51 protein-coding genes, 1 tRNA gene and 2 pseudogenes (1 of these 54 cut by a window edge) are annotated in these 55,570 nt (G+C 68.0%); 30 read left to right on the top strand and 24 right to left on the bottom strand.

All coding sequences use genetic code 11. From position 1 onward, the window contains the following. The 3 genes from ACYQ7X_RS14890 to ACYQ7X_RS14880 all read right to left on the bottom strand — a co-directional run. Positions 1–621, bottom strand: partial view of a mechanosensitive ion channel domain-containing protein gene (locus ACYQ7X_RS14890; RefSeq protein WP_459697849.1) — the 5' end (the start) only. It extends 2,055 nt beyond the left edge of the window; 621 of the gene's 2,676 nt are visible here — the first part of the coding sequence; it begins with the start codon at positions 619–621; the stop codon falls past the left edge of the window. A 70-nt stretch (positions 622–691) separates the two neighbouring features. Further along, positions 692–2,293 carry a gamma-glutamyltransferase family protein gene (locus ACYQ7X_RS14885; protein ID WP_459697848.1) on the bottom strand — a complete coding sequence of 534 codons (1,602 nt, stop codon included), beginning with the start codon at positions 2,291–2,293 and terminating at the stop codon, positions 692–694. 39 nt (positions 2,294–2,332) lie between these two features. Further along, positions 2,333–3,010 carry a glutathione S-transferase family protein gene (locus ACYQ7X_RS14880; protein WP_459697847.1) on the bottom strand — a complete coding sequence of 226 codons (678 nt, stop codon included), beginning with the start codon at positions 3,008–3,010 and terminating at the stop codon, positions 2,333–2,335. 146 nt (positions 3,011–3,156) lie between these two features. On the opposite strand from ACYQ7X_RS14880, the gene ACYQ7X_RS14875 reads away from it, so the two are divergent. The 7 genes from ACYQ7X_RS14875 to ACYQ7X_RS14845 all read left to right on the top strand — a co-directional run bounded on the left by ACYQ7X_RS14875 (position 3,157) and on the right by ACYQ7X_RS14845 (position 9,990). After that, complete coding sequence (locus ACYQ7X_RS14875) at positions 3,157–4,197, top strand: dipeptidase (protein ID WP_459697846.1); 1,041 nt, start codon at positions 3,157–3,159, stop codon at positions 4,195–4,197. Then, positions 4,194–5,024 carry an aldo/keto reductase gene (locus ACYQ7X_RS14870; protein ID WP_459697845.1) on the top strand — a complete coding sequence of 277 codons (831 nt, stop codon included), beginning with the start codon at positions 4,194–4,196 and terminating at the stop codon, positions 5,022–5,024. Before ACYQ7X_RS14875 ends, ACYQ7X_RS14870 begins: the two co-directional genes overlap by 4 nt. Before the next feature lie 14 nt (positions 5,025–5,038). Continuing rightward, a complete protein-coding gene (locus tag ACYQ7X_RS14865) occupies positions 5,039–6,028 on the top strand; it encodes an aldo/keto reductase (protein WP_459697844.1) in 990 nt (329 codons plus the stop codon). Between the two features lie 31 nt (positions 6,029–6,059). After that, complete coding sequence (locus tag ACYQ7X_RS14860) at positions 6,060–6,911, top strand: oxidoreductase (RefSeq protein WP_459697843.1); 852 nt, start codon at positions 6,060–6,062, stop codon at positions 6,909–6,911. Positions 6,912–6,930: 19 nt separating this feature from the next. Next, entirely contained in the window at positions 6,931–7,917 is a 987-nt protein-coding gene (locus ACYQ7X_RS14855; protein ID WP_459697842.1) for an aldo/keto reductase, read from the top strand. A 158-nt stretch (positions 7,918–8,075) separates the two neighbouring features. Beyond that, positions 8,076–8,891 carry a gamma-glutamyl-gamma-aminobutyrate hydrolase family protein gene (locus ACYQ7X_RS14850; protein WP_459697841.1) on the top strand — a complete coding sequence of 272 codons (816 nt, stop codon included), beginning with the start codon at positions 8,076–8,078 and terminating at the stop codon, positions 8,889–8,891. Positions 8,892–9,081: 190 nt separating this feature from the next. Further along, on the top strand, positions 9,082–9,990 hold the full coding sequence (locus ACYQ7X_RS14845; RefSeq protein WP_459697840.1) for a hypothetical protein: 909 nt from the start codon (positions 9,082–9,084) through the stop codon (positions 9,988–9,990). Here the strand turns inward: ACYQ7X_RS14845 and ACYQ7X_RS14840 are convergent. Beyond that, positions 9,974–10,660 carry a DJ-1/PfpI family protein gene (locus ACYQ7X_RS14840; RefSeq protein ID WP_459697839.1) on the bottom strand — a complete coding sequence of 229 codons (687 nt, stop codon included), beginning with the start codon at positions 10,658–10,660 and terminating at the stop codon, positions 9,974–9,976. The two genes, ACYQ7X_RS14845 and ACYQ7X_RS14840, sit on opposite strands and share 17 nt — an antisense overlap. A 74-nt stretch (positions 10,661–10,734) precedes the next feature. On the opposite strand from ACYQ7X_RS14840, the gene ACYQ7X_RS14835 reads away from it, so the two are divergent. Continuing rightward, on the top strand, positions 10,735–11,751 hold the full coding sequence (locus tag ACYQ7X_RS14835; protein ID WP_459697838.1) for a GlxA family transcriptional regulator: 1,017 nt from the start codon (positions 10,735–10,737) through the stop codon (positions 11,749–11,751). Positions 11,752–11,769: 18 nt separating this feature from the next. Here ACYQ7X_RS14835 and ACYQ7X_RS14830 read toward each other — a convergent pair whose 3' ends face one another. The 5 genes from ACYQ7X_RS14830 to ACYQ7X_RS14810 all read right to left on the bottom strand — a co-directional run bounded on the left by ACYQ7X_RS14830 (position 11,770) and on the right by ACYQ7X_RS14810 (position 16,349). Next, complete coding sequence (locus ACYQ7X_RS14830) at positions 11,770–12,594, bottom strand: inositol monophosphatase family protein (protein ID WP_459697837.1); 825 nt, start codon at positions 12,592–12,594, stop codon at positions 11,770–11,772. Next, entirely contained in the window at positions 12,591–13,886 is a 1,296-nt protein-coding gene (gene hflX / locus ACYQ7X_RS14825) for a GTPase HflX (protein WP_459697836.1), read from the bottom strand. The genes ACYQ7X_RS14830 and hflX overlap by 4 nt, the downstream gene beginning before the upstream one ends. Continuing rightward, a complete protein-coding gene (hfq, locus tag ACYQ7X_RS14820; protein WP_459697835.1) occupies positions 13,883–14,164 on the bottom strand; it encodes an RNA chaperone Hfq in 282 nt (93 codons plus the stop codon). Before hfq ends, hflX begins: the two co-directional genes overlap by 4 nt. A gap of 83 nt (positions 14,165–14,247) precedes the next feature. Next, complete coding sequence (locus ACYQ7X_RS14815) at positions 14,248–15,033, bottom strand: WecB/TagA/CpsF family glycosyltransferase (RefSeq protein WP_459697834.1); 786 nt, start codon at positions 15,031–15,033, stop codon at positions 14,248–14,250. Then, positions 15,030–16,349, bottom strand: coding sequence for an outer membrane beta-barrel protein (locus ACYQ7X_RS14810; RefSeq protein WP_459697833.1), 1,320 nt, complete (start codon positions 16,347–16,349; stop codon positions 15,030–15,032). Before ACYQ7X_RS14810 ends, ACYQ7X_RS14815 begins: the two co-directional genes overlap by 4 nt. A 41-nt stretch (positions 16,350–16,390) precedes the next feature. On the opposite strand from ACYQ7X_RS14810, the gene ACYQ7X_RS14805 reads away from it, so the two are divergent. Next, positions 16,391–17,461, top strand: coding sequence for an acyltransferase family protein (locus ACYQ7X_RS14805; protein WP_459697832.1), 1,071 nt, complete (start codon positions 16,391–16,393; stop codon positions 17,459–17,461). On the opposite strand, the gene ACYQ7X_RS14800 is transcribed toward ACYQ7X_RS14805, so the two are convergent. Beyond that, a complete protein-coding gene (locus tag ACYQ7X_RS14800; protein WP_459697831.1) occupies positions 17,441–19,624 on the bottom strand; it encodes a GumC family protein in 2,184 nt (727 codons plus the stop codon). The genes ACYQ7X_RS14805 and ACYQ7X_RS14800 overlap by 21 nt on opposite strands. Positions 19,625–19,745: 121 nt before the next feature. Here ACYQ7X_RS14800 and ACYQ7X_RS14795 point away from each other — a divergent pair, with 121 nt between their 5' ends. Next, the gene (locus ACYQ7X_RS14795; protein ID WP_459697830.1) at positions 19,746–20,279 is read left to right on the top strand and encodes a polysaccharide biosynthesis/export family protein; all 534 of its coding nucleotides are present in this window, start codon (positions 19,746–19,748) and stop codon (positions 20,277–20,279) included. Then, the gene (locus ACYQ7X_RS14790) at positions 20,279–21,169 is read left to right on the top strand and encodes a penicillin-insensitive murein endopeptidase (RefSeq protein ID WP_459697829.1); all 891 of its coding nucleotides are present in this window, start codon (positions 20,279–20,281) and stop codon (positions 21,167–21,169) included. The genes ACYQ7X_RS14795 and ACYQ7X_RS14790 overlap by 1 nt, the downstream gene beginning before the upstream one ends. A 66-nt stretch (positions 21,170–21,235) precedes the next feature. Here the strand turns inward: ACYQ7X_RS14790 and ACYQ7X_RS14785 are convergent, their stop codons facing one another. Further along, entirely contained in the window at positions 21,236–22,150 is a 915-nt protein-coding gene (locus ACYQ7X_RS14785) for a LysR family transcriptional regulator ArgP (protein ID WP_459697828.1), read from the bottom strand. A 106-nt stretch (positions 22,151–22,256) separates the two neighbouring features. Between ACYQ7X_RS14785 and ACYQ7X_RS14780 the strand changes: the two genes are divergently transcribed. Next, on the top strand, positions 22,257–22,868 hold the full coding sequence (locus tag ACYQ7X_RS14780) for a LysE/ArgO family amino acid transporter (protein WP_459697827.1): 612 nt from the start codon (positions 22,257–22,259) through the stop codon (positions 22,866–22,868). Positions 22,869–22,921: 53 nt separating this feature from the next. Here the strand turns inward: ACYQ7X_RS14780 and ACYQ7X_RS14775 are convergent, their stop codons facing one another. Together ACYQ7X_RS14775 and ACYQ7X_RS14770 are read right to left on the bottom strand one after the other, a co-directional pair. Continuing rightward, entirely contained in the window at positions 22,922–24,436 is a 1,515-nt protein-coding gene (locus ACYQ7X_RS14775) for a Hint domain-containing protein (RefSeq protein ID WP_459697826.1), read from the bottom strand. A gap of 933 nt (positions 24,437–25,369) precedes the next feature. Beyond that, a tRNA-Pro gene (locus ACYQ7X_RS14770) sits at positions 25,370–25,446 on the bottom strand. 243 nt (positions 25,447–25,689) lie between these two features. Between ACYQ7X_RS14770 and ACYQ7X_RS14765 the strand changes: the two genes are divergently transcribed. Further along, positions 25,690–25,872 (top strand): hypothetical protein, encoded by a 183-nt coding sequence (locus tag ACYQ7X_RS14765; protein ID WP_459697825.1) that lies wholly within the window; start codon positions 25,690–25,692, stop codon positions 25,870–25,872. 42 nt (positions 25,873–25,914) lie between these two features. Here ACYQ7X_RS14765 and glmS read toward each other — a convergent pair whose 3' ends face one another. Together glmS and glmU are read right to left on the bottom strand one after the other, a co-directional pair. Then, positions 25,915–27,744 carry a glutamine--fructose-6-phosphate transaminase (isomerizing) gene (glmS, locus tag ACYQ7X_RS14760; RefSeq protein WP_459697824.1) on the bottom strand — a complete coding sequence of 610 codons (1,830 nt, stop codon included), beginning with the start codon at positions 27,742–27,744 and terminating at the stop codon, positions 25,915–25,917. A 4-nt stretch (positions 27,745–27,748) separates the two neighbouring features. Next, the gene (gene glmU, locus ACYQ7X_RS14755; protein ID WP_459697823.1) at positions 27,749–29,074 is read right to left on the bottom strand and encodes a bifunctional UDP-N-acetylglucosamine diphosphorylase/glucosamine-1-phosphate N-acetyltransferase GlmU; all 1,326 of its coding nucleotides are present in this window, start codon (positions 29,072–29,074) and stop codon (positions 27,749–27,751) included. 101 nt (positions 29,075–29,175) lie between these two features. On the opposite strand from glmU, the gene ACYQ7X_RS14750 reads away from it, so the two are divergent. From ACYQ7X_RS14750 to ACYQ7X_RS14705, 10 genes are all read left to right on the top strand, one after another. Then, a complete protein-coding gene (locus ACYQ7X_RS14750) occupies positions 29,176–29,829 on the top strand; it encodes an HAD family hydrolase (RefSeq protein ID WP_459697822.1) in 654 nt (217 codons plus the stop codon). A gap of 153 nt (positions 29,830–29,982) precedes the next feature. Beyond that, entirely contained in the window at positions 29,983–30,291 is a 309-nt protein-coding gene (locus ACYQ7X_RS14745) for a hypothetical protein (RefSeq protein ID WP_459697821.1), read from the top strand. Between the two features lie 132 nt (positions 30,292–30,423). Continuing rightward, positions 30,424–31,791 (top strand): cysteine--tRNA ligase, encoded by a 1,368-nt coding sequence (gene cysS, locus ACYQ7X_RS14740; RefSeq protein ID WP_459697820.1) that lies wholly within the window; start codon positions 30,424–30,426, stop codon positions 31,789–31,791. After that, entirely contained in the window at positions 31,788–32,570 is a 783-nt protein-coding gene (locus ACYQ7X_RS14735) for an RNA methyltransferase (protein ID WP_459697818.1), read from the top strand. The genes cysS and ACYQ7X_RS14735 overlap by 4 nt, the downstream gene beginning before the upstream one ends. A 65-nt stretch (positions 32,571–32,635) precedes the next feature. Beyond that, complete coding sequence (locus tag ACYQ7X_RS14730) at positions 32,636–34,153, top strand: sensor histidine kinase (RefSeq protein ID WP_459697817.1); 1,518 nt, start codon at positions 32,636–32,638, stop codon at positions 34,151–34,153. Continuing rightward, the gene (locus ACYQ7X_RS14725) at positions 34,131–35,465 is read left to right on the top strand and encodes a sigma-54-dependent transcriptional regulator (RefSeq protein ID WP_459697816.1); all 1,335 of its coding nucleotides are present in this window, start codon (positions 34,131–34,133) and stop codon (positions 35,463–35,465) included. Before ACYQ7X_RS14730 ends, ACYQ7X_RS14725 begins: the two co-directional genes overlap by 23 nt. A 143-nt stretch (positions 35,466–35,608) precedes the next feature. Further along, entirely contained in the window at positions 35,609–36,367 is a 759-nt protein-coding gene (locus tag ACYQ7X_RS14720; protein WP_459697815.1) for a hypothetical protein, read from the top strand. Between the two features lie 203 nt (positions 36,368–36,570). Further along, positions 36,571–37,665: a metallophosphoesterase family protein gene (locus tag ACYQ7X_RS14715; protein ID WP_459697814.1), complete on the top strand. Its 1,095-nt coding sequence runs from the start codon at positions 36,571–36,573 to the stop codon at positions 37,663–37,665. Between the two features lie 40 nt (positions 37,666–37,705). Then, positions 37,706–38,968 (top strand): arsenic transporter, encoded by a 1,263-nt coding sequence (locus ACYQ7X_RS14710; protein ID WP_459697813.1) that lies wholly within the window; start codon positions 37,706–37,708, stop codon positions 38,966–38,968. A 21-nt stretch (positions 38,969–38,989) separates the two neighbouring features. Then, positions 38,990–40,240 (top strand): MFS transporter, encoded by a 1,251-nt coding sequence (locus ACYQ7X_RS14705; RefSeq protein ID WP_459697812.1) that lies wholly within the window; start codon positions 38,990–38,992, stop codon positions 40,238–40,240. A gap of 147 nt (positions 40,241–40,387) precedes the next feature. Here the strand turns inward: ACYQ7X_RS14705 and ACYQ7X_RS14700 are convergent, their stop codons facing one another. Then, a complete protein-coding gene (locus tag ACYQ7X_RS14700) occupies positions 40,388–41,650 on the bottom strand; it encodes a porin (RefSeq protein WP_459697811.1) in 1,263 nt (420 codons plus the stop codon). A 497-nt stretch (positions 41,651–42,147) separates the two neighbouring features. Between ACYQ7X_RS14700 and ACYQ7X_RS14695 the strand changes: the two genes are divergently transcribed. Further along, the gene (locus ACYQ7X_RS14695; protein ID WP_459697810.1) at positions 42,148–42,948 is read left to right on the top strand and encodes a hypothetical protein; all 801 of its coding nucleotides are present in this window, start codon (positions 42,148–42,150) and stop codon (positions 42,946–42,948) included. Here the strand turns inward: ACYQ7X_RS14695 and ACYQ7X_RS14690 are convergent. Further along, complete coding sequence (locus tag ACYQ7X_RS14690; protein WP_459697809.1) at positions 42,848–43,414, bottom strand: CheR family methyltransferase; 567 nt, start codon at positions 43,412–43,414, stop codon at positions 42,848–42,850. The genes ACYQ7X_RS14695 and ACYQ7X_RS14690 overlap by 101 nt on opposite strands. Positions 43,415–44,183: 769 nt before the next feature. Here ACYQ7X_RS14690 and ACYQ7X_RS14685 point away from each other — a divergent pair. The 4 genes and pseudogenes from ACYQ7X_RS14685 to ACYQ7X_RS14670 all read left to right on the top strand — a co-directional run bounded on the left by ACYQ7X_RS14685 (position 44,184) and on the right by ACYQ7X_RS14670 (position 47,016). Continuing rightward, a complete protein-coding gene (locus tag ACYQ7X_RS14685) occupies positions 44,184–44,393 on the top strand; it encodes a hypothetical protein (protein WP_459697807.1) in 210 nt (69 codons plus the stop codon). After that, positions 44,394–44,576, top strand: a pseudogene (locus ACYQ7X_RS14680) (NAD(P)(+) transhydrogenase (Re/Si-specific) subunit beta); the annotation flags it as partial. A 40-nt stretch (positions 44,577–44,616) separates the two neighbouring features. After that, on the top strand, positions 44,617–46,008 hold the full coding sequence (locus ACYQ7X_RS14675; protein ID WP_459697806.1) for an NAD-dependent succinate-semialdehyde dehydrogenase: 1,392 nt from the start codon (positions 44,617–44,619) through the stop codon (positions 46,006–46,008). Between the two features lie 30 nt (positions 46,009–46,038). Then, positions 46,039–47,016 carry a zinc-dependent alcohol dehydrogenase family protein gene (locus ACYQ7X_RS14670; protein ID WP_459697953.1) on the top strand — a complete coding sequence of 326 codons (978 nt, stop codon included), beginning with the start codon at positions 46,039–46,041 and terminating at the stop codon, positions 47,014–47,016. Positions 47,017–47,021: 5 nt separating this feature from the next. On the opposite strand, the gene ACYQ7X_RS14665 is transcribed toward ACYQ7X_RS14670, so the two are convergent. The 7 genes and pseudogenes from ACYQ7X_RS14665 to ACYQ7X_RS14635 all read right to left on the bottom strand — a co-directional run bounded on the left by ACYQ7X_RS14665 (position 47,022) and on the right by ACYQ7X_RS14635 (position 54,533). Next, complete coding sequence (locus ACYQ7X_RS14665) at positions 47,022–48,122, bottom strand: ABC transporter permease (RefSeq protein ID WP_459697805.1); 1,101 nt, start codon at positions 48,120–48,122, stop codon at positions 47,022–47,024. 1 nt (position 48,123) lies between these two features. Then, positions 48,124–49,248 (bottom strand): ABC transporter permease, encoded by a 1,125-nt coding sequence (locus tag ACYQ7X_RS14660; protein ID WP_459697804.1) that lies wholly within the window; start codon positions 49,246–49,248, stop codon positions 48,124–48,126. After that, positions 49,245–50,969, bottom strand: a complete 1,725-nt coding sequence (locus ACYQ7X_RS14655; RefSeq protein WP_459697803.1) for an ATP-binding cassette domain-containing protein — start codon at positions 50,967–50,969, stop codon at positions 49,245–49,247. Before ACYQ7X_RS14655 ends, ACYQ7X_RS14660 begins: the two co-directional genes overlap by 4 nt. Next, positions 50,966–51,955, bottom strand: a complete 990-nt coding sequence (locus ACYQ7X_RS14650; RefSeq protein WP_459697802.1) for an efflux RND transporter periplasmic adaptor subunit — start codon at positions 51,953–51,955, stop codon at positions 50,966–50,968. Before ACYQ7X_RS14650 ends, ACYQ7X_RS14655 begins: the two co-directional genes overlap by 4 nt. A 254-nt stretch (positions 51,956–52,209) precedes the next feature. Further along, a pseudogene (locus tag ACYQ7X_RS14645) lies at positions 52,210–52,732 on the bottom strand (IS630 family transposase); the annotation flags it as partial. Positions 52,733–53,154: 422 nt separating this feature from the next. Further along, on the bottom strand, positions 53,155–53,469 hold the full coding sequence (locus tag ACYQ7X_RS14640) for a hypothetical protein (RefSeq protein ID WP_459697801.1): 315 nt from the start codon (positions 53,467–53,469) through the stop codon (positions 53,155–53,157). Then, the gene (locus tag ACYQ7X_RS14635; RefSeq protein WP_459697800.1) at positions 53,466–54,533 is read right to left on the bottom strand and encodes a DNA sulfur modification protein DndB; all 1,068 of its coding nucleotides are present in this window, start codon (positions 54,531–54,533) and stop codon (positions 53,466–53,468) included. Before ACYQ7X_RS14635 ends, ACYQ7X_RS14640 begins: the two co-directional genes overlap by 4 nt. A gap of 238 nt (positions 54,534–54,771) precedes the next feature. Between ACYQ7X_RS14635 and ACYQ7X_RS14630 the strand changes: the two genes are divergently transcribed. Both ACYQ7X_RS14630 and ACYQ7X_RS14625 read left to right on the top strand, forming a co-directional pair. Continuing rightward, positions 54,772–55,317, top strand: a complete 546-nt coding sequence (locus tag ACYQ7X_RS14630; protein WP_459697799.1) for a hypothetical protein — start codon at positions 54,772–54,774, stop codon at positions 55,315–55,317. A gap of 105 nt (positions 55,318–55,422) precedes the next feature. Continuing rightward, positions 55,423–55,570, top strand: a 148-nt coding sequence (locus tag ACYQ7X_RS14625) for a helix-turn-helix domain-containing protein (RefSeq protein WP_459697952.1), incomplete at its 3' end; no start/stop codon positions are given.

The raw sequence follows: 55,570 nt of genomic DNA, 5'->3' as shown, positions 1-55,570 counted from the left end.
GTGGTAGAGCGGGCGCGTCAGCCGCCGCACCGCATAATCGCTGAGCAGGCCGAGGCCGAGCACGAGGGCAAGCCGCCAGAGCGCGCTCAGGATGACCGAGAGGGTAGCGCGGTTTTCCGGGAGGCCGCTCAGCCAGTTGCCGAACTCGCGATAGTCGAAAACCTTGGTGCCGGTCTGCGCGACATTGACCGCGACATCCTGCAAGACCTTGTCTGCCTGGCTCAGCAGATCGGCGCCGAGGCTGTTCGGCTGCAGCGCCACCTTCTTGCTGGCGGCGGCTGCCGGGGTCGCGGCGGCGGGGGCCGCCGCCGCCGCCGCTGCCGTATGCGGGGCCGCGGCAGCGGCGAGCGGCAGCGCCTTTTCGAGGTTGGAGAGGGTGGTGATGAATTGCCCCCGCCGTGCCGGATCCTGCAGCACGGAGAGCAGTTGGTGCGCCTCACTCGCCGTCAGCCCCGCGGCGGCGGCGGCGGCCTGGCCGGGCGCCCCGGGCACGGCACCGGCAGCCGCCTGCGGCGCCGCGGCGCGCGCCGCCCCGCTCATCAGAGCGAGCCAGAGGCCGAAGCAGAGGCAGAGCGGCAGGAGGAAGGAAGGATGGGCGCGGAAGGCGGCACGGGATCGCATGCACTCCCGCAATCACGCGCGGTCCTGCCTTGTCAATGTCCGAGGCATGACGAAGCTGTGTGGCCTCGGCTCAGAAACCAAGGGCGAGCCCATCCTTCCGCGGCTCCGACCCGGCGATGAGGGTGCCGGCGGCGGGATCGATCCAGATCGCCTGGCCGCCGCCGATCGGCGCATCGCTGACCTCGAGCTGATGGCCGCGGGCGCGGAGGCCTTCGCGGCTCGCCTCCGGCAGCGTCGCCTCGGCCGAGACGATCTGCGAGCCCGGTTCGGGGAAGACGCGCGGCAGATCGAGCGCTGCCTGCGGGTTGAGGCCGAAATCCACGATCTTGGAGACGAGATGCGCCTGGCCCATGGCCTGGTAGTGGCCGCCCATGACGCCGAAGCTCATGCGCAGTTGCTCCCCCTCCGTCATCATGCCGGGGATGATGGTGTGCATCGGCTGGCGGCCGGGCGCGAGGGTATTGGGATGCCCTTCCGCCAGCGTGAAGCTCATGCCGCGGTTATGCAGCAGGACGCCGCTTTCCGGCGCCACGATGCCGCTGCCGAAGGTGTCGAAGATCGAATTGATCAGGCTGACGACGTTGCGGGCGCGGTCCACCACGGTGAGATAGACCGTATCCCGATGCTCGGGCCCGGCGAAGGACGGCAGATCGGGCGCGCGGGCGGCGGGGTCGATCCGTGCGGCAAGCTCGGCCGCGAAGCCCGGCGAGAGGATATGGCGGCCGCTGGCGGGCGAGCCTTCGGCGAGGATCGCGCCGCGCACCGCATAGGCGAGGCGCGCGGCCTCGATTTCGAGATGCAGCCGCGCCGGATCGAGCGGATCGCCGCCGGCCGGGAAATGCGCGAGGATATTGAGAATGAGGAGCGCGATGATGCCTTGGCCCGGGGGCGGGCATTCATGCACCCGATACTGGCGGAAGCGGCTTTCGATCGGCGTCACGCTCTCGCCCCGTGCGGCGGCGAAATCCAGCTCGGTATGCCGGCCGCCTTGCGCCCTGAGGACGGAGACGATTTCCGCCGCCACGCGCCCCTCGTAGAAGGCGGCGCGCCCCTCGGCGGCGATCGCCTTGAGCGTGCGGGCGAGCGCCGGCAGCCGCAGGATCTCGCCCGCCGCCGGCGGCCGGCCCTGCGGCAGGTAGATCGCCGCGGTCTCCGGCCGGGCGCCGAGAAGTGCTGCCTTCTCCGCCCAATCGCGCGCCACCCGCGGGGTGATCGCGAAGCCATCCTCAGCACGAGCGATCGCCGGGGCGAGCACGGTCTTGAGCGGCAGGCTGCCATGCGCGGCGAGGAGGCGGACCCAGGCATCGACCGCGCCCGGCACGGTGACCGCGTGGGGCGAGCCCGCCGGGATCGCGCCGAGGCCGGCGGCGCGGAGCGCCGCGGCCTCCGTCGCGGCCGGGGCGCGGCCGGCGCCGTTGAAGGCGCGCACCGCCGCCCCGCCGCCCGGGGCATAGAGGGCGAAGCAATCGCCGCCGATGCCGGTCATCCCCGGTTCGACCACGCATTGCACGGCGCAGGCGGCGATCGCCGCATCCATGGCATTGCCGCCCTGGCGGAGGATCTCGATGGCGGCGAGCGTCGCTTGCGGATGCGATGTCGCCGCCATGCCATGGATGCCGAGGGCGACGGAGCGGCCCGGCCGCTGAAAATCCCGCTCCAAGGAAAACCGCATGCCTCGCCCCTTCCGCTCCAGCCTGGTCCTCGGCCGAGCTTACTGGCCGGCGGCGAGGAAGGGAAAGAGCGCGCGGCGCGCTTCCTCGTCGGTCTCGGTCTTGAAGGCGTGACGCTCCTTCAGCGCCTCGGCGCGGGCTGCCGCCGGACGGGCGCTCACCCGGTCGAGAAACTGCTTCACGTTAGGAAGATAATCCCAAGAGTCCGGCCCCAGCACATAGGGCACCATCCGCGCCCAGCCCCACAGCGCCATATCGACGATGGTGTAGGTGTCGCCCACTAGGAACTCTTTCCCATCGAGCCGGGCATCGACGATCCCCCAATGGCGCTTCGCCTCGAACACGTAGCGCTGCAGCGGATAGTCCTTCGGCTCGGGCGCGGCATGGCGGAAATGCACGCACTGGCCGGAATAAGGCCCGATCCCGGTCGCCACGAACATCAGCCAGGAGAGCATGGCGCCGCGATCCGCAGGCGCACTGAGGAAGCGGCCGGTCTTTTCGCCGAGGTAGAGGAGGATCGCGTTGCTATCGAAGACCACCTGCCCGTCATCCTCGATCACCGGCACCTTGTGATTGGGGTTGAGCGCGTCATAGGCCGCGCTGTGCTGATCCCCCTTGCGGGTGTCGATCGGTACCGGCTCGTAGGCGAGCCCCGTCTCTTCGAGGAAAAGCGCCACCTTCATCGGGTTCGGCGCCATGTTGTAATAGAATTTCAGCATCGGCAGTCTCCGGTTAAAGGGCGGGCGCGCCCATCTGAACGCGCCCCGTCGGCAGGCGACGCGCGCCGCAGGCCTCGGCGGCGGGACGGCTACAAATTCCCGTGTGGCCTTGACGCGCGGCGGTTCTCGGCAAAGCCTCTCCGCCCATGAGCGAACCTGACACGACGACCCTCGGCCGGCAATTGCACGAGCAGTTGCTGACCATCGACAGCCATATCGACATTCCCTGGCCGCCGGGCCCCAGCCCCTTCGAGGATGGCCCCCGCCGCGTGGACCTGCCGAAGATGCGGCGGGGCGGCCTCGGCGCGGGGTGTTTCGCCGCCTATATCCCGCAAGGCCGGTGCGATCCGGCGGGCTTCGCCGAAGCGCAGGAGCGCGCGCTCGCCATGCTGCGGGCGATCCATGAGATGGGCGAAGCGCGGGCCGAGGCGCAGGGCCTCGCCGGGCGCATCGCGAGCACGGTCGCCGATATCGAGCGCGCGCGGCTGGAAGGTGCGCCCGCGATCATCCCCGCGGTCGAGAACGGCCATGCGATGGGGCTCGACATGGGCAGGCTCGACGCCTTCCGCGACCTCGGCGCGCGCTACATGACGCTGACCCATAACGGCCACAACGCGCTGGCCGATTCCTCGGTGCCGCGGCGCGATCTCGGCGATCCGGCGGCGCGCCATGGCGGGCTTTCCGAACTGGGCCGTGCGACGATCGCGCGGATGAACCGGCTCGGCATGCTCGTCGATGTCTCGCACGCCTCGAAGGAGGCGATGATGCAGGCGGCGCGGCTTTCCGAAACGCCGGTGATCGCCACCCACTCCTCGGTCCGCGCGCTCTGCGATCATCCCCGCAACCTCGATGACGAGCAGCTCGATGCCCTGGCGGCCTCAGGCGGGGTGGTGCAGATTACCCTCGTCTCCTTCTTCCTGCGGGCCGGCAAGAAGGAGAGCGAGGTGACGCTCGCCGATTATGTCGATCACATTGACTATGCGGCGCGGCGCGTGGGGGTTGCCCATGTCGGCATCGGTACCGATTTCGATGGCGGCGGCGGTGTCAGCGGCTGGCGGGACGCGAGCGAGAACCCGGCGTTGACGGCCGAGCTTCATCGACGCGGCTACGACCGCGCGGCGATCGCCGCGCTCTGGGGCGGGAATTTCCTGCGGCTCCTGCGGCAGGCTGAGGAGGCGCAAGCATGAGGACAGTCCCGATGCCGGGCGGCGGCGTAATGCCGGCCCTCGGGCTCGGCACCTGGCGCATGGGCGAGGATCGGCGCCTGGCAGCGGCCGAGGTGCGCGTTATCCAGGAAGCGCTGGAGCGCGGCATTTCCTTGATCGACACAGCGGAGATCTACGGCGATGGCGGGGCCGAGCAGATTGTCGGCGAGGCGCTGCGCGACCGCCGGCGGGAGGAGGCCTTCCTCGTCAGCAAGGTCGCGCCGAGCCATGCGAGCTATGAGGGAACGCTGCGGGCCTGCGCGGGCAGCCTCAAGCGCCTTGGCGTCGATTACCTCGATCTCTACCTCCTGCATTGGCGCGGCAGCATTCCCTTGAGCGAGACGCTGCGCGGCTTCGAGGCGCTCAAGACCGAGGGCAAAATCCGTGCCTGGGGCGTCTCGAACTTCGACGTGGCGGATATGGAAGATATGCCGGCCCCGGCGCAATGCGCGGCCAATCAGGTTCTGTATAACCCGCAAAGCCGCGGGATCGAATTCGATCTCCTGCCTTACGCGCAGGAGCGTTTCGTTCCCGTCATGGCCTATACCCCGTTCGGGCAGGGCGGCCGGGTGCTCAGCCATCCGGTGATCGAAACGATAGCCGCGCGGCACGGAGCCACGCCGGGCCAGGTGGTCCTCGCCTGGGGGCTGCGCCATCCGGGCGTGGTCTCCATTCCCAAAACCGCACGCATCGAGCGTGTGCAGGAAAATCTCGGCGCGCTGTCGCTCCGCCTCACGCCCGAGGATCTGGCGGATATCGACCGCGCCTTTCCGCCGCCCCGGCGCAAGCGCGGGCTGGAAATGATCTGAAGGATGCAAAACCAATGAGCCTCCCCACCCGCAGACTTGGCCGCCAGGGGCTGACCGTTTCAGCGGTCGGCTTCGGCTGCATGGGCCTCAGCCAATCCTACGAGCCGGCGGTTGAATCCGAATCGATCGCGACGCTGCACCGCGCGGTGGAGCTTGGCTGCACCTTCCTCGACACGGCCGAGGTTTATGGCCCCTTCGCCAATGAGGAGTTGCTCGGCCGCGCGCTGATCGGCAAGCGCGCGCAGGTGACGATCGCGACCAAGTTCGGTTTTCGTATCGAGGATGGCAAGATCGCCGGCGTCGATAGCCGGCCCGCGCATATCCGCGCCGTCGTCGATCAATCCCTGCAACGGCTGAGGACCGACCATATCGACCTGCTCTACCAGCACCGGGTGGACCCGAGCGTGCCGATCGAGGAGGTGGCGGGCACGGTCGGCGATCTCGTGGCCGCCGGCAAGGTGCGCTTCTTCGGCCTTTCGGAAGCGGGTGTCGGCACCATCCGCCGTGCCCATGCCACCCATCCGGTGAGCGCGCTGCAAAGCGAGTATTCGCTTTGGGAGCGCAATCTTGAGGCTGAGGTGATCCCGCTGCTGCGCGAACTCGGCATCGGGCTCGTGCCCTTCTCGCCGCTCGGGCGCGGCTTCCTGACGGGCGCGGTGAAGCGGGCGGAGGATTATCCGGAGAGCGACTATCGCCGCACCGATCCGCGCTACCAGGGGGCCAATTTCGACGCCAACATGGCCGCGGCCCAGGCGGTCCGCGAGATCGCGACGGCACGGGGAGCGACGGCGGCGCAGATCGCCCTCGCCTGGATCCTCGCCAAGGGCGAGGATTTTGTTCCTATACCTGGCACCCGCCGCGCCGCCAATCTGGAAGCGAACATCGCCGCCGTGCAGCTCACCCTCAGCGCCACGGAGATCGCCAGCCTGGAAGAAGCGCTTGCGCCGGGCAAGGTTTCTGGACCGCGCTATACCGAGCGGATGATGGCCCTGATCGACCGCTGACCCAGCTAGTCATAAGAAAGGATTCCTAGTTATGCCGAGCGATAAGAATTCTGTCTGGTTCATCACCGGCTGCTCCACCGGCTTCGGCCGCGATCTCGTGACCTTGCTGCTGCGCCAGGGCTATTCGGTCGTCGCCACCGCGCGCGACGTGACGAAGATCACCGGCCTGGTGGACGGGCATGAGGATCGGGCCCTCGCCCTCGCCCTCGATGTGACCGACCAGGATGCGATCCGCCATGCGGTGAAGCAGGCGGAGGAGAAGTTCGGGCAGATCGACGTGCTCGTGAACAATGCCGGCTATGGCTACTTCGCCGGCATCGAGGAAGGCGAAGACCCTGCCGTCCGCCAGATGTTCGACACCAACGTCTTCGGCCTCGTCGATATGACCAAGGCGGTGCTGCCCGGCATGCGCGCGCGCCATGCCGGCTTCATCGTCAACCTCTCCTCGATCGCCGGGCTGCGCGCCTTCCCGGGCAGCGGCTACTACTCGGCGAGCAAGCATGCGGTGGAGGCGATTTCGGAATCCCTGTCCCAGGAAGGGGCGCCTCTTGGGATTAAAGTCCTGCTGGTGGAGCCCGGCCCCTTCCGCACGGATTTCGCCGGCCGCTCGCTCGTGCGCTCCAAGACGGTGATCGCCGATTACGACAGCACGGTGCATGCCCGGCTGCGCATGATGCAGGGCTATAGCGGCACCCAGAAGGGCGACCCGGTGCGCGCCGCGCAGGCGATCATCGATGTCGTCGCCTCCCCCAACCCGCCGCTGCGCCTCGTGCTCGGCCAGATGGCGCTCGATGGCGCGCGGCAGAAGCTCGACATGCTCAAGAGCGATTTCGATGCCTGGGAGGAAACGACGCTCGGCGCCGATTTCCCCGATGGCGAATAAGCAAGGCGGAACCTGTTCGATGAAGCAGCGTAAACTCGGCGCGCACGGCCCGCTCGTCAGCGAGATCGGCCTCGGCTGCATGGGCATGTCCGCCTTCTACGGCGGGCGGGATGAGACGGAATCGATCGCGACGCTGCAGCGCGCGGTGGAACTCGGCGTCACCTTCTTCGATACCGCCGATATGTACGGCCTCGGCGCGAACGAAACCCTGGTCGGCCGCGTCCTCGGCCCGGTGCGCGAGCACGTGGTGATCGCGACGAAATTCGGCAACACCTGGGATGCCGAGGGCAAGCGCGGCCCGGTGCGGGGGGATGCGGCCTATGTGCGCGCCGCCTGCGAGGCGAGCCTCAAGCGGCTCGGCCTCGACGTGATCGACCTCTACTATCAGCATCGCGTCGATCCGCGCGTGCCGATCGAGGAGACGGTGGGCGCGATGGCCGATCTCGTCCAGGCCGGGAAGGTTCGCTATCTCGGCCTTTCCGAGGCGGGGCCGGAGACCATCCGCCGCGCCCATGCGGTGCATCCGATCGCGGCGCTGCAGACCGAATATTCGCTCTGGAGCCGCGAGCCGGAAGCCGAGATCCTGAAGGTGACCCGCGCGCTCGGCATCGCCTTCGTGCCCTATAGCCCGCTCGGCCGCGGCTTCCTCACCGGCCAGATCAAGAGCCCGGCCGATCTCGAAGCGGATGACTGGCGGCGGAACATGCCGCGCTTCCAGGGGGAGAATTTCCAGAAGAACGTGGATCTCGCCGGCAAGATCCAGGATTTCGCGCGCGCCCGGGGCTGCACGCCGGGTCAGCTCGCGCTCGCCTGGGTGCTGGCACAGGGCGAGGACATTATTCCTATACCTGGCACCAAGCGCCGCGCCTATCTGGAGGAGAATCTCGGCGCCGCCGCGATCACGCTGACGGCCGAGGAGCGCGCCGAGATCGACCGCATCCTGCCTGCCGATGCTTTCGCGGGGGATCGTTATCCGGCCGAGGGGATGAAGGCGGTGGGGCTCTGAGCCACCGCCAACAGGCCGCGGGGCCGGCCGCCGCGGGGTCACGGCCCCGCGGCGGCCATCGGGTGCAGGTTCTGGCGCCCGAGGCATTCCGCAACGGGCCTTAGCGCCCTGCCCTCCCTCCCCTATGCTGCGGCCATCTTGCGAGGGGATGGATAGGAATGACGAAGCCCGTGATCGGCCTGGTCTGCGATGTGAGGGCCGATGCCGGCCATGTCGCGCATCTGGTGGTCGAGAAATACATCTATGCCGTGGCGGCCGGCGCCGATGCGCTGCCCATCCTGCTGCCGGGCCAGCTCTCCGATAGCGAAGGCAGGCCCGATCCCCGGGGCATCGACTATGCGGCGATCCTCGCAGTGGTGGACGGCATCTTCCTGCCCGGCAGCCCCTCGAACGTCGCCCCGCCGCTCTATGGCCGACCGCCGGAAGATCAGGTCCAACCGGCCGATCCGCATCGCGATGCGCTCTCGCTCGGCCTCATCCGCGCCGCTTTCGCCGCCGGCGTGCCGATGCTCGGCGTCTGCCGCGGCTGCCAGGAGATGAACGTGGCCTTCGGCGGCACGCTCCACCCGAAACTGCACGAGGTGGCGACCACCCCGCTCGATCATCGCTATGACCATAGCCTGCCGGTGTCCGCGCAATATGCCCCGGCGCATGATGTGCGCCTGGAGCCGGGGGGCCTGTTCTCGACCTGGGTTGAGGGCGCGACGGAATGGCGCGTCAACTCCTTGCACGAGCAAGGGGTGGACCGGCTGGCCGAGGGGCTGGCGGTGGAAGCCCGCGCCCCCGATGGCGTGGTGGAAGCCTTCCGCCACCCGGGCGCGCGGGCCCTCACCCTCGCCGTGCAATGGCACCCGGAATGGCTGTTCGGGCAAGATGCGCTCTCCCGCTCGATCTTCCGTGCCTTCGGCGAAGCTGCCCGCACGCGGCGCGCAGCCAAGGCGGATGCGGGCTTGGCGGCGCTGCGGGCGCGATGAGCGGCGGAGGCGCGCGCGGTGCATCTGCCCGGCGCGCGCGGACTGCCACGGGGCGGGCCAAAGATGACCGATCCCTCCCCTCGCCTGCGGTCAGTCGCCGCAGTTAAGTTTGCATACGACAGTTCGTTGCTATGTGTTAATGGGTTTCCGCTATCTTCCTGCCTTGGATAAGGACAGGGAGGAAAGCAGCATGCGGCAGACAATCGCCCTAGCAGCCATGATGCTCGGCATTGCGCAGCTTGTCCTTCCCCCCGCCGCTCACGCGCAAAGCGCCGCCTCGCCCTGGGAAGGCTCGATCACGGTGCCGGGCCGCGGCTTCTTCCTGGGCTTCGGCTTGGGCGTGGGCGCCACCAATTTCGGGCATCAGAGCCTCTATGCGATCGGCACCTCGCGCAATTACACGAATGGCGCGCTGACCTCGGCCGGCACCGCCGCCGGGCCGGGCTCCGCCGATCTCGGAACAGCCGGCTCCCCGATGCCGGAAGTGCGGCTCGGCTACTACGCGCATTTCTCGAACAGCCCCTGGCTTTGGGGCTTCCGCGTCTCTTACCAGGATCTCCTGGCAGAGCGGAGCGAGAGCAACCTCGGCATCCCGCAGATGGGGGTGAATGTCAGCGTCTCGCCCTATTCGGTCACGCCTTTCACCGGGGTGGCGGTGGTCCAGAGCTATCGCGTGCAGGCCGATAGTCGGCTTGGCGCCATGCCCTTCATCGGGCGTGATATCGGGCGCGGCTTTGTCTATCTCGGCCTCGGCGGCGTGATGACGCATGCGACCACGCAACTCAATGGCCTCGTCGGCTACGCAAATTACAACGGGCAGGACGTCAACGTCTCGGGCGCGCCACAGAACTTCTCAAGCGCAGGCTGGGTGCTCGGGGCTGGCTTCACCATCGGCGGCACCTATTTCGTGACGCATGATTGGTTCCTCGACATCGCCTATAGTTTCGACGAAACGGCGGCCCAGATCGGCCGCTATTTCTCGACCTTCAGCAATAGCGCTTCCAACCCCGGCACCACCACCCAGGGCAATCTCATCGGCCAGAGTTCCGAGCGCATCATCACCAATAGCGTGACCGTCACGGTCAACCGGCGGTTCTGAGGGCGGCGATCCGCGCAAGGATCGTTTCGCGCTCGGCACGGCTTGCCGCCAGCCGCGCCCGGCTGGCGGCGAGGATCTCGGGCCGCGCCTGCTCCGGCGTGCCGGCGGCAAAGGGTGGCGCGGGCGCGTATTCCAGCGCCAATTGCACAAGCTCCGCCTCCTCCTGGCCCATCACTTCGGCAATGATGGCGAGGCCGAAATCGATCCCCGCGGTGACGCCGCCGGCGGTGATCAGATTGCCATCCCGCACGATGCGCGCCGTCTCCGGGATGGCGCCGAAAGCGGCCAGGAAGTCATGCGCGTTCCAATGCGTCGTCGCGCGCCTGCCGGCCAGCAGACCGGCCGCCCCCAGCACCAGCGCGCCGGTGCAGACGGAGGTGACAAAGCGGGCGCGGCCGGCCTTGGCGCGCACGAAGCCGAGCGTTTCCACATCCTCCAACAGGGGATTGATCCCGGCGCCCCCGGGGATGCAGAGCACGTCCACATCCGGCGCCTCGGCGAAGGTGGTATCGGGCTTCAGCCAGAGCCCGGTGGAGGCGCTGAGCGGCTCGGTGGTTTTCCACAGCAGCGAGACCTTCGTGCCGCGCGCCGAGGCGAAAACCTCGTAAGGCCCGGTGAGATCGAGTTGCTGGACATTGGGAAAGCAGAGGATGCCGAAATGCAGGCCCATGGGTCGCTCCGAAACTTGACCGCGACAGCATAGCGACGGAAGCTTTGGCAGGATTGCCAATCATCGCAGGCTTCATGCCAGAACGCTCCCCCCACCGCATCGAAATCCTCGCCTTCGCGCAGGCGAATCTCCTCGATATCAGCGGGCCGGCGCAGGTCTTCGCGACCGCCAATGACCTTTGCCAGGCGGCGGGCAGGCGCCACCCTGCCTATGACACCACGCTCGTCGCGCCCGGCGCGGCAGTGGTGACGAGTGCGGGCCTCACCCTGCAAGCCGCCCCGCTGCCCAAGCCCGATCGGCCGCTCGGCACCCTCGTCGTCGCGGGCGGCGCGGGCGTCGGCCGCTGCCTCCAAGATGCCAGCCTGCTCGGCTGGCTGCGCGCGCGGGCGGCCTGCGCGGAGCGCCTCGCCTCGGTCTGCAGCGGCGCCTTTCTGCTTGCCGAGGCGGGGCTTCTGGATGGCCGCCGCGCGGTGACGCATTGGCAGCGCGGGGCGGAATTCGCCCGCCGCTATCCGGCCGTCCGCCTCGAGCAGGATGCGATCTACGTGCAGGATGGCCACATCTGGACCTCGGCCGGGATCACCGCCGGGATCGACCTCGCCCTCGCGCTGGTGGAGGCCGATCTCGGCCATCCCCTGGCCCTCGCGGTTGCTCGCCATCTGGTGGTCTTCCTCAAACGGCCGGGCGGCCAATCCCAGTTCAGCGCGACGCTCGCCCTGCAATCGGCGGATGCCGCCTTCGCGCCCCTGCATGCCTGGATGAGCGCGCATCTGCGCGAGCGCCTGCCGCTGGAGCGCCTGGCCGCGCAAGCGGGCATGAGCCTGCGCAGCTTCTGCCGGCACTACAAGGCGAGCACTGGGCAGAGCCCGGCCGAGGCGGTCGAGTTGATGCGGGTCGAGCGCGGCCGCCACCTGCTCGAAGCCGGCCAGAGCGTGGCGCGCGCCGCATCCGCCTGCGGCTTCGGCACCAGCGAGACGATGCGCCGCGCCTTCCTCCGCCATATCGGCGTCGGCCCGAGCGACTATCGGGAGCGGTTCCGCGAGCACGCCGAGGCGCTGGCCCACACGCCTGCCCTGGCCGCGCGGGCGTAGCGCCGCCGCGCGCCCCTCTCAATCCATCAAGGCGCGCACCGTCTCCCAGCAGGCGCGGCTCGGCGCCAGGATCAGCCCGCCCTTGGTCTCGCAGGGGGAATAGGGCGAACCGTCGAAACGCGCGGAATAGCCGCCCGCTTCCTGATGGATGAGCCAGCCGGGCGCATGATCCCAGGGCATCATCCGCGCGAAGAGTGCGACATGGGCGAAGCCCTGGGCCAGCAGGCGATATTCATGCGCCGCGTTGCGATAGTCCCAGCTCGTCGCCAGGCGCGGCAAGTGGCCGAGCAGGCGGCTCCGCCCCGGCTCGGCCATGTAGCGCCAGTTGAGCGCGCCCGTCATCCGCTCGATCGGCGCGGGCGGGGCGACCCGCAGATCGAACCGCCGGCCGGAGGGGCTTTCCATCCAGGCGCCGCCACCGCGAATGGCTAAAGCCGCGTCATCGCCGATCGGGTCATGAATGATCGCCGCCACCACCTCGCCCCGGCGGATGGCCGCCAGCATCACGCCAAAGAGCGGCAGGCCGGCCGCGAAATTGGCGGTGCCGTCGATCGGGTCGAGCACGAAGGCGAGATCGGACGCGCCGATCCGGCCGATGAGCCCGGGGTCGGCGGCACTCGCCTCCTCCCCCACCACCAGAGCTTGCGGAAAGCGCGTGCGGATGGCGGCGGTGATGGCGCGCTCGGCCGCCTCGTCCGCATCGGTCACCAGATCCAGCGGCCCCGATTTGGTGCGCACGCCGCAAGTTTCGAACTGGCGGAAGCGCGGCAGGATCTCATCCCGCGCGGCATCCCGCATCATCGCCCAGAGCGCGCGCAGATCCTCTTCGGCAAAGGCGCTCATGCCATATTCTCGAAACGGGCCCGATCGGCGGGCAGCATGCGAACCGTCACGCGGATTTCCTCATTCTCATCCTGGCGGGTGAGCACCTCGCCATGGCGATAGAGCCAGGCGAGCCGCGCCCCGTCGGAAGGCTCCAACCGGAAGGAGGCGATCTCCTTGGCACTCGCCAGCCGCTCATCCACTGCGCGGCGGAGATGGTCGAGCCCTTCGCCGCTCAGGGCAGAGATGGGGATGGCGGAGCCGCCCTCAACCTGCCCCGGCACGGCGGCGACGCCCCCCAGCAGATCGGCCTTGTTGAGCACGTCGATCGTGCGTTTCGGCCAATCGGCATCGAGATTGCCCTCCCGCACCATGGCGGCGAGCACGCCGAGCACATCCGCCTTCTGCGCCGCCGTATCGGGATGGGCGATATCGCGCACATGCAGGATGACATCGGCCTCCGCCACCTCCTCGAGCGTCGCCCGGAAGGCGGCGACGAGTTCGGTCGGCAGGTCGCTGATGAAGCCGACGGTGTCCGAGAGGATCGCGGGCGAGCCGGATGGCAGGGCGATCTCGCGCATCGTCGGGTCGAGCGTCGCGAAAAGTTGATCCTGGGCATGCACGGCAGCCCCGGTCAGCGCGTTGAAGAGGGTGGATTTGCCGGCATTGGTATAGCCGATGAGGGCGATGACCGGGTAGGGCGTGCGCCTGCGCGCCTCCCGGTGCAGGCCGCGGGTGCGGCGCACCTCCTCGATCTCACGCTTGAGCCGCGCGATGCGGGTGCCGATCATACGGCGGTCCGCCTCGATCTGCGTCTCGCCTGGGCCGCCGAGGAAGCCGAAACCGCCGCGCTGCCGCTCCAGATGGGTCCAGGACCGGACGAGGCGCGAGCGCTGGTATTCGAGATGCGCGAGCTCCACCTGCAGCGTGCCTTCCCGCGTGCGGGCGCGCTCGCCGAAAATGTCGAGGATCAGGCCCGTGCGGTCGATCACCTTGCAGCCCCAGGCTTTCTCGAGGTTGCGCTGCTGCACGGGCGAGAGCGCGGTATCCACCACCACGAGCCCGGCATCCTGCGCCTTCACATCCGCCCGCACGCTTTCCACCTGCCCTTCGCCGAGCAGCGCGGAAGGCCGGCGCCGCCGGAGCGGCAGGATGGCGGAATGGACGATGACGAGGCCGATGGAGGCGGCGAGCCCCATGGCCTCGGCCAGCCGCGCCTCGGCGGAGCGGCGGCTGTCGGACACCTCCTCCCGCTCCCAGGGCAGGATAACGGCGGCGCGGGTCGGCGCGCGCCCATCGGCCGCCTCGGTCATACGGTCGGGACCGTCAGCACCTCTCGCGCCGGCGCACCCTCCGCCTTGGTCGCGTCGAACAGCTGAATCGGCGCGCCCGGCATCACCGTGCTGATGGCATGCTTATAGACGAGCTGGGTATGCCCATCGCGCCGCAGCAGGACGGAGAAATTGTCGAACCAGGTGATGATCCCCTGAAGTTTGACGCCGTTCACCAGGAACACCGTCACCGGAGTCTTGTTCTTACGCACATGATTCAGGAACACGTCCTGAACATTCTGCGCCTTGTCAGTGGCCACTGAACTATCCTTTTTGTTGTCGCGTAATCCGCAGCATCACCACCGCCTCATGAGCGTGGCCGTGGCGTGATGCAAATCTTGTACTACAGGGGGCGGTCCGCGGGCCAGCATGCCCCCCGCTGAACACGGTTGCGCCAAAGCTCGTGAAGCAGGAGGGCGAGGATCGCCGGATCGTCGCGCAGGTAGCGGCGGGCGAGGCGCCGCGGCTCCTGGCCGAGGCGCCAGGCCCATTCGAGGCCGAGCGCGGCGAGGGCGCGGGGCGCGCGGCGGCGCAGCCCGGTCCAGAATTCCAGCCCCGCGCCGATGCAAAGCCCGGCCCCGGTCGCCCCGCCGCCTGCGGCAAGTCCGGCGGCGAGCTGCTCCTGCACCGGCGAGCCCAGGGCGAGCAGCGTGAAGCGCGCAGGGTTCAGGCGCGCGAAAGCGAGGGCTTGCGCGAAGGCCGGCTGCCCGGGTGCTAGGCCCATCGGCGGCGCGTGATGGGCGACCGGGCAGAGCGGCAGGCGCGCGCGGAGCCGCCGCACCCCCTCGGGCGCGAGGCCGATCACCGTCAGCCGGTCGCCCGGCCGCAGGTGCTGGTCGAGCAGGCAAGCGAGCACGTCCGCCCCGGTCGCGACCGGCGGCGGGCGGAGCCTGAGCAGCCGGGCCGCTTGGGCGACCGCTCGTGAATCGAGCGTACGCCAGGCCGCTGCCTCATAGAGCGGCAGCAGCGCGGGGGCGCGGTGCAGCCGCACGAAGTGATCGGCATTCGGGGTCACGAGATAGGCGAAGGGCGCGGTGGCGGCGCGCGCGGCGAGCAGCGCCGCCATCCCCGCCGCATCCCGATCCTCGAAGGCAAGGCCGAGGAAGCCGATGCCGCCCTGCCCGCTCATAGCCCGGCCGTGATGCCGAGCAGGAAGGCATCCTCGCCATAGGGGTTGACCGTGCTGCTGCGATGATCGGCGAGCGTCACGCTCGCCTGCATGCGCAGACTATGGCTGATCAACCACAAGAGGCCGGTATTGCCCGAGAGGATCGTCTGGTGGGCGCCGTCGGTATAGTCGGCGCGTTCTAGATTGGCACCGAGATGCCAGATGAGATGGCGGTTGATTTCATGATCGACGGCGCCGCCGCCGAGCGTCGCGACATAACCGCCGACCCCCTCATTGGTCGCATCCTCGATCCGCCGCAGCAGGACGAGATGCGTGGTGGTGCGCTCATTCGGCTGCCAGGTGACGGATGCCTCGCCGAGCGGCACGAGCTGGTTCTGGTAGCCGTGCGAATAGGCCCGCCCGCCCACGCCCACCGCGAAGCGCCAGCCCCAGATACCGTCGAGATCATGCTCGATGCCGACCATGGCGGTGCCGCCGATGAAATCCCGCGGCGGCTGGCCCACCGTCTCGTTCGGATAGTCAGCGCCGGCGCTGAGCAGGGTGACGCGCAGCCGGTTGGGATCACGGTAGCCCATCAGGCCGTAGGAGAGGGTGACGCCCGCCTCCCCCACCGAACGGTCCCGGTAACTCTGCGGCGCCGGCAGGCCGCCGATGGTGGTGGCGCCGAAGGTGAAGCGGGTGAGCGTCACGATCGGTTCCAGGGTCAGTCGCGCGGGCGGGGTCTTGACCGAGAGGCGGATGGTATCGACCGCGAAGGCCACCGGCGTGTCGTATTCCTGGGCGTCGAGCGTATTGTCGTTCTGGTGCAGCATGAGATGCGCGACGCCGAGGGTGACCTTGCAATCCGCAACATCGAAGGTGCCGCCGATCGCCGCCGTCCAATCGGTGTAGGATTGGTTCGGCGCCTGGGCATAGGCTTCGTGATCGGCGGAGAGCACCGCGCCGAGGGCGGAGGCGCGCGCCGGATCGGTCGAGGTCAGGGTCAGCGAAGGGCGCGTCGAGGAAATCCAGCTCGGCCGCTGATTGGCGAGGATGGCGCTGTCATAGGAGAGCGACTGCGTGACCTCGGGGTGGAGCAGCTCGGCCCCGAGCGGGATCTGCTCCCAGGCGACATCCTGCTGGATGCGGGAGGTGACGGAGACGCCGGGCGCGGTGCCGAAGCCGGGCACGTCTTTCGGATAGGCGCTCTCCATAAGCTGGGCCCGCGCCGGCGCCGCGCCGCCCGCCAGGGCCGACGCCAGGGCCAGGGCCAGCACCGCGGCGAGCGGCAGGGATGCTAGGGCAAGCCTGCGAAAGGGAGGGAAACCGCGCGCCATACCATCTGTTCATTTCTGATCCGCATTATTATTATCATGGAATGAACGAAACCCAATGGCGGCGACGGGACCTCGATTGCGGTAAGACTTTGGCAGTGCTCCTGGTGGTGCTCGGCCATCTCGTGGCGCGGCAGGATCCGGCCGGGCCATCCTGGGGCGCGGCCTGGTACGAGCCGCTGCGCGCGACGCTCTACACCTTCCATATCCCCTTTCTGTTCTATCTCAGCGGCTACGCCGCCGGATGGTCCGGCGCGGCACGGCTCTCGGGCGGCGCCTGGCGGCGCATGGTCGGGCGCCGCGCCACCCGCTGGCTGCTGCCGGCGGTGGCGCTCGGCCTTATCATCCTCAGCGGGAAATGCCTGCTCGCCGGGCTCGTCACCGTCGATCACGCACCGGCGAGCTTCACCGCTGGCCTGCTCCATCTCGCCTGGCAGACGCAGCGGAGCCCGGCGCAATCCGTCTGGTATCTCTTCGTGCTCTTCGCCTATGCCGCGCTGGTGCCCGGGCTGCTGCGCCTCTGCCGGGGCAGCGCCGGCCTCGCCCTGCTCCTGGCGCTCGCCCTGATGCCCTGGGGGTTGGTGCCGGATCGCCTGCCGCCGCTGTTCTATGCCGACCGCATCCTGCTCTACCTGCCCTTCTATCTCGCGGGCCTCCTGGCGCATGAGGAGGATCGGCAATGGTGCGCCTGGCTCGACCGCGCGCGCGCGCCGCTGCTCGGCCTCTTCGCCGCCCTCCTGGCGCTGCTGTGCCTGGCCGCCGGGGCCGGGCTGCTCGGCCGCCCCGAGCGGCCGGCGTTGCTGCTCGGCGCCAGCCTCGTCGCCATTCCCGCGCTGCATGCCGCGGTGCGGCGCCTGCCCTTCGCCCTGCTCGCGGTGCTCGACTGGCTGCGGCCGCATGCCTTCGCGATTTATCTGCTGAACACCATCTTCATCGGCCTCGCCAAGGCTTGCCTGCTCTTCGCCCTGCCCTGGCAGGCCGTGTGGTTCCCGCTCTTCGCGCCCTGCCTCTTCCTCGCCGGTGTGCTCGGCCCGGTCTGCTGCAACCGGATGCTCCTCGCCCTGCGCACCCGGCCGCCGGCGCGGCTCGGCCCTTCAGCGGGGACGATAGGCTGAATAGGCGGCGGCGAGATCCGCCTCGGGGAAGCCCTTCACGGCGCGCGCCCCGGCATCGACCCGCGTCAGCACGCAGCCGATGCCCCGCGCCCCCGGCCGGGCGAGCAGCGCGCGGGCATGCAGCGCGAGCCGGCGGGGCGTTCTGCGCCAGCGCAGGCAGAGCAGCACCGCATCGGCCATTTCGGAAAGGGCGAGCGCATCGGCGCTGGCGAGCAAGGGCGGGGCGTCGATCAGGATGAGGTCGTAATCCCGCCGCCAGCCTTCCCGCCCCATCGCCGCGGCGAGGCGCAGGATCGACGGCATCGCCCCATCGCCCGCCGAAGCCGGCAGGTAATCCACCCCCGATGCGGCATGACGGCGCAGGAGTGCCGCGCCCGGTGCCGCCTCGCAGAGGAATTCGGCGAGGCCCATCTCCCGCTCGGCGCCCAGCATGCGGCTGAGCTTGGGGCGCGCGCGGTCCCCGTCGATCACCAGAACCCGCTCCCCTTCCCGCGCCGCCCGCAGCGCCAGCGCCAGGGTGAGCGTCGATTTCCCCTCCCCCGGCCGCGCGGAGGTAACGGTGACGATGCGGGGATCGCCGAGGCCCTGGCGCATCCGGCCGCGCAGCAGGCCAAGGGCCAGGGCCCCGGCCGCGCCATCGGCGGCGAGCGCCTCTGCAATCGCCGCGGGGCTCTGCCGCCGCCGCCGCCGGGGCGCGAAGCCTGGCCCTTGCCGCATCCGCCGCCACCAGGGCGGCCGGCGCCAATGCGGCACCGCGCCGAGGCCAGCCAGGCCGAGCACGCCCCGCACCTCCCCCTCGGTGCGAAAGCCGAGGCCGCCCGCTTCCCGCGCCCAGGCGAGGCCGATGCCGAGCACGAGGCCGGCCAGGGCGGCGGCAGCCAGAAGCAGATGCGTCTTGGGCGAGGATGGCGCCGAAGGCGGCTCGGCTTCGGACAGGATGCGCGCATCCGGGCTTTGGATCGCCGCCTGCTGCGCCGTTTGATCCATGCGGGTGAGCAGCGCCTGCAAGAGCGCCCGCGTTGCATCCGCATCCTGGCGCATGACCGTGAGCGGCCCTTCCGCCGCCGCCTGCTCCGCCGCCTGGGATTGCAGCCCGCCAAGCGCGCGCTGCAGCGCCTGCAGCCGTGCCGCCGCGGCATCGGCATCGCCCGCGACGCCCGATTGCACCGCCGCCATCTCCGAGCCCGCCGCCGCCCGCAGGCTGGCCAGCTGGTCGCGCAGCGCCCGCACCTCAGGGTGGTTGGGGCCGAGATGGGCGAGCGCCGCATCGAGCTTGCCGGCGGCCTCGGCCTCGGCCAGGCGGAGCGCCACGAGATTGTCCGGCAGGCTATTGCCGCCGCGCGTGGTGGCGACCATGCGGCGCGCCCGGGCGCTGGCGAGATCGTTCTCGGCCTTCATCAACTCGCCGCCGAGGGCGGAAACCTCCTCCGTGCCGATGCGCGCCTGAACCCCGGCGATGAGCCCATGCGCCGCGCTATAGCGCGCGATCGCCGCATCCTCGGCGGTGAGCTTGCGCCGCAAGCCATCGGCGCGGGATTGCATCCAGCTATCCGCCGCGGTCAGCGCCGCGGTCTTGGCGTCGAGCTGGTCGGCCCGGTAGAGGGCCATGATGCGGTTGGCGGCGCGCGCCGCCAGCGCCGGATCGCGCGCGGTGAAGGAGACCGCCAGCACCCGCGGCGAATCGAGCGGGGAGACGGTGATGGCGCGCAGCACCGCGGCATCGAGGCCAGCGGCAGCAGCAGCCGGGGCCGCTCCGGGCCGCGGCGCGAAGCCCGGCGCCGCCGCCAGATCGAGGCCGATCGCCACGCGATGCGCGATCGACAGGCTGCGGAGGATCGCGGCCTGGCTCGCCAGCAGAGAATCGCTCGCCGGGTCGGCCTTCAGCACGCCCTGGAGGATATCGGGGCCATAGACCGCCGGATCGTAGAGAACGGTTCCGGTGGCCGTATAGAGCGTCGGCATGCGCGAGAGGGCGGCAGCCCCCAGCAGGGGCAGCAGCAGCACCGGCAGCAACACCACCCAGAGCTGGCGTTGCAGCGCTCCCCAGGCGCGATCGAAGGGCGCCGCCGCGAAACCCGCCGCCTGCCCCGCTTCCGCAATTCCTTCCGCACCACCGCCCGACACCCGGCCGAGATGCAGACGTGTCCCGGCATCGTCCAGCACCCGTGAGATCCCTCTGTGGCGATGTAATCCTTATCAAAATATATACGCCATCAGAACAGAATGTTAAAGCTTCCTCCGCTAATGGAGGAGCGCCCCTTTGCTGCGATGGCTAAGCCTTTGGTTGGCGTTGATTCTTGCAGCCTGCGCGCCCACGGGCAGCAACCTGCCGCCGCTTCCCCCGCTCAAGCAGACCGCTGCCTATCACCTCGGCCCGGGAGACCGGGTGCGCGTCACCGTCTATGGCGACAAGGAACTCTCGGATGTCTATGCGATCGGCGATGACGGCCGGATCGACCTGCCGCTCGCCGGATCGCTGACCGCGGCGGGCGAGACGCCGGACGGGCTCGCCCATTCCATCGCCCGCCGCCTCTCCGACCGTGGGATGCTGCGCGACCCCTCCGTCGCCTGCGAGGTCGCCGCCTACCGGCCGATCTTCATTCTCGGCGAGGTCGCGCATCCGGGCCAATATCCCTATGAGCCGGCAATGACGGTGGTGGCCGCGATCTCGCTTGCCGGCGGCTATACCTACCGGGCGGTGAAGAGCTATGAATCGGTCGTCCGCACGGTGGATGGCCACACCATCCAGGGCCTCACCAAGCCGGAGGATCGCCTGGCGCCAGGCGATGTCATCACAATCTTCGACCGGGTTTTCTGATGCTCCCTGGCTTGCCCGCCTCCGCCCGCCGCGCCGCCCGGCTCATGCTCTGCCTGGCAGCCGGGCTCTTTGCTCCGGCCGGGATGCGGATGGCCGCGGCCGCCACGCCGCTCGGGCCGGCGCCGGGCCCGCTCCGCATCATCGGCGCCGGTACCGGCTGCATCGCGGGCGCCCAGCTCCTGCCGCCACGTGGCCCTGGCTACGAGGTGATCCGCGCCCCCATCAGCAGCTTCTGGGGCGCGCCGGAGACGATCCACGGCGTCGAACTCCTGGCCGCGGAAGCCCGTGCCGCCGGCCTGCCGCCGCTCTATATCGGGGATCTTTCCGGCCCCCGTGGCGGCCCGCTATCGGGCGGCCATGTCGCGCATCAGCGGGGGGTCGATGTCGATATCTATCTCGATACCGAGCCGAAGCCCGCCCTGCCGCAAAGCGCGCTCGACCGGCTGACGCCACCGCCGATCGTGCCTTATGGGGCCACGCAGGTGGACCCGGCCCTCTGGTCTGGCCAGACAGTGACGCTGATCCATCTGGCGACCGAACTGCCCGGGCTCGATCGGCTGCTCGTCAACCCGATCATCAAGCGCAAGCTCTGCGAAACGGTGGTGGGGGATCGGTCCTGGCTGCACAAGGTGCGACCCTGGTGGGGGCATTGGGCGCATATGCATCTGCATTTCGCCTGCCCGCCCGGCCAGCCCGCCTGCGTCAATCAGCCGCCGGTGCCGCCGGGCGACGGGTGCGACCAGACGCTCGCCTGGTGGTTCCTGCCGGATGGCAGCGTCCGCCCGCCACCGCCGGCCAAGCCTGGCACCCCGCCGCCGACATTGCCGATCGCCTGCCGGGCGATCCTCGGGGATCAGAGGGCGCTGCCGGCAGGGGGCGAGGCACCTTGAGTTCGCGCCGTCCGGCCTGAGGATCGTCACCCCCGCCCGCCTTCCGCCATCTGATCGGGCGCCACCTTAAGCCTTCACGGGGATGAGGGAGCGGCGGGCCGCCGCCACCACGGCGCGCGTCAAAGGCGCCAGCAAGTCCGCGGCGAGCCGGTTCACCTGCCAATGCAGCGGCACGTCGAGGCCGCGGCCGGGCCAGAGATCGCGAAGGCGGCCATCGCGCACCGGCCGCTCGGCCAGCAGTTCGGGGTTCATGCACCAGCCCATGCCGGCGAGGCAGGCATCCAGGAAGGCGTGCGTGGAGGGCAAGGTATGCGCCGGGCAATCCGGTGCCGCGCCCAGCACGGCGGCGAGCCAGCGGCTCTGCAGCGTGTCGTGCCGGTTGAAGGTCAGCATCGGGGCGCGGGCGAAAGCCTCCGGGCTCAGCCCCGCGGCGAAGAAGCGCGCATGAAAGCCCGGGCTCGCATGCGCGGCATAGCGCAAGGCGCCGAGGCTCACCCGCCGGCAACCCGGCACCGGCTCCTCCCGGCTTGTCACCGCCGCCACCACTCGGCCATGCGCCAGCCAATCGGCGGTATGGGCCTCTCCCTCGACGGTGAGATCGAGGAGCACCCCGGTCTCCTCGGTATAGGCCGCGGCGGCAGCGAGGAACCATGTCGCCAGACTATCGGCGTTGACCGCGACATGCAGGGTGATCCGCGCCCCCTCCGCGGCTGCGGCGCCCGGCCCGAGGGCGGGCAGGCGGCGCAGCAGATCGGCCTCAAGCAGGCCGACGAGTTCAAAATGCCGGCACAGCCACTCTCCCTTCTCGGTGGCGGTGCAGGGGTTGCCGCGCTGGACGAGAAAGAAGCCGAGCCGATCCTCCAGCCCCTTGACGCGCTGGGACACTGCGGAGGGGGTGACGTGCAGAAGGGCCGCCGCCCGGTCGAAGCTGCCCGTCTGTACCACGGCGGCCACCGCCCGCAACGCGGGGTAATCGATCATAGTTTAACTCTGCTAAGTTCGGATTAGGGAACTTAACTGGCCTAATGGCCTGCGCCAAGCCAAAGCAGGGGCTCCCGCTCATCCCACGAGCCAAAGGCGCCTCACCATGTTCTCCCTTCCCGTCTATGCCACCGGCTTCGCCATGGGCCTCAGCCTCATCCTGGCCATCGGGGCGCAGAATGCCTTCGTACTGCGCCAGGGGCTGCTGGGGCGCCATGTCTGGCCCGTCGCCCTGCTCTGCAGCCTTTCGGATATGGTGCTGATCGTGGTGGGCGTTCTGGCCTTCCGGCAGGTGGCACGCGCGCTGCCGGGGATCGAGCCGATCCTGCGCTATGGCGGGGTGATCTTCCTCGTCTGGTACGGCGCGCGCAGCCTCTATGCCGCGCTGAAGCACCCGGGCGCGCTCGCTGCGGCCGAGGCGGCGGCGCGCCCACTCGGCCGCACGCTCCTCGTCTGCGCCGGTCTCACCTGGCTCAACCCGCATGTCTATCTCGATACGCTGGTGCTGCTCGGCAGCCTCTCCGCCCAATTCCCGACCGCACGCGCGAGTTTCGCGCTCGGCGCCGCCTCCGCATCCTTCCTGTTCTTCATCAGCCTGGGAAAGGGTGCGGCCGCCCTGCGCCCGCTGCTGCTCAGGCCACGCCTCTGGCGCGGCATCGAGGCCATGATCGCCCTCACCATGTGGGCGACGGCGGCACGCCTGCTCCTGCGCTCCTGAGACTGCCCTCCCGGGCGACCGCAACGCCCGGGAGGATCGCGCCAGGCGGGGCTTCAGGCCGCGGTCCGACGCTTCTCCTCGGCCACCGCAACGACGGTGACTTCGACGACCGAAGCACCCTCCGTCAGCAGCAGGCCAGCGCCGTTCGTCCAGCGCCAGCGCGGCTCCACCCGGTGCCAGCCGGCGGTGAAGGCGGCGTCGCCAAGATCCAGCGCCACGCCATCGCGCAGGATCGTTGTAACTGCAACGCCAAGGAGCCTCTCATCCCCATCGACGCGCGCAACCGGAGAGCGCAGGCGCAGCGCCCTCGTCTCCGGCAAGACCGGAATGCGGAAGGTCCCGTCGCTCGGCAACCAGACCGTCTGCACCGAGGCGAATTCGAGCGCCGCCCGCATGGTGGCGAGCGCCTGGCCCTCGTTCAACACCGGCAGGCAGGCTTCCGTGGGCGACGGGGCGGTGACGCCATCCCGGCCATTCTCGAAGAGGATGCGGCTATCCTGATCACGGAAAGACTCCGCCGGCGCGCCTTCCGCCAGCAGCACGTCGTGCGTTGCGAGCTCGATATGGAGATAGGTGATCTCTTCGAGCGCGCTTTCACGCAGGATGGTCGCGCCATTGACGAGATTCTCAGCAGCGACCAGCTGGCCTTTGATGACCATGCAATGATCTGGAGAGACGATGAGATCCCGCCGCGGCAGCCCGTGCCCGAGCGCGCCGCGCGTGAAGCGCACCGGCCGCGGGTAGCGCCCGGCCTGGAGGAAAGCGCCGGAAAGACTGCGCTGGCCGACCCATTGCACCGGGCGCGCCTGGCCCGAGGCCGTCAACACCAGATCGCCGATCTCGATGCTTTCGACTGGCACTTCCCCGCCCGGCGTGGCGATCCGGGTGCCCCGCAAGAAGCAGGGGGCGGCGTAGATATCCGTCCCGCCACTGGCATCGGCGGCCAGCCGCAGCGGGCCGTCCGCCGTGGTATAGGTGCCGTTGGTGAGCGAAGTGCCGGAAACGTCGAAGGTGAAGGAACCACCGTTCGAAGCCGCGACCACGATTTGCTGGACGCCCGCTGTCGAGGTCGAGCTGATCGTATAGCCTGTCACGTTCGAGAAATTCAGCGAAGGATCATCAACCGCGTCATTGGCAGCGATGAATCCCTGAATGGGTCTGAAAAGATCGAGCAGGCTGAGATTGAGGAGCGAGGTATCGCTGCCGAAAACCGCGGTGCCGCCGCTCGCCCCGAAAGTCAGCGTCGCGTTGTTCAGAAGGCTTGCCTGGATCAGGCTGGAGCCGATCGTGAAGGATCCACCGTTGACGTTCACGCTGGTGGTGCCGAGAGCGCCGACCGTCGTGGCAAGGGTGAGATTGCCGCCATTGGTGTTGAGGTTGAGCGTGTTGGCGACATCAACCGTGTTGTTAACGGTCACGTTCGCGCCGGTCTGCGAGTAGATATTGAAGGTATCGAGAGCACCGGCAAGGTTGAAGGTCACCGTCGCATTCGCGGCGGCCTGGGCCGAGACTGGAAGTATAGCCCCCAGCAGAGTGTATGTTCCGCTCTGATAGACTGTGCCGCTCATTCCGATATCCCCTGACAAAGACGATGATTTCTTGCTTGCTTGCTTTTGCCACGCTCAGCATGCGCCGCAGGACAAGGGGCGCGCCTGCGCCCCCCAGATCCGCACGACCGAGAGGACGCTGCTGACCGCTTCCGCCACTCCACATGTGCGTCACGCAACAATGCGCGCCTTCCTCGCTTGCCGCGCACAGACCAAACTCGCCGGTTGTTTCTATGGATACGGCATGACTGCGGCCCTCGCATCCTGTCATCCGACAAGATTTGTTCATCAATTGTTAAGCCAAATCGGTGCTTTCGGGTGCGAAGAATCGCGCACATGCACGGTCACAACACCGTGAAGTTGCCTCGTTATCTCTATTTAATGATTATTTTCAATGGTTAATGCACATCCCCTTGTGCTGCGTCGTCCACCGTTATGTTGACAACCTCTATAAATGCACGCGCCATCTCAGACGTTTCCAATTTGCATACATATGTTCTTGAAACGGTACATTTGTGCGCATAGAAAGTTTTCGATCGGTGGCGCGCTCTTGGGCGCGCGAGCGGCATCTCGATCGCGGATTTGCCAGAACAAGCGGAGGGTGACAGGGACGATGCGTCTGCAACTTTGCGCGGCATTCCTGCCCCGCGCACCTTGCCGCCGAGGGCATGCCCCGGAACTGACCGCTCCACCTTGCTGCGATGCGACTGGCAAGAAGCAAGCCGCGTGACGGAGAGAAAGCGGCCGGGCGCGGCCGGTCAGAGCAGCCCGCGCCTCAGGCCGACAGCGGCACCTTGGCGCCACCTCTGCTTGCCGGCGCGATGCTTGGGCGTCATCATGCGGCGCCAGCCGAACGCGGCGATGCTGCCGGCGGCCGCAAGCCGCGGCGGACTGGCCGCAGAACCTCGCCACCTTCGGCTGATGGCTCTCTCGATGGACAGAGATGGAGATGAATGGTCGGAGCGGCGGGATTTGAACCCACGACCCCCAGTCCCCCAGACTGATGCGCTACCAGGCTGCGCTACGCTCCGGACCATGCAGGGCGCGAGCCCCAGGGCTCGCGGTGGCTCCCTGTAGCAGCGTGCGCGGCGGGCCGCAACTGGGCTCAGCGCAATCGGCCGATACGGCCAGGCATGCGCGGCAGGGCGCGCGCACGCGCCGCCGCCCCGCACGCCTCGGCAGCAGGCGCATCGCGCCGCTCAGTCAGGAAAGCTTTACCGGCACGCGCCTAGTCTCGCTGCGCCTGAACCTGCCCCAGCCGAGGAGCCGAGCCGATGGACCGCCGCCCCCTGCCTTTCGAGGTGCCGCGCCCGGTGCCCGTGCTGCTGCGCAATCTGGAGCCCGAGGGCACGGCTGCCAGCCCGCGCCGCCGCGCCGCGCCTGCCCTGCGGCTTCCCCTCATCCTCTGGCTGTTGCTCAGCGGCCTCGCCTATTACCTGCTGGTGCTGCGCGGCTAAGAATGCGCTGATCCTCCCCCGCGGGGGATCAGCGCCCGGGGGCTATTCCACCGTCACCGATTTGGCGAGATTGCGCGGCTGGTCCACATCCGTGCCCTTCAGCACGGCGACCCGATAGGCCAGCATCTGCACCGCGATGCTGTGCAGAATCGGCGCGGTAAAGGGATCAGCCGTCGGCAAGACCACGGTTTCGGCCGCGATGGCGCGGAGCTTCTCCGCCCCCTGCCGATCACTGAACACGATCACCTGCCCGCCGCGCGCCGCCGCTTCCTGCAGGTTGGAGGCGGTCTTTTCGAAGAGCGGGCCGGAGGGCGCGATCGCCACCACCGGCACATGCCGGTCGATCAGCGCGATCGGCCCATGCTTCATCTCCCCCGCCGCATAGGCCTCGGCATGGATATAGCTGATCTCCTTGAGCTTCAGCGCCCCTTCCAGGGCGACGGGGAAGCAGGCCCCGCGGCCGAGATAGAGCACGTCCCGCGCTTCCACGATGCGCCCGGCGACGCGCGCGAGGGCGGCGGCCGACTCGCCGCCGAGGATCTCGGCCGCCTGGCCGGGCACTTCCATCAGCGCCTGGGTCAACGCCGCTTCCCGCCCGGCGTCGAGCGTGCCGCGCGCCCGCCCCGCCGCGATCGCGAGGCAGGCGAGCACCGTCAGCTGCGCGGTGAAGGCCTTGGTGGAGGCGACGCCGATTTCCGGCCCGGCCAGGGTTTCCAGCACGGCATCGCTCTCCCGCGCCATGCTGCTCTCCGGCACATTGACGACCGAGAGCACGTGCTGCCCCTCATCCTGCATGTAGCGCAGCGCGGCGAGGGTATCGGCCGTCTCCCCCGATTGGCTGACGAGCAGGCCGAGCCCTTCCGCCGGCAAGGGCGGCGCGCGATAGCGGAACTCGCTCGCCACATCCGCATCCGCCGGCAGCCGTGCCACGCTTTCGAGCCACACCCGGCCGAGCAGCCCGGCATAGAAGGCCGAGCCACAGGCGCTGATCGTCACCCGCGGGATGGCCGCGAGGTCGAAGGGCAGATCGGGAACCACGACGCTCCGCGTCGCCGGGTCGATCATGCGGCTCAGCACATCGCCGATCACCACCGGATGCTCGTGCAGTTCCTTCTCCATGAAGTGGCGGTAGTTGCCCCGCCCGATGGCTGCGCCGGTGAGGCGCGTCTCCCGCACCGCGCGGAGGACAGGGCTGCCGCTCCGGTCGAAAAACGTGGCGCCGGCACGGCTGATCACCGCCCAATCGCCATCCTCCAGATAGGCGATGCGGCGGGTGAGCGGGGCGAGCGCCAGGGCATCGGAGCCGAGAAACATCTCACCCTCGCCGAAGCCGACCGCGAGCGGGGCGCCGTGGCGGGCTCCGATCATGAGATCAGGCCGGCCGGCGAAGATCAGCGCCAGCGCATAAGCGCCTTCGAGTCGGCTGAGCGCGAGGCGGGCGGCGTCTTCCGCCGCCATGCCGTCCTTCAAGTAGAGGTCGAGCAGCTGGGCCACGCATTCGGTATCGGTCTCGGTCGAGAATTCCTGGCCCCGCGCCTCCAGCTCCGCCCGCAAGGCGGCATGGTTCTCGATAATGCCGTTATGCACCACCGAGACGCGCGGCGTGCCGTGCGGATGGGCATTCCCCTCCGTCGGGGCGCCATGCGTCGCCCAGCGGGTATGGCCGATGCCGGTGGTGCCGGGCAGCGGCCGGCGCTCAAGCACGGCGGCGAGATTGCCGAGCTTGCCCTCCGCCCGCCTGCGGTCGATCTCGCCCCGATGCAAGGTCGCGATGCCGGCACTGTCGTAGCCGCGATATTCGAGGCGGCCGAGCGCCTCCAGGATGAGGGGCGCGGCCTCGGCCTCGCCCAATACACCGACGATCCCGCACATGGGCTCAGCCCTCCTTCTTCCTTGTCCAGGTCGCGCGGATCGCGGCCGCGCCGCCCGGCGTTTCTGCCTGCCGCGCGCGGCCGAAGGCCAGCGCATCGGCCGCCACGTCGCGCGTGATGGTGCTGCCGGCGGCGATGAAGCTGCCGGCGCCCAGGCTGAGCGGGGCGACCAGCGTGCTGTTGGAGCCGACGAAGCTGCCGGGCCCGATCACCGTGCGGTGCTTGCGGTCGCCATCGTAATTGCAGGTGATGGTGCCAGCGCCGATATTGCTGCCGGGGCCGATCTCGGCATCGCCGAGATAGGCGAGGTGGTTGGCCTTGGCGCCATCGCCGAGCCGCGTCGCCTTGAGTTCCACGAAATTGCCGACATGCGCGGCCTGCCCGACCTCGGCGCCCGGCCGGAGCCGGGCATAGGGGCCGATCCGCGCCCCCTCGCCCACCACACAGCCTTCGAGATGGCTGAAGGCGAGGATCTCGGCGCCTGCGTGCACCGTAACGCCGGGCCCGAAGACGACATGCGGCCCGATGGTGACATCCGCTTCGAGCCGCGTATCGGCCGAGAAGAACACCGTCTCCGGCGCCGTCAGCGTCACCCCCGCCTCCATTGCGGCCAGGCGGAGCCGCGCCTGCATCTGCGCTTCGGCCTCGGCCAGTTCGGCGCGGGAATTGATGCCGCGGAGCTCGGCATGATCCGCCTCCACCGCGCGGACGCGCAGACCTTCGGCGACGGCCAGCGCCACCACATCGGTGAGATAGTATTCGCCCTTCGCGTTGTCGTTGCGGATGGCGGCGAGCCAGCGCGCAAGGTCCGGGCCGGCGGCGCAGAAGACCCCGGCATTGCAGAGCCCGACGGCGCGTTCCGCCTCGCTCGCATCCGCCCATTCGACAATCGCGGTGACATCGCCCTGCTCATTCGTCAGCACCCGGCCATAGCGCCCGGGCTCGGGCGGGCGCATGGCGAGGAGGGCGAGGCCGCTCTCGCCGCGCGCCGCCTTCAGGCGCCGCAATGTCTCCACCGTAATGAGCGGATTGTCCGCATAGAGGATGGCGACATCCCCTTCCCCGAAGCGGTCTGCTGCTTGCAGTGCCGCGTGGCCAGTGCCGAGCCGCTCCTGCTGGACGATGCAGGGATGCGGGGCGGCGGCACGCGCGACGCCCGCCAGTTCCGGCCCGGTGACGACGAGGATGCGATCGAACGCCTGCTCCGCCGCGCGCAGAAGATGCAGCAGCATGGGCTGCCCCGCCAAGGGGTGCAGGCATTTCGGCAGGCGGGACTTCATGCGCGTGCCGAGCCCGGCGGCGAGGATGACGGCGGTGGTCTGGTGCGGCATCGCGGGGTCTCGAAATCCTGATTCTCCGAGCCTTGCGGTAGCGGCCACAGGCAAGCCGTGTCAAAGGCTTCGGAGACAAATCTCGTATCGGAGTGCAACGGATGCCGAAATGCCTGGTGCTCGACCTCGACGGCACGATCTCGGATAGCCTGCCCGATATCGCCGCCGCCCTGAACCGCAGCCTCGCCCGCCATGGCGAAGCACCGCTGCCGCTGGAGGCGGTGCGCCCGATGGTGGGCGATGGCGTGGCGCAGCTTTTTGCGCGCGGCTACGCGGCGCGCGGCCGGCAGCCGACGACAGAGGATATGGCGGCGGGGCTCGCGGATTATACCGCCAATTCCACGCAAGGAACGGTGCTCTACCCCGGGGCGCTGGAGGCGCTGCAGAGGCTCAAGGCCGCCGGCTGGGCCTTGGCGGTCTGCACCAACAAGCCGGCCGAGCCTGCGCGCATCCTGCTCGATCACCTCGGCGTCCTGCCGCTGCTCGATGCCGTCGGCGCGGGGGACAGCTTTCCGGTGAAGAAGCCGGACCCCGACCATATCCGCCTTACCCTCCGCGCCGCGGGCGCTCGGCTGGAGGATGCGGTGATGATCGGCGATCATCATAACGATGTCGCGGCCGGGCGGGCGGCCGGGCTTCCCACCATCTTCGCCGCCTGGGGCTATGGCCCGCGCGAGGTGGGGGCGATGGCGGATGCGGTGGCGGAAAGCTTCGACGAGGTGCCTGAACTCTGCGCGCGGCTTCGCCCGGGCTAGAAGGGTTCAGGATCGCTGACGTACCTGCCTCGCCGGACAAGGCGAAACCTCCCAGGCTGCGGGGTCTGGCTGCGCGGAATCGTGATCGGGGGCCACGCTTTCGCCATGTGGCTGCGACCTTCCCGCCATGGCACCGGGCGAGATTGGCGCCGCGTGATCTTGGGAGACTTCGCCATGCGGCTCTTCACTTCAACCCTTATGCTGGCGCTGCTCGGCATCGGTGTGCCGACGCTCGCGGCGCAAGCCGCCACCCCGCCCATCCTGCAAGCGGACTGGCATGACGGCTGGCATCACGACGATGGCTGGCATCATGATGACGGCTGGCACCACGGCTGGCACCACCACTGGGATCATTGGCATCGCGATCCTTATTGGCGCGCGCCGCCGCCACCGCCGTACGGCTATTACGCCCCCGCCGCGCCGCCGGGCGGCTACGTGTACGGCTACGTCTATACCAATTAGCACCGTCAGGCGGGGTGCGGCCGCACCTGGCCGGCCGCACCTGGCCGGCCGCACCCCGCCTGCCACACCCCGCCTGCCACCCTTGCGGCCGAACCGCTTGCCGGCGCCGCGCTCTCCCGGCAGAAAGCCAGGATGCACGCGCTCTCGCTCCATAACAGCCTCACCCGCCGGCAGGAGGTCTTCCGCCCGCTCAACCCCGAGCATGTGCGCCTCTATTGCTGCGGCCCGACCGTTTACGACCGCGCGCATCTCGGCAATGCGCGGCCCGTCGTCGTCTTCGACGTGCTCGCCCGGCTGCTCCGCACCCTCTTCCCGCACGTCACCTACGTCCGCAACATCACCGATGTGGAGGACAAGATCATCGCCCGCGCCGCCGAGCTTGGCGTTTCGATCGGCGAACTGACGGAAGAGACGACGCGGCTGTTTCACGAGGATATGGCCGCATTGGGCGCGCTGCCGCCCGATATCGAGCCCCGCGCGACCGACAATATCCCGCAGATGATCGAGATCATCGGGCGGCTGATCAAGGGCGGCCATGCCTATGCCGCAGAGGGCCACGTGCTCTTCGCGGTCGGCACGGATCCGCAATACGGCCATCTCTCCGGCCGTTCGCGCGATGAACTCATCGCCGGCGCCCGGGTGGAAGTGGCCCCCTATAAGCGCGATCCGGGGGATTTCGTGCTGTGGAAGCCTTCGCCCGAGGCTATGCCGGGTTGGGAGAGCCCCTGGGGGCGCGGCCGGCCGGGCTGGCACATTGAATGCTCCGCCATGTCCTGGCGTTACTTGGGCGAGGACTTCGACATTCACGGCGGCGGCGGCGATCTCATCTTCCCGCACCATGAGAACGAGTTGGCCCAGAGCTGCTGCGCCTTCCCCGGCAGCCAGTTCGCGCGGGTCTGGATGCATAACGGCATGCTGCTGGTGAATGGCGAGAAGATGTCCAAATCCTTGGGCAATTTCCGCACGGTGCGGGAGGTGCTGGATATCGCGCCGGGGGAAGCGGTGCGTTTCCTCCTTCTGCGCAGCCATTACCGGGCGGCGGCCGATTTCACCGAAGGCGCGCTGATCGAGGCGAAACGCGAGCTGGATCGCTTTTATCGCGCGCTATCGCGCCATGCCCCCGCCTTCGCCGAGGAACCCGGACCGCTGCCGGATGCGGTGATGGCCGCGCTCTGCGACGATCTCAATACCCCCGCCGCGATCGCCGCCCTGCACGGCCTGGCCGATCGCGCCATTGCCGGCGATGCCGAGGCTGCCGCCGGGCTGCATGCGGCAGGCCGCGTGCTCGGGCTTCTGCAGGCCGAGCCGCAGGCCTGGTTCCAGGGCGGGGTGGATGCCGCCGCCGTGGAGGCCGCGATCACCGATCGGCTGGCCGCGCGCCGCGCGCGGGATTTCGCGCGGGCGGATGCGATCCGCGCCGATCTCCTCGCCCGCGGCATTGTGCTGGAAGATGGCGCCACGGGCACCACCTGGCGCCGCGCGGACCCCGCAGCATCATGACAGGGCGGGAAGCGGGCGCCGATATCGGCCCCATCGGCAATAGCCCCGCCATCATCCTGGTGCGCCCGCAGCTTGCCGACAATATCGGCGCGGTCGCCCGCTGCATGGCCAATGGCGGCCTCTTCCATCTCCGCCTGGTGAGCCCGCGGGATGGCTGGCCGCAGGATCGGGCCTGGCGGATGGCGTCCGGCGCCGATCGCATCCTGGAAGAGGCCAAACTGTTCGAGACGGTGGCCGAGGCGGTGGCCGATCTCCACCACGTCGCCGCCACCTGCCCGCGGCCCCGCCATATCATCAAGCCGATCCTCACCGCGCGCGGCGCCGCGGCCGAACTCCGCAGCGTGACCGGAATGGGCCTGCGCGCCGGCATCCTCTTCGGGCCGGAACGCGCGGGCCTCGAAAACGACGATATGGCGCATGCCGACATGCTGGTGCGCTACCCCCTCAACCCGGCCTTCATGTCCCTCAATCTTGCCCAGGCCGTCATGGTCATGGCCTATGAGTGGTGGATGGCGGCCGAGGAGGCGTGCCCCCGCGAATTGATGACCAATGAGACGCGGGTTGCGACCAAGGGCGAGCTTGAGAACTTCCTCTCCCACCTCACCCGCGAACTGGATGAGTGCGGCTTCCTGCGCAACGCCCAGAAGCGCCCCGGCATGGTGCGCAACATCCGCCATCTCTTCCAGCGCGGCGCGGTGACGGAGCAGGAACTCCGCACCCTTCATGGCGTGGTGACGGAGCTGGCGCGCGGCCGGCACGCCAAGCAGCGCGCGGATTAGCGCCAGGCCAGCCGAGGCCGGCGCGGCATCTCGCGCAATCGCGACATCCGCCCATATAGCGGGGCATGCGTTCTCTCCGCTCACGCCTATGGGTGCTCTGGGGGTTGACCTTCGCCGCCTCCCTCGCGGTGGGCCTGCTGCTGTTCCAGCTCTACCGCGCCTCCACCGCCGCCCAGGTCGATCGGGCGGAAGCGGTGGTGCAGCGCGCCTGCGATCTCATCCGCGGCCAATACGCCTTCTATGTCGCCGGCTGGAACGGGGCCGGTAGCGCGCCCGCCGACCGCCGCTTCGGCCGCGCGCTGGTGCCCGTCATCAATGCCGCCCTCGCCGGGCAAGCAGGTGTCGAAGGCGGCATCTGGTCGGCGGGCGCCGGCGCCCTCGCCTATGCTTTCCCGACCTATCCCGGCACCGGCCCCAAGACGGATCTCCCCGCCGCCGAAGAAGCCCGGATCGCGGCGGTGAACCGCGATGCCGCGACGGCCGAGCAGCCCGTGCTCCGCCGCACGGTGACCGGCTCGCAAACCCTGCTGCTCGCCGCCTGCCCCCTGCCCGGCCCCTATACCGGCATGACCGCCTGGACGATGACGCGCGTGCAGGCCGCCCCAGGCTACGACCGGCTGAGCATCGGCCTTGCCCTGCTCTTTTCCCTCGTCCTCGGCATCGCCGGCTGGGTGACCTGGCTCACCTCCGTCTGGGGCCGCCATATCGCGCGGATCGAGACCAGCCTTGGCGAGCATGATCTCGCCGCCCTCCCCGCCATGGCCCTGACGGGCGAGCGCGAGCTGGACCGCATCGTCGCCGCCCTCAACGAAGCCGGGGCGCGGCTGGCCCAAGCCCGCCGCCAGGCCGAGGCGATGGCCGCCAAGGTGGCCCTGGCGGAACGGCTCGCGGCCCTCGGCCGGGTGGCCGCCGGGGTGGCCCACGAAATCCGCAACCCGATGGCCGCGATGCGGCTGCGAATCGAAAACGCCCTGGCCGGCGACGCCACCCGCCAGCGCGCCGCGCTTGAGACGAGCCTCGTGCAGATCGGCCGGGTGGATGCGCTGATCGCCGAGCTTCTGGCTATGACGCAGCGGCAGACGCCCGAGAGCGCGGCGGTGGATCTCGCGGCCTTCCTCGACGGTCTGCTCGCCGAGCACCGGGAGGCGGCGCGCGCCTCCGGCATCACCCTCACCCTCAGCCTCGACGGCGCGGATCGGCCCGCCCGCTTCGACCCGCGCCTCATCGGCCGCGCGATCGACAATATCCTGCTCAACGCCATCCGGCACACCCCCGCCGGCGGGCGCATCCGCCTGCATGCCGAGCGGCCGGCGCATCTCCTCCGCCTCACCCTCGGCGATAGCGGCCCCGGCATCGCCCCGCATCTGCGGGGGCAGCTGTTCGAACCCTTCGCCACTGGCCGGCCGGACGGCACGGGCCTCGGCCTCGCCATCGCGCGCGAGATGGTGGAAGCCCATGGCGGCCGGCTCCGCCTCGCGGGGGAGACGGAAGCGGAAGCGGGGGGCGCGGCCCTAGGTGATGCCGGCGCCACCTTCATCATCGAACTGCCGCAGGTGGACGATGCCGACCATCCTGATCGTTGACGATGACGCAGCCCTCCGCGCCAGCATCGCGGAGGCCTTGGCGGATGCCGGGCACCGGCCGATCCCCGCCGCCGACGGGGCCGAGGCGCTCGCCCTCCTCCGCCGGCACAAGATCGATGCCGTGCTGCTCGATCTGCGGATGCCGGGAATGGACGGGCTGGAGGTGCTCGGCCGCATCGTCCAGGCGCCCGATGCCCCGCCAGTCGCCATCCTCACCGCGGTCGCGACGGCGAGCAACACGATCGAGGCGATGCGCCTTGGCGCGGCCGATCACCTCACCAAGCCGATCGGACGGGAAAGCCTCCTCGCGCTGATCGGCCGCATGCTGGCGCCGGGCGCCCACCCCGCGCCCGCCGAGCCGGCGGCGCGCTCAGCGGCCAGCGAAGACCTCGTCGGCGCCTCCGCCGCGATGCGCGAGGTGCAGAAGGCGATCGGCATGCTGGCCGATAGTGAGGTGACGGTGCTGATCTCGGGCGAGACCGGTACCGGCAAGGAGGTCGTCGCCCGCGCTCTGCACCGGCATGGCCGCCGCCGCGGCAAGCCCTTCGTCGCCGTCAACTGCGCGGCGATCCCGAGCGAATTGCTGGAAAGCCAGCTCTTCGGCCATGTGCGCGGCGCCTTCACCGGGGCGGTCGCGGATCGGCTCGGCTCCTTCCGGGAAGCGCATGGCGGCACCCTCTTCCTCGACGAAATCGGCGATATGGATCTCGCCATGCAAGCGAAGCTGCTGCGGGTGCTGCAGGAACGCATCGTGACGCCGGTGGGCGGCAAGCCGCTCGCGATCGACGTGCGGATCGTCGCCGCCTCGCATCGGGATCTGGCGGCCGCCGTCGGCGCCGGGCTGTTCCGGCAGGATCTGCTCTATCGCCTCAGCGTCGTGCCGATAACGCTGCCGCCGCTGCGCGAGCGGCTGGCCGACATCATTCCGCTCGCCGACCACTTCCTCGCCGCCGCCGCCGATCCGCCGCGCCAGCTCACGCCCGAGGCCGCCGCCTTCCTGCTCGGCTATCGCTGGCCGGGCAATGTGCGCGAGTTGCAGAATGCGATGCAGCGCGTCACCGCCCTTGTCCGCCGCCCGGTGATCACCGCCGCCGATCTCGATTTCCTGCGCGTGCCGGGCGCGGCCGGCACAGCGGCGCCGGACTGGCTGAGCGGCGATCTTCCGACCGCCATCAGCCGGCTGGAAGCGGCGATGATCGAGCGCGCCTTGGCGGCCGCGCAGGGCAACCGATCCGAGGCGGCGCGAGCGCTCGGCATCCACCGGCAGTTGCTGCACACCAAGATCCGCCGCTACGGCCTCGACCCGTCGTGATTGCGGACGGGCGCGTCCGCCAAGCGGACGGGGCTTGGCCAGGAGAGCGCTGGACTTTGCAGGGAATTCAATGCACTGGGGCTTGGCACGGGAGTTGCGCTGTCTCTGCCACCGGCATCGCCCGGACAGAAGGAACAACGATCATGACCAACCGGTTTTCGCGCTCCATCCTCGCCTCGCCCCTGCTCCTCGGCCTCGCCGCCGCCCCGGCCTTCGCCGCGACCCCGCAGAGCGTCTTCGACCCCGCCCAGATGCCGACGATCCACGGCGTCGTCGCGCAATACGACCTCTCACCTCGCGGCGATGTCGATGGGCTGATCCTGACCGACGGTACGGAAGTGCATGTGCCGCCGCATCTCGGGCCGCAGCTGCGCCAGGCGATCAAGGCCGGCGACAGCGTGACGATCCATGGGCTGCGCGCCCGCGTCCTCCCGCTGGTCGAAGCGATGTCGGTCACCGATGACAGGACGGGGCAGACCATCGTCGATGCCGGGCCGGGCGGGCCGCCGCCGCGCCCGCGCAAGCCGCACCATCCGCCCGGGCCGCCGCCGGCGCTCGCTGGCAACAGCGTGCAGCTTCACGATACCGTCAAGATGCCGCTGCACGGCCCGCGCGGCGAGGTCAACGGCGTGCTGCTCGCTAACGGCACCATCGTGCATATGCCGCCGCCGGCCGCTGAGCGCTTCGCAGCACTGCTCACCACCGGCACGGCGATTTCCGTTTCCGGAAACGAAATCACCGCCGATGCCGGCCGGGTGATCGCCGCGACCGCGATCGGGCCAGCCGATGGCGCGCTGCAGCCGATCGCGATGGAACCGCCGCCGCCGCCCGGTGGCCCGGCGGCTGACGGCAATCCGCCCCCGCCGCCTGCAGCTCCGCCCGGGGCTCCGCCGGCGCAATAACCCGCAGCCTGCGGCAGGAATGGCAGCGGCGCGCCCGGGGTTCACTTTTCGCAACCACGGGCCAACTGCTGGCGCAAAGGCCCGGCGCGTGCTCTCTCCACGCGCCGGGCCGCAAGGCCGCCGCCGCCATCATCACGCTCCTCACGCTCATTCCTCCTCTCACCCTCACCCCGTCACCGCGAAGATAACGGAACAGAAACGGCATGCTCACCTGGCTTCATATCGGCGACCTGCATCTGACCGACCCGCTGGAACAGAACCACCGCGATCTGCAGGGCATCGTCGCCGCCATCGGCAGGCTGCCGCAGGGCGCAATCGATTTCGTGCTGCTGCCGGGCGACAATGCCGATGACGGGGAAGCCGCGCAGTTCGAGATGGCGCGCCGCGCGCTGGCACCGCTTCGCGTGCCCGTGCATATCCTGCCCGGCGATCATGATTACACGCCCCGCAACCTCGATGCCTTCTACCGCGTGCTCGGCGCCCGGCCGCTGCCCTACGCGGCCAGCCTGCACGGCACGCGCTGCCTGTTTCTGGATGTGGTGTCGGCCGGCAGCGGCGGTCCGGATTTCCGCCTCGGGGACGATCAGCTCGACTGGATCGAGGGGGAGATTGCCGCCGCCGCCGCGGCGGGCGAGACGGTCGCCGTCTTCATGCACACCTATCCGGCCGATCTGAAGGCCGGCGCCTCCCGCCTCAACGCGTTGCTGGCGGCGCCGCATGTGCGCTGCGTCGATATGGGCCACACCCATTACAACGAACTCGCCCATGACGGCCGCACGGTCTTCATGGCGACCCGCTCGACCGGCCAGATCGAGGAAGGGCCGGTCGGCTTCTCTATCGCGGCACTCGATGGCGGCGCGGTGAGCTGGCGCTTCAAGCCGCTGGCGGATGCCTGGCCCTTCGTGCTGATCACCAGCCCTGCCGATCATCGCCTCCGCCCCGATGCGGCGGGGGAAGACGCGAGCCCGGCCGTCCTCCGCGCCAAGGTGCTTGCCGATGCGAAGCTCGCCACGGTCGAATACGCGGCCGATGGTGGGCCGTGGCAGGCGATGACCCGCTCTGCCGAGGATCAGACCCTTTGGGAAGCGCCGCTGCCGCGCGCGGCGCCGGCCGAGCTGCGCGTGCGGGTGCGCGATGCCGAGGGGCGACAGGACGAGGATACCATCGAACCCAGGCGGCACGGCGCGCCGCCGCCACGCGCGGCCGATGGCAGCGACCGGGACCGGATCGGCGCCTGGGCCCCCAAGGGGCTGTTCGATACCCAGCTTGGCCCCAATCGCAACGGGCGGAAATGGTGAGCGCGATGCGAGACCTGGCTTCACCGGGGGCAAGAGGCTGATGGGCGCGCTCGCCGCTTCCCCTTGGGCCGTCTGGGGCATTGCCGCAGCCGCCACCGCCGGCGTTATCACCCGCCCCTTCGCCTGGCCCGAATTCATCTGGGCGGTGAGCGGCGCGGTCCTGCTCGTCATCCTCGGCCTGCTGCCGCTGTCGGACGCGCTCACGGGCATCGCGCATGGCACCGATGTCTATCTCTTCCTCATCGGCATGATGCTGCTGGCGGAGCTTGCCCGGCAGGAAGGCCTGTTCGACTGGCTGGCGGCACACGCCGCCCGGCTCGCCCAAGGATCGGCGACCCGCCTCTTCGCCCTCGTCTATGGCGTCGGCACGATCGTCACCATCTTCCTGTCGAACGACGCGACGGCGGTGGTGCTGACCCCGGCGGTCGCCGCTGTCGTTAAAGCCGCCCGCGCGCGGGAGGCGCTGCCCTACCTCTTCATCTGCGCCTTCGTCGCCAATGCCGCGAGCTTCGTGCTGCCGATCTCGAACCCCGCGAACCTCGTGATCTATGGCAGCCACATGCCGCCGCTGCTGCACTGGCTCGCGCAATACAGCCTGCCCTCGCTGCTCTCGATCCTCGTGACCTACGGCGTGCTGCGATGGACGCAGTCCGGCGCGTTGAGGCAGGAGATCTCCGCCGACATCACCGTGCCCGAACTTTCCGCAGGCGGCACCACCGCGGCGATCGGCATCGTCGCCACCGCAGTCGTTCTGCTTGTGTCTTCGGCGCTCGATATCCAGCTCGGCCTGCCGACCTTCCTCGCCGGCGTCGCAACCGCGACCCTCGTCTGCCTGCGCGCGCGCTCAGGCCCGATGCAGGTGATCCGCCATGTCTCCTGGGGCGTGCTGCCGCTGGTCGCCGGGCTCTTCGTCCTCGTGCAGGCCTTGCAGAAGACAGGAGTGACAAAGGATATCGCGGATCTGCTGCACCATCTCGTGCAGCATTCGGCCATGCTCGCCGCCTGGGTCTCCGGCATCGTCCTCGCGCTCGTCTGCAACCTTGCCAACAACCTGCCGGTCGGCCTCGTCGCCGGGCGCGTGGTGCAGATCGCTCAGGTGACAGAGCATGTGCGCTCGGCGGTGCTCATCGGAGTCGATCTCGGGCCGAACCTCTCGGTCACCGGCTCGCTCGCCACCATCCTCTGGCTCACCGCGCTGCGGCGCGAGGGGTTGCGGGTCGGCGCCTGGGCCTTCCTGAAGCTCGGCCTGTTGATGATGCCGCTCGCGCTCATCCTCTCCCTCGCCGCCGCCTTCCTGTTCTGAGCGCGCGGAGGCTTCCCGATCATGCAACCCCTCTGCAGTGCCGGCCGGCGCGTTCTCATGCCGCTCGAAGCGCTGAACTTCTTCATGGCCGATATGCAGGCCGGCATCGGCCCCTTCCTCGGCGTCTTTCTGCTCGCGCATCATTGGCAGAGCGGGCCGATCGGCACGGTGATGACGCTCGGCGGTGTCGCCGGCATGATCATGACCGCGCCTTTCGGGGCGATGGTGGATGCAAGCAAGCGCAAGCGCTTCTATGTCGCGATTCCCGGCGCCTGCGCCGTGCTCGCCTCCCTCCTCATCCTGGTCTCGCAGAATTTCTGGGTGATCGCGATTTCGCAAATAGCGACCGCCGTGGCTGGCGCCGCGATCGGCCCGGCGGTTGCCGGCATGACGCTCGGCATCGTCCGCCAGGTCGGCTTTCCGCACCAGAACGGGCGCAACCAGGCCTTCAACCATGCCGGCAATATGGTCGGCGCGATCCTTTCCGGCTATCTCGGCTGGCGTTTCGGCTTCGCGATGGTGTTCTGGCTCGCGGTCGCTTTCGCGGTGCTCTCGATCATCTCCGTCTTCCTCATTCCCCGCGACGCGATCGACGATGATGCCGCGCGCGGCATGAAGGAAAGTACGGCGGGCAAGGAAAAGGCGAGCGGCTTGCGGGTGCTGTTGCAGAACCGGCCGCTCCTCATTCTCGCGGCCTGCCTCGGTTGCTTCCATCTCGGCAACGGCGCGCTGCTGCCGATGTACGGCATGGCGGTGGTCTCGGCCCATCCCGGCAACCCGACCATCTTCGTCGCCGAAACCATCGCGGTCGCGCAGGCGGTAATGATCCTCGCCTCCATCGTCGCGATGCGCATGGCGGAGCGGCAGGGCTATTGGTGGATCCTGCTCATTACCTTCGTCGCGCTGCCGATCCGCGGGCTCGTCGCGTCCTTCCTGGTGGTGGATTGGGGGGTCTTCCCGGTGCAGGCGCTGGATGGCGTGGGTGCCGGGCTGCAAAGCGTGGCGGTGCCCGGGCTCGTCGCCCGGCTGCTGAACGGCACCGGCCGCGTCAATGTCGGCCAGGGCGCGGTGATGACCGTGCAAGGGCTCGGCGCCGCGCTCAGCCCGATGATCGGCGGCTGGATCGCGGAAGGCATCGGCTACCGCATCACCTTCGCCATTCTTGGCTCCTTCGCGCTCGTCTCACTCGCGATCTGGATTGCCACCGCATCCTGGCTGAAGCCGGCCTGCGGCGGCGGCCACCCGGCGGGCAACCTCGCGGCGCGCGCCTAGCTCGCGACCTCAGACGAGGCCGCGAGGGGAAGTTGCGCAAGCACCGATCTCAGCGCGAAGCACCAAGCTTGCGATCACCATCGCAGTTGCGCGCCGAGAACTGGGGCGAAGAAGGGTGGCATGCGCCACCCTTCCGCCGGCTTCATCTCACCACTGGATCTGGGTGCCGACGCCGAAGAGCTGCGCCCGCGTGTTGTTGTTCTGGGTGCCCGCCATGTTGGTCGCGAAGTCAAAGCCGCCCTGGTGGCGCTGGCCCCAATCATAGTCCACGAAGAGGTTGACGCCGGGCAGCAGAGTATAGGTAGCGCCAGCCGCGAAGCCGATGTTGGATTGCTGGCCGGTGGTCAGGCCGTCGGCGGTGATGGTGGCGCCAGAGCCCGCATCGATACCGCCGGGCAAGTCACCCGTCGTATCGAACTGGAAGTAGCTCGCGCCCACAGTGACGGGACCGGCCGTATACTGCGCGCCCGCGAGCCAGCCGACTGCCGCCTGGCCACCGTTCGGCTCCAGCTCGAAGGTATAGCCGGAGACCTGATTGAACGCACCATAGACGACATTGCCGCCGACGGTAACGCCGGCATAGCTGACCGTCGCGCCGCCGGAGAACATGTTCAGGTTCTTGTAGCCGCTCGGCGTGGTGTAGCTGTGGCTCTGCGTGCCGGTGCCGCTCACTTGGCCCGCATAGTTGTAGTCGGCGCCGAGCTGGACGCCGAAGCCCCCGAAGGTTTGGGTGTACTGGCCACCAACGTCGATCAGGTTGCGCGGGGTGCCGCCAGGAACGGCGGTGGTGACAGAGGTCTGGGCCGGGGCATAGTTGGCTGCCGTCTGGTTCGGCGTGAAGCCCACCGCGAACTGGAAGCCGCTCATCGTCGGCGAGAGATAGACGACCTTGTTCGTGGTCTGGTCAAAGCTGCTGTTATCGACGAAGGGATAGACGGGCTCCGCGTTGTTCGGAACGATCACGGGAAGATCGCCCCACCAGCCGCCATCGTTGAAGCCTTCGAAGGTGCCGGTCTCGAACAAAGTGATCGGGCCGTTCTGCTGGCCGAAGCTGACCTGGCCGAGCTGAGGAAGGCCGAGGTAGCCATAGGCCTGGAAGACATAGAGGGTGTTGCTGCTGGCGCTGGAACCCCAGTCGTTACGGATCTGGGTAGCCGCGCCGTAATGCAGGCCGTTCGCGGCAACGCCGTCAAAGCCCGGATAGAGGCGCATATAGCCGTAGAAGCTGTCGGTGGACGTCTTGGTGCCGGCGATGTTGTCGAGGCTTGAGGATTCGACGCCAGCATACCAGTTGACTCGACCATTGAGACGAACCGTCACGCTGCCCGGTGCGGCGGTTTGTGCCGAGGCGGCACCAGCCGCAACGGTGCAGAGCGTGATGGCGCTGGTCACCATCAGCAATTTTTTCATCGTAATGTCATCCTATTGCAAAATATCTGGCTGCGAAATTCTTCTCGCAGGGCGACTGTGTATTCCACACAACAGCCGTATCAACAGAAACCACACACCGGCGATACGACCGATCCATGACGTGGCCAATATACCACGCCGAGAGGCGTGGCATTACCGCAACAGCTTCCACAACCCGAGGGTTCTCGGGGAATCTCCGAGCGTCTCATGTGGCTTTCGGCACGAGAGCCGGCGCTGAGATGCCGATGAGAGACATCTTGATTGCTGCACTGCAAGGCGATATATCCCTCGGTCATACCGTTTCAGACTACGCCGTGCCTCAGCAAGAATGCCGCTGTCCTCGTTCGCGTTTGAACGTGTCGCTGGCAACCTAAATCAAGCAAAATCTGATTGATATCATTCGGAGCCCGAATGGCGCCCGCTCATCCAGCGTCTGCCGGAGGTTGCCTTTGAATACTTACGTTCGAGAGGCTGGACTTTCTCATTTGCGTGGGCAATTGGAGAGCGAGGAGTATTCCTCCGTCTCCTCATCGACCGAGCAGATATACCAGTATGACTGGCTACGCTTCGGCCAGTGGTGCGCAGAGAACAGACGGCCGGAATTGCCAGCGCATCCGGTGGATATCGCGCATTTCCTTAAATGGGAGATGGACGCTGGATCCGGCGTCGCCACGCTGAACCGTCGTGTCTCGGCAATCAGCTACATGCATCGCAAAGCGGGTGTGCCGCCGCCTCTCGCGCATCATGAGGCAAAGGCCATTCGCGAGCTTCTTCTGCGTCCACCCAGCCAAGCCCCGCGCCGCAGCCGGACGAAGCGGACCGTCGACCTTTGGCAGGAAGTGCTCGAACAGACAGCAGAGGATGACGTGACCGCCCTGCGGGACCGGGCGCTGATTGCACTCCACGCCGCGGCCGCCTTCCGCCTCCTCGAACTCGCCCGCTTAACCCCAGCGCAAGTGCGGCTGGAGCGAAGCTCCGCCTTGATCCAGCTCGGCCGCTTCCGCTCCCACACGGCACGGGGGGCGTCGGTCATCACCCTCATCGACGACCGGCCGCTCACGCCAGTCTCGCATCTCCGCTTGTGGATCGAGGCCGCCGGCCCGACCTCCGGCGCGCTCTTCCGCCACTGCGCGGACGAGGAGGTGACAGCCGAGCCGCTCGTCAGCGAGGAGATCGCCGATATTATGCGGCGGCGAATCATCGCCGCGGGTCACAGCGCAAAGCACACCGCCGGTGGCCTGATCCAGGTGGTGGAGGGGTCGGGCGCGCGTCGCACGACTGACCGCGCGCCGCCGTGATCTCCTCTTGCGACAGGATCGCCAGCGCATAGGTTTCCTCCCCGGTGCTGCATCCGGCGATCCAGCTGCGCGGCGGCTGGTCGATGGAGTGGCCGCGCACCAGATCCGGAAGTGTCTTGGCGCTGAGAAAGTCGAGACGCTCAAGCCCCTTCTCGACCGCTTTGACGAGATCGAGATACCGCTCGATATCGCCGCTCTCGGTCGAGGCCATCGCCATGCGCCGCTCGATGCGGTGGCACAACCTGCCCTCCTTGTAGAGGCTGACGTCGGGCGCGGTCTTCTTCCGAGGGCGTTCGATGATCGCGGGCAGCCAGTCGGTGGTGCTGGGCTTCTGGTCAGCGGCCACCGCCGCACGCGAGAGCGCCATCCGGCGGCGGACGCTAGGCAGAGGATCGGGCATGCTGGTCAAGGGCGGAATGAGATCGGCCGCGCCTGTCACGATGGCGTTTCTCGGCATGCCGCCCAAGGCGACCTCGCCCGGATCCTGCTGGGTGATGAGCCCACCCTTCTCCTTGGCTGTATGCCAGTTGACCTGAGCCCCGACTCTCCTCCGAAATTTCGGAGAGTCCGCAGCGGCCTCCGTCCGATCAATAGAAACGTCACTTGACACATCCGCACGTCTCGACCTGGCAACGTTTTCTGCTCTTGGGCGGAGTTACTGACCATACGAGTGAGCTGCTTGCGTGCTCTTCTGATGCTCTGCGTCGCCCCCGCGGTAGCTCAAGCGCAGGCGGTAGCCAAACAGCCAGTCGTCGGCCCAACCCAGAGCGCAACGAGCAGAGTTGCGGCTACAACGGCTGCCATGGCGAGCAGGGGGAGATTCGCCATGCCGTGGCGAAGCTCGCAAGCTACCGAGCAGCGTGCCTCCTGCGCCTCTCCCCCAAAACCGTCACACCACGCTTCATCGCGCATTGCGCCCTGATTGGCGCGGATTTCGTGCATGATCCAAAGCCGGACAGGCAGTTCCTCCTATTCCGTCATCGGAGGAGACGGATCGTGACCGCATTAGAAGTTCCATCTCGGCGTCTCGGTGGCGCCAGACGGTGCCTTGGACCGAACCATCCCCATGCTCGCGTGTGACAGGCCAGAAGCACCGCCTGTCGCCATCCGCCCAATCCCGGCGGGCCGCTTTGAACTTGCCTCGGAAAAGTGGAGAGCTCCTCACGGCTCCCGCCCCATCTCACGAACAAGTGAGCCAGCGGCCGGCAGTCATCTCTCATTTCCAGGCTCGGACCTTGATCCTGATCAAGGCCACATCGGCGGTGCGGCCTACTGTTTGCAGGTCATCGCCCGATTGCTTCACCGAAAGGTCAGACAAGATGATGGCTTTCGTCCTTGCCGTCCTGAAGGAAACGCAATCGGGAGAGCAGCGTTCAGCCGTCGCGCCCAGCACGTCTCTGCACCTGCAAAAGATCGAAGCTGATATCCGCATCGCCCCCATCTAGGGGATGCCGATCCTCAATGTCGATCGCGCCCACCAGGTGTAAGTGATCAAGCGCGGCTAGGGGAAAGGCTATGCCGGGGTCGAGAACCTCCTCTTCTACGCCGACAACTGCAACATGGTGTACGGCGATGCGCGGGCGGTTCTGACCCGAATGGTCCAGGCCATGAAGGAGTTCGGCGGTTGAACCGCCGGGCCATCAACAACCTCCAGGACGGAACAGAACAATGACATATGCGAGCATCAATCCTTTCACCGGCGAGGTCGTCCAGACTTTCCCGGATGCGACTGACGACGAGGTCACGCAGGCGATCACCAAGGCGCATGAGGCCTTTCTCGCCTGGCGGGAGACCAGCATTGCCCATCGCGCCGCCATCATGCACCGCGCCGCCGAATTGCTGCGTGCGAAGACCGATGACTATGCCCGCCTGCTCACCCTCGAAATGGGCAAGCTCTTCACGGAGGCTCGTGCCGAGGTCGCGCTTTCCGCCGATATCCTCGACTATTACGCCAAGAATGCCGAAAGGCTGCTGCAGCCCGAGAAGCTGCCCGTGGCCGACCCGGCGGAAGGCGAGGCGATGCTGGTCTGCGAGCCGCTTGGCGTGTTGCTCGCCATCGAGCCCTGGAACTTTCCCTATTACCAGATCGCCCGCATCATCGCGCCACAGCTTTCGGCCGGCAACACGATGCTGCTGAAGCATGCGTCCAATGTGCCGCAGAGCGCGGCGGCCTTCGAAAAGCTCATGCGGGAAGCCGGTCTGCCCGCCGGCGCTTTCCAGAACCTCTATGCAACGCGCGGCCAGGTGGAGATGATCCTCAACGATCCGCGCGTGCATGGCGTGGCTCTGACGGGGTCCGAGGATGCGGGCGCTGTTATTGCCGCGCAGGCAGGAAAGGCGCTCAAGAAATCCACCATGGAGCTTGGCGGCGCCGATGCCTTCGTCGTGCTGGCCGATGCCGAGATGGAGAAGACCGTGAAATGGGCGGTCTTCGGGCGCCATTGGAACGGCGGCCAGGTCTGCGTTTCCTCCAAGCGCATGATCATCGTGGACGCGGTCTATGATACCTTCCTGGCCCAGTACAAGCAGGGCGTCGCCGGTCTGAAGGCGGGCGATCCCTTCGATGCGGAAACAACGCTCGCACCGCTCTCCTCCCAGGCGGCGGCTGACGACCTGAAGAAGAAGATCCGCGAGGCAGTGGCCCATGGCGCCCGCGCCGAGGAAGTGGGGCCGCCGGTGCCGAACCAGGGCGCCTTCGTCCAACCCACGATCCTGACCGAAATCGGCGAGGATAATCCCGCCCGCTACTGGGAGTTCTTCGGCCCGGTCTCCATGCTGTTCCGCGCGAAGGACGAGGCGGACGCGGTGCGCATCGCCAATGACAGCCCCTTCGGCCTCGGCGGCTCCGTCTTCACCAAGGACACCAAGCGGGGTGCCGCAGTGGCGGCGAAGATTTCCACCGGTATGGTCTTCGTCAACCACCCGACCATGGTCAAGGCTGACCTGCCCTTCGGTGGCGTCCGCCGCTCGGGCTATGGTCGCGAACTCCTCGGTCTCGGCCTCAAGGAATTCGTCAATCACAAGCTGATCGACGTCGTCGATATCGACGCGCCGTTCTAACGACACTGGGGAGCAAGCCGCGTGCAGGCCATGGTGCTGAAGGCGCTCCGCCAGCCTCTCGAATGGACGGAACTTCCCGATCCTGAACCCGGACCCGGCGAAATCCGGGTGCGGATCCTGGCCTGCGGCGTCTGCCGGACCGATCTGCATGTGGTGGACGGCGATCTGCCCGATCCGCATCTACCGATCATCCCCGGGCATGAAATCGTCGGTCGTATCGATGCGCTCGGCGCGGGTGTGACGGATCTGCGGCTCGGCCAGCGCGTCGGCATTCCCTGGCTCGGCCATGCCTGCGGCCATTGCCCCTATTGCCGAAGCCTGCGCGAAAATCTCTGCGATGCGCCGGCGTTCACCGGCTTCACCCGCAATGGCGGCTTCGCGACGGCGACCGTCGCCGATGCCCGCTTCGCCTTCCCGCTCGGCGAGGAAGGCGCGGACGTGGCCCTGGCCCCGCTGCTCTGCGCCGGGCTGATCGGCTGGCGCTCGCTCGGCATGGCAGGCGAGGCCAAGCGGCTCGGCCTCTACGGCTTTGGCGCCGCCGCCCATATCATTGCCCAGGTCGCGATCTGGCAGGGCCGCGCGGTCTATGCCTTCACCAGCCCGGGGGACCGCACAACGCAGGATTTCGCGCGCTGCCTCGGCGCCGTCTGGGCCGGCGGATCGGATGAGATGCCGCCAGAAACACTCGATGCCGCGATCATCTTCGCGCCCGTCGGCAGCCTGGTGCCCGCCGCCCTCGGCGCCGTGGCCAAGGGTGGCCGCGTGGTCTGCGCCGGCATCCATATGAGCGACATTCCGCGCTTGCCCTATGCCCTGCTCTGGGGTGAGCGGCAGCTGATGTCAGTCGCCAATCTCACCCGGCAGGACGGGCTCGATTTCCTCGCCCTCGCCCCGCGCATCGGCATCCGGACGCAGACCACGACCTATGCGCTGCGCGACGCCAACCAGGCGCTGGAAGACCTGCGCGCCGGCCGCTTCGATGGCGCGGCGGTTCTGGTGCCCGGCTGACCGGCTCAGCCCACGGCGCGGCGCACGGTCGCCCAGGCAAGCAGAAAGACGCAGAGGCCGAGGAGCGCGATCGGCAGCGCCGCCTGCAGCGCCAGCGCCGGCGCCATATCCTGTAGAAAGATGCCGCGGGTGATGACCAGCATCCAGCGGATCGGGTCCAGCCGGCCGATAAGCTCGGCCGCCACCGGCATATTGGCAACCGGCGCAGCGAAGCCGGACAGCACAACCATGGGCGAGGCGATGACGAAGACGCCGAGCATCGCCTGCTGCTGGGTCGCGGTCAGCGCGGAGATGACAAGCCCGATCGCCCCGCCCGTGACCATATAGAGCAGCAGCATGGCTTCGAGCAGCAGGAGGCTGCCCTGCAGCGGCACCCGAAACCAGAAGAGTGCCGCGAGCACGACGATATTGGCGTTGATGAAGCCGACAACCATGCCGGGGATGGCCTTGCCGACGAGAATCTCGAAGGGCCTCAGCGGTGTCACCAGAAGCTGTTCGAGCGTGCCGAGTTCACGCTCCCGCGCCAGCGACAGGGAGGAGACGAGCATGGCCATGAGCAGGGACAGCACGGCGATGAGGCCGGGCAGAATGAACCACTGGCTCTCCAGTGTCGGGTTGAACCAGTCCCGCACCACCAGGGTGATGGGCGCCGTCTGCCCGCCGCCGAAGTCTGACGCAGCCTCCGCCAGAATGGTGGTCGCATAGCCATTGATCAGCAGCGCGGTATTGGAACGGCGGCCGTCGATCAGCAGCTGCACCACGGCCGGCCGGCGCGCCAGGACATCGGCCGAGAAACGCTGCGGGATGTGCAGCACGGCGGCGACGCGACGGGAATCGAGCGCGCGCGCGGCCTCCTCCGGGCTCTCGATCAGGGCTGCCGGCAGGAAGGCCGGGGAGCCCGCGAAGCGGCGGACGAGTTCGGAAGCCTGCGCGCCGCCATCCTCGTTCCAGATGCCCAGCGGCACGTGTTTCACATCGTAGGTCGCCGCATAGGCGAAGACGAGAACCTGCACCAGCGGCGGCACCAGGATCACGAAGCGTGTCTTGCGGTCCTTCCAGAGGCCCATGAGTTCCTTGACGATGAGCGCGAGGATGCGGTTCAGCATGTCAATCGAGCCGGCGGCGGGTCACGGCGAGCGTCGCACCAATCGTCACCATGGCCGCGATCGCCAGGCAGAGCATGTTGGGCAGCAGCACGGGCCAGACATTCCCTGCCAGCACCAGCGTTTGCAGGATCGAGACGAGATAGCGCGCGGGCACCGCGAAAGTCGCGATCTGCAACCAGCTTGGCATGGAGGCGATGTCGAAGAGCATGCCGGAGAGCATCATGCAGGGCAGCATCGTGGTAATGAAGGCGATCTGCGCCGCGACGAACTGGTTGCGCGCAAGGGTCGAAATGAACAGCCCGAGGCCGAGGGTGAAGAGCAGGAACAACGCCCCCGCCGCTGCCAACGGCAGCAGCCCGCCGCGAAAGGGCAAATCGAACAGCAGGATGGAGAGCAGAATTGACATCGCCATGCTGGCCATGCCGAGCACGAAATAGGTACCGAGTTTGGCCGTGACGATTTCAACCATGGTCGCGGGCGAAGCGAGCATGCTCTCCATCGTGCCGCGCTCCCATTCCCGCGCCACGACCAGGGCGGTGAGCAGTGTGCCCGTCATGGTCATCACAAGCGCAATGACGCCGGGCACGATGGCATCCGCGGAGCGGAGTGCCGGGTTGAACCAGTAGCGGGATTGCAGGCTGATGCCACCTGGGAGAAGCGTCCGCCGCTCGGTGCCGCGATCCTCTGCCCAGGTGGTGAGCGCACCGCCGACATAGCCCTCCAGGATGCGGGCAGAATTGGGATCGGTGCCTTTGGCGATAAGCTGCGCCTGCGCCGGCCAGCGGCGGGAATTCTGCAGGCGCTGGGTGAAATCCTCCCGCAGCACGAGAATGCCGAGCACCGATCCGTCATCCAGCGCCGATTCGGCGGTCCGCACATCGGGCATGCGGCGCGGATCGAGATAGGGCGAGGCGGCGAGGGATTGGATGAGCCCGCGCACAACTTCCTCCGGTGCGGTCGCAACCACGGCCACGCGCATGTGGCTGGCATCGAGCGAGATGCCGAAACCGTTGACCACCAGCAGCACCACCGGCAGCAGAAAGGCGATGAGGATGGCGGAGGGATCGCGCAGGATCTGGCGGATCTCCTTGCTCACCAGCCCGCGCATACGAAGCCAGGCGATCATGCGGCCGCCGCCTTCGCGCCCGCCGCCGCCACGATGGCGATAAAGGCATCCTCCAGCGTCGGATCAGGCAGGCCTGCGGTCCGCACACGCCGGCGCAGCGCGCCCGGCGTGTCGGTCGCGATCATGCGCCCGTCAGTGACAATGCCCAGCCGGTCGCAATATTCCGCCTCGTCCATGAAATGGCTGGTGACGAGCACCGCGACCCCGGCTTCGGCGAGTGCCCCGATGCGCGTCCAGAAATCCCGCCGGGTCAGCGGATCGACGCCGGAGGTCGGCTCGTCCAGGAACAGAATATCGGGCTCATGCAGCAGGGCGGCGGCGAGCGCCAGACGCTGCTTGATGCCCAGCGGCAAAGCGCCCGAGACGGCATCGGCCACGGCTTCAAGCTCGAAACGGCTGAGCGCGCCCGAAACCGCCGCCGCGCCCGCGGCACCGCGCAAGCCATAGACCCGGGCGAAGAAGCGAAGGTTTTCGGCAACCGTCAACTCGGCGTAGAGGGAAAAGCGTTGCGCCATATAGCCGATGCGGGCGCGCGCCGCCGCCGCCGCGCGGGCCAGATCCTGGCCCGCGACCCGCGCCTCCCCGCCGCTTGGGCGCAAGAGACCGCAGAGCATGCGAAAGATCGTCGATTTGCCGGCGCCATTCGGCCCGAGCAATCCAAAGATTTCGCCGGGCGCGACCGTGAAGCTGACATCATCGACGGCCGTGAAGCCGCCGAAGCGCCGCACCAGATCCCGCACCTCGATCACCGGTCCTGTGCGCCGCGTCGCTCCGCGCGCCAGCACCGGCTGCGGCGGCGGGGCCCCACGCGCCGGCAGGCGGGCGACGAACGCATCCTCAAAACGTGGTGCTAGGGGTTCGATCGCCGCAGCACCAAGCGATGCGACATCCGGCGCCGCCACGCCGGATTTCAGAACCAGGCGGACGCCGTCTCCCTCCAGCACCGCATCCAGCACCCCCGTCTCCTGCCTCAGCTGCGCGGCCACGGCACGGCGCCGCGCGGCCGAAACCGAGAGACGAAAAACCCGTCCCACGAGCGGGGCGGTGAATTCCGCTGGCGGCATGGCGGCGATCAACGCACCCTCGTGCAGCAACAGCACGCTGTCGCAACGGGCGGCCTCATCCAGATAGGCGGTCGCCCAAACCACCCCCATCGCGCCCTCGCTTTCACGCAGCATGGCGCTGACGATCGCCCAAAGCTCCCGGCGGGACGCGGGATCAACGCCGACGGAGGGCTCGTCCAGCAGCAGCAGCCGGGGGCGGCTGAGCAGCGCGCAGGCAAGGCCGAGCTTCTGCTTCATGCCACCCGAAAGCTTGCCCGCGAGGCGCGCCGTGAAGGGTGCGAGGCCCGTGAAGCGAAGCAGCCGCGCCATCCGCTCGGCCCGCAGGGCCGTGGACAGCCCATGCAGATCGGCGAAGAGATGGAGGTTCTCGGCAACCGTGAGATCCTCGTACAGGCCGAAACGCTGCGGCATATAGCCAATATCGGGATGGGCGAGCGCCGCCTCCCGGCTCATATCATGCCCGAAGACGCAGACGCGCCCCGCGCTCGGCAGCAGCAGCCCGGCCAGCAGCCGCAGCAGCGTCGTTTTACCGGCGCCGTCCGGTCCGATCAGCCCGGTGATAGCCCCGGCCTGGATCTTGGCCGAAATACCGGCCAGCGCGACCCGCGCGCCGAAGCGGTGCTGAAGATCGGCGATCTCCGCCAGAGCCGTGCTCATCCCCCGGCCTTGGGCAGAACAATCGTCACCGGCTGGCCCTGGCGGATGCCGGCATTGGGGTCGGTGACGCGGATGCGCAGACGATAGACGAGCTGGCTGCGCAGCTCCGGCGTTTCCACGGTTTTGGGCGTGAACTCCGCCTGCGGCGAAACATAGCCGATGCGGCCGCGATACTGGCCGGGAGGCGCACCATCGGTCAGGATCGTCACCTCCGTTCCCGGCGCGACGCGCCCCAGCATCGGCTCCGGCACAAAGGCCCGCACCCAGACCTCGCTGGTCAGCGCGATGGAATAGACGATGGAACCGGGCAGCACGACGGTTCCGGGCTCGATCACCCGCGTCATCACGATGCCCGCCGCCGGCGCCTGCAATTGCGTACGCGCGAGTTCGATGCGGGTGAGATCGAGCGACGCCTCGCTTTGCTTGAGATTAGCCCGCGCGGCGTCGATATCCTCGATCCGTGGGCCTTTAATCGCCTCGTCCAGCGCCGCCTGGGTCTGCGCGACCGACGCCGTTGCCGTGTCCAGCGCGCGTTTGGCATCATCATAGGCCTGGCGCGGCGAGGCGGAGGTCTTCACCAAGGTCGCCTGCCGCTGGAAACTGACCTGGGCATTGGCAAGCGTCGCCTGGGCTGCGGCGAGATTGGCCCGTGCCTGGTCGATATCCTCGATCCGCGTGCCGTGCAGCAGCTTGTCGAGCGCCGCCTGGGCGGCGTCCCGCCGCGCCGTGGTCAGATCAACCGCGCTGCGATAGCTCGCATCATCAAGCTGCGCGATCACCTGGCCTGCCGCGACCGCATCACCCTCGTTGCTAGCCATGGTCTCGACCCGGCCCTCGGCGTTGAAGGCAAGGTCGACTTGGCGGATTTCGACATTGCCGAAGATGCGGTCTTGCGGCGCCTGGGGCCAATAGCGCGCAGCCGCCCACCAGCCAACGCCGACCACAGCAAGAAGAGCGATGCCCCCCAGCGCGACCCGGCGGTTCATCCCCAAGCCTTATGATCAGCATCCATCCGGCACTTCCCATCCACCCGATGGCGAAACCCTATCCTGGCCGAGGATGGCAAACCTTGATGCAGCGCAAGGCGGATTTCTTCCGTCCTCCGGGTGGTGCCAAGCTTCGGAGGGAGTGGGGAAACTTCTGGTCAGGTTGACCTTCCCGTCAGAACCGGCCGATCAGCGCTGAATCCGGACTGGACTTGCCTCGGAAAAGTGGAGACCTCCTGATGCATTAGAGTCTGTCAGGTTTTAATTAGATCATAGCCTGCGTGGCGGAGGTATGCGGAGCACTCTTCTGAGGAGAAAGCGTCGAGGAGTGAGCCGACCCTTCGCCATATTGCCTTCGACGGATCGCTCGTCGGCCTTTCGCAGAAGCGTCTTGAGCTTGGCGAACATCATCTCGATCGGATTGAGGTCGGGGCTGTAGGGTGGCAGGAAGAAAAGCCTGGCGCCGGCGGACCGGATAAGCTGTCGTGCAGGCTGGCCCTTATGGCTGCCGAGATTATCAGCGATGACGATATCCCCCGGGCTCAGGGTTGGCGCCAAGAAATGGGCCACCCAGGCGGTGAAGGATATGCCGTTGATCGGGCCGTCGATGACGCAGGGCGCGACGATGCGGTCATGCCGAAGCCCGGCCAGGAATGTCAGCGTCTTCCAATGGCCGCGAGGAACCTTGGCGATCAGCGGCGTGCCGCGCAGGCTCCATCCGCGCGTGCGTGTCATGTTCGTCTTGACCCAGGTCTCATCAATAAAAACGAGCCGTGCCGCCAGTCCTCGGGCGGACCTCGCCAACTGGCCCATCCGAACGGCGCTTGCCACCGAAACGTCAAACCTTTTCGCCGCAGCCCGCACCGTCAAGCCCTCGGCCAGGGCCGCGGCTATCCTCACCCGCAGGTCCAGAGACAGAGGCTTCGCCATCGCCGCTGGCCTCCTCACCAGCCGCAATCTTGAATCACATCAGCGCCGCGTCGCGGAACACAAAATCCGATTCAGTCCAAAACCGACAGACTCTAAGAGGAAGAATATTCGAGTATAATCAACCGTTTAGAAGGGAAAATTGGCGGGCCACGGCCGACGATGATGAGCACTATGTCTACGCCATAGCCCTACCTTGAATCGCACGTCCTTCTGGCAGCGCCGATACGAAAAAGGGAAGAGGGGTCAGCCCTCCTCCCTCTTCGACCAACTTACCGGTGTTCGACGAGATGCCGGATAGTGTTTTCAGCCGCAGCCAAGGCGCTCTTAGCCAACGTCAAGGACTCGATTGCAGCAAGTGCCTGTGCCGCTTTCGGGTAAGGCCCGCGCGGCGGAAGGTCCGCCGCGCTTGCAGCCTGGACTTCCGCAAACCGCGCGCCCACCGCGATCTCGGCCACCCGGCCACCATTGACGCCGAACCACGCGGCGATGTCGTGCTGACGATCACCGCGACGCAGCATCCCCTTGATGAGCGCGGCATCAGCTGTGCTCAGTGTGATACCGCTTGGTTGTGCCCGCCGGCTCATGCTGCGGCCTTCACGGTGAGGGAGTTCTTCTCGCCATCCGTTAGGCTAATGCCCAGCTTCGACTTGATGAACGCCTTGGTTGCCTGCCGTGCCTGCCTGTTCGACACGACCGAGTTGGCGACGATGCAGATATTCTCCCACTCAGAATTCTTCTTCGACCAGTCGATATCCTCAAGCGGGGTCAAGCGGCTCTTCCAGTCGCCCGACGCCATCAGATCGACCCCCAGCCCACCCAACGCGCGCAGTACGGTGGAATGCGACGCAATTTTCTCCTGTCGCAGCTCGACCGCCAACTTCTGACCCTTCAGCACCTTGCCCCAGTCGGGCATGTGCTCGGCAACTTCCGTCCAGTAGTCAGTCAACAGGCCGGCATTGGTCGAAATATCGTTGTTGCTGTAGCCCTTCAGCAGCTCGACATTGGCATCATACAGCGCCGCCAGGGTGAACAGCTTGGTGGACTTGGATTCGAGCGAGACCTTTTCTTTTTCGGTCAGCTCTTTGAAGGCCGGAACCTTCTCGATCATCATCAGCGTGGCAGCGGCGACGTCATCGCGTTTGTCATACAGAATATCCAGAGACTTCGAGGTCTTCTGTACAAATCGGTTGAGGTCCGAGAACATCTGCTGCACGCGGTCCGTATTTTCCCAGGGGAACAGCAGGACCGATAGCGTGTGACTCTTGAGGGCTTCGCTACCGTTCTTTAGCGCACGGACGATACCGGCGCAGCGGTGCTGACCGTCATTGATGATCAATTCGTCGCCTAGGTGCAGCGTCAGGGTCCCGATATTGCTATCGGGCGTGTACGGCTCAAACACAGGCTCAGACTTGTATGATGCGGTAATCGACGAGAACAAATAGTCGTCCTCGTTTTCGGTGATGTAACTGGCCAACTCCGGAATCCGCTTCTCGACCAGAACACGCTGCTCGCGGTCTTCGGGCAGCATCCCGCTCCAGTCGGTGAACTTGAAGAACTGCGGTACGGCGTTAAGCGGCATCATGACGGAATAGTAGGTGCGGGAGCCCATCTTTCCCCGCATCGCTGGCAAAGGCACAGGAATTTGCATCGATCTGATCTCCGTAGAGCTCGCTACCTCTAGAGCGAACAGCTCGCTCTTCCTTGGCGTGCAGCTCTATAGCGGAATATCCTAGAGCTCGCCTTGATTGTCAATAGAGCTCCTACGAAGAAGGCCGAGAGCTGCGCCAGTTGGCGGAAGGAGCTGCCAAGCCCCCGTCTTCAAGCGGCATCGTCATGCCATCGCCGCCTGGCAGGGCGAGACCGGCTGCAAGGGTCGGTCGATCCGGATGGAGAAGCTGAACGACCTTGTGGCCGGCCATCTGGAGCGGCGCCTGCCGGACCCCGAACGGTTGGAGGAAATCCTCGCCGCCGTTGTCGACCGAAGGCAGGAGCGGGCCGAGCGCCGCCGCACACATATCGCCGAACTCAACAAACGCGCTGCCGAGGCCGACGCGCGGCTGAGGCGCCTCTATGACGCGATCGAAAGCGGCGTGGCCGACCTGGGCGATCCGGCGCTGAAGGAACGGGTCGTTGAGCTGAAGGCCACTCGCGACCAGGCTCAGGCCGACGCGCAGCGCGCCAGCCAGGCCGCCGACGGCACCGGCGCGACGATCACACCCGCCCATGTTGCCGCCTTCGCCCAAAAAGCCCGCGAGCGCATCCGCCTCCCCGGCGGCGGCTACCGCCGCGACCACCTGCGCGCACTCGCCCAGCGCGTCGAGGTCGCGGATCGCGAGGTGCGGATCACGGGATCAAAGGGCGAGTTGCTGCGAACCCTGGCCGCCGCGGCCGGCGTAAAGCCGGTTACGCCCGGCGTTCGCAGTTCTGTTTGAGCGTTCTGAGACATAGGTGACAGGTTGTTCCGGACACATGGGTGACACCTTCTTGGCTGGCGAGCCCGCCCAGGAGGTGTCGATGCCGTGGAAGAGTGTTCGGTTATGGACGAGCGCCTGCGTTTGATTGCCCGGCTCCTTGAAGGGGAGAGCATGAGCGATCTTTGCTGGGAAGCCGGCATCTCGCGCAAAACGGGTTACAAGATCCTCGGCCGCTACAAGGAAGAGGGTGTCACGGCGCTCTCGGACCGGT

The sequence above is a fragment of the Acidisoma sp. C75 genome, from assembly GCF_054665095.1.
Note: the sequence above shows the minus strand (reverse complement) of the source record. Positions and strands in the feature narration are given on the sequence as shown.

Coding starts and splice junctions, on each gene's coding strand:
- ACYQ7X_RS14885 (WP_459697848.1), bottom strand. CDS start 2,293: ATGCGGTTTTCCTTGGAGCGGGATTTTCAGCGGCCGGGCCGCTCCGTC.
- ACYQ7X_RS14880 (WP_459697847.1), bottom strand. CDS start 3,010: ATGCTGAAATTCTATTACAACATGGCGCCGAACCCGATGAAGGTGGCG.
- ACYQ7X_RS14875 (WP_459697846.1), top strand. CDS start 3,157: ATGAGCGAACCTGACACGACGACCCTCGGCCGGCAATTGCACGAGCAG.
- ACYQ7X_RS14870 (WP_459697845.1), top strand. CDS start 4,194: ATGAGGACAGTCCCGATGCCGGGCGGCGGCGTAATGCCGGCCCTCGGG.
- ACYQ7X_RS14865 (WP_459697844.1), top strand. CDS start 5,039: ATGAGCCTCCCCACCCGCAGACTTGGCCGCCAGGGGCTGACCGTTTCA.
- ACYQ7X_RS14860 (WP_459697843.1), top strand. CDS start 6,060: ATGCCGAGCGATAAGAATTCTGTCTGGTTCATCACCGGCTGCTCCACC.
- ACYQ7X_RS14855 (WP_459697842.1), top strand. CDS start 6,931: ATGAAGCAGCGTAAACTCGGCGCGCACGGCCCGCTCGTCAGCGAGATC.
- ACYQ7X_RS14850 (WP_459697841.1), top strand. CDS start 8,076: ATGACGAAGCCCGTGATCGGCCTGGTCTGCGATGTGAGGGCCGATGCC.
- ACYQ7X_RS14845 (WP_459697840.1), top strand. CDS start 9,082: ATGCGGCAGACAATCGCCCTAGCAGCCATGATGCTCGGCATTGCGCAG.
- ACYQ7X_RS14840 (WP_459697839.1), bottom strand. CDS start 10,660: ATGGGCCTGCATTTCGGCATCCTCTGCTTTCCCAATGTCCAGCAACTC.
- ACYQ7X_RS14835 (WP_459697838.1), top strand. CDS start 10,735: ATGCCAGAACGCTCCCCCCACCGCATCGAAATCCTCGCCTTCGCGCAG.
- ACYQ7X_RS14830 (WP_459697837.1), bottom strand. CDS start 12,594: ATGAGCGCCTTTGCCGAAGAGGATCTGCGCGCGCTCTGGGCGATGATG.
- hflX (WP_459697836.1), bottom strand. CDS start 13,886: ATGACCGAGGCGGCCGATGGGCGCGCGCCGACCCGCGCCGCCGTTATC.
- ACYQ7X_RS14815 (WP_459697834.1), bottom strand. CDS start 15,033: ATGAGCGGGCAGGGCGGCATCGGCTTCCTCGGCCTTGCCTTCGAGGAT.
- ACYQ7X_RS14810 (WP_459697833.1), bottom strand. CDS start 16,349: ATGGCGCGCGGTTTCCCTCCCTTTCGCAGGCTTGCCCTAGCATCCCTG.
- ACYQ7X_RS14805 (WP_459697832.1), top strand. CDS start 16,391: ATGAACGAAACCCAATGGCGGCGACGGGACCTCGATTGCGGTAAGACT.
- ACYQ7X_RS14790 (WP_459697829.1), top strand. CDS start 20,279: ATGCTCCCTGGCTTGCCCGCCTCCGCCCGCCGCGCCGCCCGGCTCATG.
- ACYQ7X_RS14785 (WP_459697828.1), bottom strand. CDS start 22,150: ATGATCGATTACCCCGCGTTGCGGGCGGTGGCCGCCGTGGTACAGACG.
- ACYQ7X_RS14780 (WP_459697827.1), top strand. CDS start 22,257: ATGTTCTCCCTTCCCGTCTATGCCACCGGCTTCGCCATGGGCCTCAGC.
- ACYQ7X_RS14775 (WP_459697826.1), bottom strand. CDS start 24,436: ATGAGCGGCACAGTCTATCAGAGCGGAACATACACTCTGCTGGGGGCT.
- ACYQ7X_RS14765 (WP_459697825.1), top strand. CDS start 25,690: ATGGACCGCCGCCCCCTGCCTTTCGAGGTGCCGCGCCCGGTGCCCGTG.
- glmS (WP_459697824.1), bottom strand. CDS start 27,744: ATGTGCGGGATCGTCGGTGTATTGGGCGAGGCCGAGGCCGCGCCCCTC.
- glmU (WP_459697823.1), bottom strand. CDS start 29,074: ATGCCGCACCAGACCACCGCCGTCATCCTCGCCGCCGGGCTCGGCACG.
- ACYQ7X_RS14750 (WP_459697822.1), top strand. CDS start 29,176: ATGCCGAAATGCCTGGTGCTCGACCTCGACGGCACGATCTCGGATAGC.
- cysS (WP_459697820.1), top strand. CDS start 30,424: ATGCACGCGCTCTCGCTCCATAACAGCCTCACCCGCCGGCAGGAGGTC.
- ACYQ7X_RS14735 (WP_459697818.1), top strand. CDS start 31,788: ATGACAGGGCGGGAAGCGGGCGCCGATATCGGCCCCATCGGCAATAGC.
- ACYQ7X_RS14730 (WP_459697817.1), top strand. CDS start 32,636: ATGCGTTCTCTCCGCTCACGCCTATGGGTGCTCTGGGGGTTGACCTTC.
- ACYQ7X_RS14725 (WP_459697816.1), top strand. CDS start 34,131: ATGCCGACCATCCTGATCGTTGACGATGACGCAGCCCTCCGCGCCAGC.
- ACYQ7X_RS14720 (WP_459697815.1), top strand. CDS start 35,609: ATGACCAACCGGTTTTCGCGCTCCATCCTCGCCTCGCCCCTGCTCCTC.
- ACYQ7X_RS14715 (WP_459697814.1), top strand. CDS start 36,571: ATGCTCACCTGGCTTCATATCGGCGACCTGCATCTGACCGACCCGCTG.
- ACYQ7X_RS14710 (WP_459697813.1), top strand. CDS start 37,706: ATGGGCGCGCTCGCCGCTTCCCCTTGGGCCGTCTGGGGCATTGCCGCA.
- ACYQ7X_RS14705 (WP_459697812.1), top strand. CDS start 38,990: ATGCAACCCCTCTGCAGTGCCGGCCGGCGCGTTCTCATGCCGCTCGAA.
- ACYQ7X_RS14700 (WP_459697811.1), bottom strand. CDS start 41,650: ATGAAAAAATTGCTGATGGTGACCAGCGCCATCACGCTCTGCACCGTT.
- ACYQ7X_RS14675 (WP_459697806.1), top strand. CDS start 44,617: ATGACATATGCGAGCATCAATCCTTTCACCGGCGAGGTCGTCCAGACT.
- ACYQ7X_RS14670 (WP_459697953.1), top strand. CDS start 46,039: ATGGTGCTGAAGGCGCTCCGCCAGCCTCTCGAATGGACGGAACTTCCC.
- ACYQ7X_RS14665 (WP_459697805.1), bottom strand. CDS start 48,122: ATGCTGAACCGCATCCTCGCGCTCATCGTCAAGGAACTCATGGGCCTC.
- ACYQ7X_RS14660 (WP_459697804.1), bottom strand. CDS start 49,248: ATGATCGCCTGGCTTCGTATGCGCGGGCTGGTGAGCAAGGAGATCCGC.
- ACYQ7X_RS14655 (WP_459697803.1), bottom strand. CDS start 50,969: ATGAGCACGGCTCTGGCGGAGATCGCCGATCTTCAGCACCGCTTCGGC.
- ACYQ7X_RS14650 (WP_459697802.1), bottom strand. CDS start 51,955: ATGAACCGCCGGGTCGCGCTGGGGGGCATCGCTCTTCTTGCTGTGGTC.
- ACYQ7X_RS14640 (WP_459697801.1), bottom strand. CDS start 53,469: ATGAGCCGGCGGGCACAACCAAGCGGTATCACACTGAGCACAGCTGAT.
- ACYQ7X_RS14635 (WP_459697800.1), bottom strand. CDS start 54,533: ATGCAAATTCCTGTGCCTTTGCCAGCGATGCGGGGAAAGATGGGCTCC.
- ACYQ7X_RS14630 (WP_459697799.1), top strand. CDS start 54,772: ATGGAGAAGCTGAACGACCTTGTGGCCGGCCATCTGGAGCGGCGCCTG.